General features: G+C 54.1%; 48 protein-coding genes and 2 tRNA genes (2 of these 50 cut by a window edge). 30 read left to right on the plus strand and 20 right to left on the minus strand.

Features of this window, described 5'->3' with window-relative positions; genetic code table 11:
• Positions 1 to 651, plus strand: the 3' portion of a protein-coding gene (gene phoB, locus RIC29_18135; GenBank protein MEQ8736848.1) for a phosphate regulon transcriptional regulator PhoB. 90 nt of this gene lie to the left of the window's left edge; 651 of the gene's 741 nt are visible here — the last part of the coding sequence; its start codon lies beyond the left edge, outside the window; it ends in the stop codon at positions 649 to 651.
• A gap of 15 nt (positions 652 to 666) precedes the next feature.
• On the opposite strand, the gene RIC29_18140 is transcribed toward phoB, so the two are convergent.
• Positions 667 to 1185 carry an adenine phosphoribosyltransferase gene (locus RIC29_18140; GenBank protein MEQ8736849.1) on the minus strand — a complete coding sequence of 173 codons (519 nt, stop codon included), beginning with the start codon at positions 1183 to 1185 and terminating at the stop codon, positions 667 to 669.
• 407 nt (positions 1186 to 1592) lie between these two features.
• Here RIC29_18140 and RIC29_18145 point away from each other — a divergent pair, with 407 nt between their 5' ends.
• Positions 1593 to 2726, plus strand: coding sequence for a DUF2336 domain-containing protein (locus RIC29_18145; GenBank protein ID MEQ8736850.1), 1134 nt, complete (start codon positions 1593 to 1595; stop codon positions 2724 to 2726).
• Positions 2727 to 2768: 42 nt separating this feature from the next.
• On the opposite strand, the gene RIC29_18150 is transcribed toward RIC29_18145, so the two are convergent.
• The 3 genes from RIC29_18150 to RIC29_18160 all read right to left on the minus strand — a co-directional run bounded on the left by RIC29_18150 (position 2769) and on the right by RIC29_18160 (position 7953).
• A complete protein-coding gene (locus RIC29_18150; GenBank protein MEQ8736851.1) occupies positions 2769 to 3188 on the minus strand; it encodes a VOC family protein in 420 nt (139 codons plus the stop codon).
• Positions 3189 to 3296: 108 nt separating this feature from the next.
• Complete coding sequence (locus RIC29_18155; GenBank protein ID MEQ8736852.1) at positions 3297 to 6863, minus strand: hypothetical protein; 3567 nt, start codon at positions 6861 to 6863, stop codon at positions 3297 to 3299.
• Between the two features lie 298 nt (positions 6864 to 7161).
• Positions 7162 to 7953, minus strand: a complete 792-nt coding sequence (locus tag RIC29_18160; GenBank protein MEQ8736853.1) for a hypothetical protein — start codon at positions 7951 to 7953, stop codon at positions 7162 to 7164.
• Positions 7954 to 8169: 216 nt separating this feature from the next.
• Between RIC29_18160 and RIC29_18165 the strand changes: the two genes are divergently transcribed.
• The 5 genes from RIC29_18165 (at position 8170) to RIC29_18185 (ending at position 13071) form a co-directional block, all read left to right on the plus strand.
• Complete coding sequence (locus RIC29_18165; protein MEQ8736854.1) at positions 8170 to 8928, plus strand: helix-turn-helix domain-containing protein; 759 nt, start codon at positions 8170 to 8172, stop codon at positions 8926 to 8928.
• A 91-nt stretch (positions 8929 to 9019) separates the two neighbouring features.
• Complete coding sequence (gene nhaC / locus RIC29_18170) at positions 9020 to 10519, plus strand: Na+/H+ antiporter NhaC (GenBank protein ID MEQ8736855.1); 1500 nt, start codon at positions 9020 to 9022, stop codon at positions 10517 to 10519.
• A 22-nt stretch (positions 10520 to 10541) separates the two neighbouring features.
• The gene (locus tag RIC29_18175) at positions 10542 to 11579 is read left to right on the plus strand and encodes a nitrilase-related carbon-nitrogen hydrolase (GenBank protein ID MEQ8736856.1); all 1038 of its coding nucleotides are present in this window, start codon (positions 10542 to 10544) and stop codon (positions 11577 to 11579) included.
• Entirely contained in the window at positions 11579 to 12358 is a 780-nt protein-coding gene (locus RIC29_18180) for an SDR family NAD(P)-dependent oxidoreductase (GenBank protein MEQ8736857.1), read from the plus strand. Before RIC29_18175 ends, RIC29_18180 begins: the two co-directional genes overlap by 1 nt.
• Complete coding sequence (locus RIC29_18185; protein MEQ8736858.1) at positions 12355 to 13071, plus strand: hypothetical protein; 717 nt, start codon at positions 12355 to 12357, stop codon at positions 13069 to 13071. Before RIC29_18180 ends, RIC29_18185 begins: the two co-directional genes overlap by 4 nt.
• A 100-nt stretch (positions 13072 to 13171) precedes the next feature.
• Here RIC29_18185 and RIC29_18190 read toward each other — a convergent pair whose 3' ends face one another.
• The 3 genes from RIC29_18190 to RIC29_18200 all read right to left on the minus strand — a co-directional run bounded on the left by RIC29_18190 (position 13172) and on the right by RIC29_18200 (position 15897).
• Positions 13172 to 14173, minus strand: a complete 1002-nt coding sequence (locus RIC29_18190; protein MEQ8736859.1) for a magnesium transporter — start codon at positions 14171 to 14173, stop codon at positions 13172 to 13174.
• 126 nt (positions 14174 to 14299) lie between these two features.
• On the minus strand, positions 14300 to 15076 hold the full coding sequence (locus tag RIC29_18195; protein ID MEQ8736860.1) for a helix-turn-helix domain-containing protein: 777 nt from the start codon (positions 15074 to 15076) through the stop codon (positions 14300 to 14302).
• On the minus strand, positions 15073 to 15897 hold the full coding sequence (locus RIC29_18200) for a helix-turn-helix domain-containing protein (GenBank protein MEQ8736861.1): 825 nt from the start codon (positions 15895 to 15897) through the stop codon (positions 15073 to 15075). Before RIC29_18200 ends, RIC29_18195 begins: the two co-directional genes overlap by 4 nt.
• 312 nt (positions 15898 to 16209) lie before the next feature.
• Here RIC29_18200 and RIC29_18205 point away from each other — a divergent pair, with 312 nt between their 5' ends.
• From RIC29_18205 to RIC29_18225, 5 genes are all read left to right on the plus strand, one after another.
• Entirely contained in the window at positions 16210 to 18324 is a 2115-nt protein-coding gene (locus tag RIC29_18205; GenBank protein ID MEQ8736862.1) for a TonB-dependent receptor, read from the plus strand.
• 209 nt (positions 18325 to 18533) lie between these two features.
• Positions 18534 to 18884: a hypothetical protein gene (locus RIC29_18210; protein ID MEQ8736863.1), complete on the plus strand. Its 351-nt coding sequence runs from the start codon at positions 18534 to 18536 to the stop codon at positions 18882 to 18884.
• A gap of 11 nt (positions 18885 to 18895) precedes the next feature.
• Positions 18896 to 20116, plus strand: coding sequence for a class I SAM-dependent methyltransferase (locus RIC29_18215; GenBank protein ID MEQ8736864.1), 1221 nt, complete (start codon positions 18896 to 18898; stop codon positions 20114 to 20116).
• Between the two features lie 258 nt (positions 20117 to 20374).
• On the plus strand, positions 20375 to 22555 hold the full coding sequence (locus RIC29_18220; protein MEQ8736865.1) for a TonB-dependent receptor: 2181 nt from the start codon (positions 20375 to 20377) through the stop codon (positions 22553 to 22555).
• 149 nt (positions 22556 to 22704) lie between these two features.
• Positions 22705 to 24672, plus strand: coding sequence for a pyrroloquinoline quinone-dependent dehydrogenase (locus RIC29_18225; protein ID MEQ8736866.1), 1968 nt, complete (start codon positions 22705 to 22707; stop codon positions 24670 to 24672).
• A gap of 374 nt (positions 24673 to 25046) precedes the next feature.
• On the opposite strand, the gene RIC29_18230 is transcribed toward RIC29_18225, so the two are convergent.
• The 3 genes from RIC29_18230 to RIC29_18240 all read right to left on the minus strand — a co-directional run bounded on the left by RIC29_18230 (position 25047) and on the right by RIC29_18240 (position 27520).
• Positions 25047 to 26135 carry a class I SAM-dependent methyltransferase gene (locus tag RIC29_18230; protein ID MEQ8736867.1) on the minus strand — a complete coding sequence of 363 codons (1089 nt, stop codon included), beginning with the start codon at positions 26133 to 26135 and terminating at the stop codon, positions 25047 to 25049.
• 153 nt (positions 26136 to 26288) lie between these two features.
• Positions 26289 to 26365: transfer RNA gene (locus tag RIC29_18235), tRNA-Pro, on the minus strand.
• 135 nt (positions 26366 to 26500) lie between these two features.
• Complete coding sequence (locus RIC29_18240; protein ID MEQ8736868.1) at positions 26501 to 27520, minus strand: polyprenyl synthetase family protein; 1020 nt, start codon at positions 27518 to 27520, stop codon at positions 26501 to 26503.
• 152 nt (positions 27521 to 27672) lie between these two features.
• On the opposite strand from RIC29_18240, the gene RIC29_18245 reads away from it, so the two are divergent.
• From RIC29_18245 to ppdK, 7 genes are all read left to right on the plus strand, one after another.
• Positions 27673 to 27888, plus strand: coding sequence for a DUF2007 domain-containing protein (locus tag RIC29_18245; protein ID MEQ8736869.1), 216 nt, complete (start codon positions 27673 to 27675; stop codon positions 27886 to 27888).
• Entirely contained in the window at positions 27885 to 28679 is a 795-nt protein-coding gene (locus tag RIC29_18250; GenBank protein MEQ8736870.1) for a methyltransferase, read from the plus strand. The genes RIC29_18245 and RIC29_18250 overlap by 4 nt, the downstream gene beginning before the upstream one ends.
• Before the next feature lie 31 nt (positions 28680 to 28710).
• Positions 28711 to 29580 (plus strand): S49 family peptidase, encoded by an 870-nt coding sequence (locus tag RIC29_18255; protein MEQ8736871.1) that lies wholly within the window; start codon positions 28711 to 28713, stop codon positions 29578 to 29580.
• Positions 29581 to 29591: 11 nt separating this feature from the next.
• Positions 29592 to 29870 carry a hypothetical protein gene (locus RIC29_18260; protein ID MEQ8736872.1) on the plus strand — a complete coding sequence of 93 codons (279 nt, stop codon included), beginning with the start codon at positions 29592 to 29594 and terminating at the stop codon, positions 29868 to 29870.
• 139 nt (positions 29871 to 30009) lie between these two features.
• Positions 30010 to 30894 carry a glycine--tRNA ligase subunit alpha gene (locus RIC29_18265; protein MEQ8736873.1) on the plus strand — a complete coding sequence of 295 codons (885 nt, stop codon included), beginning with the start codon at positions 30010 to 30012 and terminating at the stop codon, positions 30892 to 30894.
• 3 nt (positions 30895 to 30897) lie between these two features.
• On the plus strand, positions 30898 to 32982 hold the full coding sequence (gene glyS / locus RIC29_18270; GenBank protein MEQ8736874.1) for a glycine--tRNA ligase subunit beta: 2085 nt from the start codon (positions 30898 to 30900) through the stop codon (positions 32980 to 32982).
• A 182-nt stretch (positions 32983 to 33164) separates the two neighbouring features.
• Complete coding sequence (gene ppdK, locus RIC29_18275) at positions 33165 to 36056, plus strand: pyruvate, phosphate dikinase (GenBank protein MEQ8736875.1); 2892 nt, start codon at positions 33165 to 33167, stop codon at positions 36054 to 36056.
• A 17-nt stretch (positions 36057 to 36073) separates the two neighbouring features.
• Here ppdK and RIC29_18280 read toward each other — a convergent pair whose 3' ends face one another.
• Both RIC29_18280 and RIC29_18285 read right to left on the minus strand, forming a co-directional pair.
• Positions 36074 to 36823 carry an NAD(P)H-binding protein gene (locus RIC29_18280; GenBank protein ID MEQ8736876.1) on the minus strand — a complete coding sequence of 250 codons (750 nt, stop codon included), beginning with the start codon at positions 36821 to 36823 and terminating at the stop codon, positions 36074 to 36076.
• Between the two features lies 1 nt (position 36824).
• Positions 36825 to 37733 (minus strand): folate-binding protein, encoded by a 909-nt coding sequence (locus RIC29_18285; GenBank protein ID MEQ8736877.1) that lies wholly within the window; start codon positions 37731 to 37733, stop codon positions 36825 to 36827.
• Positions 37734 to 37865: 132 nt separating this feature from the next.
• Between RIC29_18285 and RIC29_18290 the strand changes: the two genes are divergently transcribed.
• The 4 genes from RIC29_18290 (at position 37866) to asnB (ending at position 42850) form a co-directional block, all read left to right on the plus strand.
• Complete coding sequence (locus tag RIC29_18290; GenBank protein ID MEQ8736878.1) at positions 37866 to 38963, plus strand: glycosyltransferase; 1098 nt, start codon at positions 37866 to 37868, stop codon at positions 38961 to 38963.
• Positions 38964 to 38980: 17 nt separating this feature from the next.
• Positions 38981 to 39883 (plus strand): glycosyltransferase family 9 protein, encoded by a 903-nt coding sequence (locus RIC29_18295; GenBank protein MEQ8736879.1) that lies wholly within the window; start codon positions 38981 to 38983, stop codon positions 39881 to 39883.
• A 135-nt stretch (positions 39884 to 40018) separates the two neighbouring features.
• Entirely contained in the window at positions 40019 to 41086 is a 1068-nt protein-coding gene (locus tag RIC29_18300; GenBank protein ID MEQ8736880.1) for a glycosyltransferase family 4 protein, read from the plus strand.
• A gap of 15 nt (positions 41087 to 41101) precedes the next feature.
• Positions 41102 to 42850, plus strand: coding sequence for an asparagine synthase (glutamine-hydrolyzing) (asnB, locus tag RIC29_18305; GenBank protein ID MEQ8736881.1), 1749 nt, complete (start codon positions 41102 to 41104; stop codon positions 42848 to 42850).
• A gap of 91 nt (positions 42851 to 42941) precedes the next feature.
• On the opposite strand, the gene RIC29_18310 is transcribed toward asnB, so the two are convergent.
• Positions 42942 to 45065 carry an alpha/beta hydrolase domain-containing protein gene (locus tag RIC29_18310; GenBank protein ID MEQ8736882.1) on the minus strand — a complete coding sequence of 708 codons (2124 nt, stop codon included), beginning with the start codon at positions 45063 to 45065 and terminating at the stop codon, positions 42942 to 42944.
• Between the two features lie 88 nt (positions 45066 to 45153).
• On the opposite strand from RIC29_18310, the gene RIC29_18315 reads away from it, so the two are divergent.
• Complete coding sequence (locus RIC29_18315) at positions 45154 to 45777, plus strand: glutathione binding-like protein (GenBank protein ID MEQ8736883.1); 624 nt, start codon at positions 45154 to 45156, stop codon at positions 45775 to 45777.
• 25 nt (positions 45778 to 45802) lie between these two features.
• Here RIC29_18315 and RIC29_18320 read toward each other — a convergent pair whose 3' ends face one another.
• Entirely contained in the window at positions 45803 to 46744 is a 942-nt protein-coding gene (locus RIC29_18320) for an ion transporter (GenBank protein MEQ8736884.1), read from the minus strand.
• Between the two features lie 139 nt (positions 46745 to 46883).
• Between RIC29_18320 and RIC29_18325 the strand changes: the two genes are divergently transcribed.
• Entirely contained in the window at positions 46884 to 48998 is a 2115-nt protein-coding gene (locus RIC29_18325; GenBank protein MEQ8736885.1) for a 3-hydroxyacyl-CoA dehydrogenase NAD-binding domain-containing protein, read from the plus strand.
• Here RIC29_18325 and RIC29_18330 read toward each other — a convergent pair.
• Both RIC29_18330 and RIC29_18335 read right to left on the minus strand, forming a co-directional pair.
• Positions 48995 to 49786 (minus strand): SDR family oxidoreductase, encoded by a 792-nt coding sequence (locus RIC29_18330; protein ID MEQ8736886.1) that lies wholly within the window; start codon positions 49784 to 49786, stop codon positions 48995 to 48997. The genes RIC29_18325 and RIC29_18330 overlap by 4 nt on opposite strands.
• The gene (locus tag RIC29_18335) at positions 49783 to 50205 is read right to left on the minus strand and encodes a hypothetical protein (protein MEQ8736887.1); all 423 of its coding nucleotides are present in this window, start codon (positions 50203 to 50205) and stop codon (positions 49783 to 49785) included. Before RIC29_18335 ends, RIC29_18330 begins: the two co-directional genes overlap by 4 nt.
• A 185-nt stretch (positions 50206 to 50390) precedes the next feature.
• On the opposite strand from RIC29_18335, the gene RIC29_18340 reads away from it, so the two are divergent.
• The 3 genes from RIC29_18340 (at position 50391) to RIC29_18350 (ending at position 52905) form a co-directional block, all read left to right on the plus strand.
• Positions 50391 to 51119, plus strand: a complete 729-nt coding sequence (locus RIC29_18340; protein MEQ8736888.1) for a CpcT/CpeT family chromophore lyase — start codon at positions 50391 to 50393, stop codon at positions 51117 to 51119.
• Between the two features lie 47 nt (positions 51120 to 51166).
• On the plus strand, positions 51167 to 51850 hold the full coding sequence (locus tag RIC29_18345) for an SDR family oxidoreductase (GenBank protein MEQ8736889.1): 684 nt from the start codon (positions 51167 to 51169) through the stop codon (positions 51848 to 51850).
• A gap of 149 nt (positions 51851 to 51999) precedes the next feature.
• Complete coding sequence (locus tag RIC29_18350; protein MEQ8736890.1) at positions 52000 to 52905, plus strand: hypothetical protein; 906 nt, start codon at positions 52000 to 52002, stop codon at positions 52903 to 52905.
• Here RIC29_18350 and bktB read toward each other — a convergent pair.
• The 3 genes from bktB to RIC29_18365 form a co-directional block, all read right to left on the minus strand.
• Positions 52902 to 54092, minus strand: coding sequence for a beta-ketothiolase BktB (gene bktB, locus RIC29_18355; GenBank protein MEQ8736891.1), 1191 nt, complete (start codon positions 54090 to 54092; stop codon positions 52902 to 52904). The two genes, RIC29_18350 and bktB, sit on opposite strands and share 4 nt — an antisense overlap.
• A 112-nt stretch (positions 54093 to 54204) precedes the next feature.
• Positions 54205 to 54281: transfer RNA gene (locus tag RIC29_18360), tRNA-Asp, on the minus strand.
• A 147-nt stretch (positions 54282 to 54428) separates the two neighbouring features.
• Entirely contained in the window at positions 54429 to 54767 is a 339-nt protein-coding gene (locus RIC29_18365) for a VanZ family protein (GenBank protein MEQ8736892.1), read from the minus strand.
• A 203-nt stretch (positions 54768 to 54970) separates the two neighbouring features.
• Between RIC29_18365 and RIC29_18370 the strand changes: the two genes are divergently transcribed.
• Together RIC29_18370 and RIC29_18375 are read left to right on the plus strand one after the other, a co-directional pair.
• Entirely contained in the window at positions 54971 to 56518 is a 1548-nt protein-coding gene (locus RIC29_18370; protein MEQ8736893.1) for an ATP-binding protein, read from the plus strand.
• A 27-nt stretch (positions 56519 to 56545) separates the two neighbouring features.
• The gene (locus RIC29_18375; protein ID MEQ8736894.1) at positions 56546 to 57178 is read left to right on the plus strand and encodes a hypothetical protein; all 633 of its coding nucleotides are present in this window, start codon (positions 56546 to 56548) and stop codon (positions 57176 to 57178) included.
• A 62-nt stretch (positions 57179 to 57240) separates the two neighbouring features.
• Here RIC29_18375 and metH read toward each other — a convergent pair whose 3' ends face one another.
• Positions 57241 to 57671 carry the 3' portion of a methionine synthase gene (metH, locus tag RIC29_18380; protein ID MEQ8736895.1) on the minus strand. The gene runs 2239 nt beyond the window's last position, so only the last 431 of its 2670 coding nucleotides appear in the window; the start codon falls outside the window, past its right edge; its stop codon occupies positions 57241 to 57243.

Raw genomic sequence — 57671 nt, forward strand, 5'->3', positions numbered from 1 at the left:
GAGGCCACAGATGGCGAAGAAGCGATGATTGTCGCTGAAGAAACGCCACCGGATGCGATTATTCTCGACTGGATGTTGCCCCGGATGTCAGGCATTGAAGTGTGCCGCCAGTTCCGGCGTCGTACACACACCAAATCTGTTCCAATCATCATGCTTACCGCCCGCGGTGAAGAAACCGACAAAGTGCGTGGGCTGAATGTTGGCGCTGATGATTATATGACCAAACCGTTCTCTATGCCTGAGCTGTTGGCGCGTGTGCGGGCTTTGTTGCGCCGGGCGATGCCGTCGCAAACCAAAGGCGAGTTGACCTATAGTGATATCGTGATCGACCTTGATGCACATCGGGTGACGCGCGGTGGTCAATACATTCACTTGGGTCCAACAGAATTCCGCCTTCTGCAATTCCTGATGGAGCGGCCGGGTACCGTATATTCCCGTGAAGAACTGTTGAACTCGGTGTGGGGCCCAGACATTTATGTTGAGCCGCGTACGGTTGATGTTCACATCCGGCGCTTGCGCAAAGCCTTAAACCAGGAAGGCACTCAGGATCTCATTCGCACGGTGCGTGCAGCAGGGTACGCGTTGGACAGCCAAGGCAATCGTCCGGACGCTGCTGCGCAATCGTTTGGTTCCGAAGGGCCTGGGCTCTAAAGCAGTTTGCGATGATTATTCACTGTCATACGTCACCAGCGTATGACAGGGCAGATTGATTTTGGCGCGGCCCTGTAAGAAGCTGAGTTCAATTAAGCAGGCTGCGGCGGCAACCTCTGCGCCAGAATTCTTAAGCAGGGCAACCGCAGCAGCCAGAGTGCCCCCGGTGGCAAGCAGATCATCGACGATGATGACTGTGTCGCCGGGCTTCACAGCATCATGCTGTATTTCAATGGCATCCGTGCCGTACTCAAGGTCATAGCTGTGTGATTTTGTCTCACCCGGCAATTTCCCTTTTTTGCGTATCATCATAACGCCACAGTCCAGGGCGATGCCCAGTGGGGCCGCCACCAGGAACCCACGCGCATCAATCCCGGCAATATAGTCTGCGTCGTACCCCCGCAGTGCCTCTGCAAGATCGTCTATAGCCCGCTTCCAGGCTTTGGGGTGGCCGATCAGGGTTGAAATATCAAAAAAGTTAATCCCCGGTTTGGGAAAATCGGGAATTTGCCGGATGTGAGCTTTTAGATTCATGAGGAGATTCAGTGGCGGCTATGGGAGAAAATGGATGGCTTCGTTGAAGGTAACGGCGGGCGGGCGCTATTCCTAGTCAATTAAGATACCCACCACACAACATTTTGGGGAACCTGCGGCCAAGTCTAGGCGTTTATTGAACAAGTTTAACATATCAGCACGTGAGTTTTAGCCTGCACGCAAGAAGTGAGAATTGGGATTGCCTTTGTTTCTGCCAAATTTCGCTAGCACATTGTTCCTCACACGGAATAATGTAGAATGACGCTACTCGCTACGGTTTTATACAACCCCTGCACGATTTGCTGCCACCGCTTGCTCCGATTTAGCCCTTCTCAGAGTAGGTTTTTATTGAAATCTGTATCGCCGTGATCGCGCGGTTGCTTGCAGATATGAAAAGGAGTTTCAGTGTGACGGAATCCGACCTCACACTATCCGACGTTCAAGACCTTGCGGCCAATCCGTCGCCAGAGGCGCGTGCCGACGCTGCCGCTAAAATTGCGGCGTCTTACGGGAAGTCTCTGATGTCACAATCAGAGTTAAAGATGGCGCAAGAGATCTTCAGACTGATGATGAAAGACGCCGAAGTCCGCGTGCGTGAAGCGCTCTCCATCAATCTGAAATCGACGCCCTTGCTGCCCCGCGATATTGCCATGAGCCTGGCCCGTGATGTCGACAGTGTGGCCGTGCCGATGATTGAAATGTCTGACGTGTTGACCACGGAAGACCTGATCGAAATTATTAACAGTCAGAATCCAACGAAGCTTGCCGCGGTTGCGGATCGCGCGACAATTCATGCAGACGTGGCCGAAGCTTTGGTCGAGCAAGGGGGGGAGGCTGCCGTTACAAAGCTCGTAGGTAATCCAGGGGCGCATCTCACCGAGCCCTGTATCCACCGGGTGGTAGATCGTTTCGGCACGGTTGAAGCCATCCAGGAAAAACTGATCGCGCGTCCCGTGCTCCCGGTGACCGTCGCCGAGCGTTTGGTCACCAAAGTTTCCAACCATTTGCGTGGGGCGCTGGTTTCACGCCACAAAATTTCACCTGACCTGGCGGCTGATCTGATTTTGCAGAGCCGTGAGCGCGCCACGGTCGGCCTAGCTGTTGGGGCCACAGACGATGAAGTTGAAGCCCTGGTCGGACAATTAGATCTCAATAAGCGGCTGACAGCCTCGCTGGTGCTGCGGGCGATTTGCATGGGACATCTTAAGTTTTTCGAGCATGCTATGGCGCGGCTTGCGGGTGTGCCTTTGGCCAACAGTCGTTTGTTGATTCATGATCCAGGTGGCTCAGGCTTAGAGACCCTGTGTGTTCGGGCCGACTTACCGGCAGCTATTCGCCCCGCCATTAAAGCGGCTGTTGCGGTGACGGATGAAACCGAGTTCGATGGCCGGACCGGGGCGGCGGAACGCTATAGCCGCCGCGTGATTGAGCGCGTGCTGACCCAGTATGAAGATCTCAACGCTGATTTTGAAACCGATGACCTGGAATACCTTTTAACCCAATTGGGTCAATTGCCGACGACAAACCAGCAGGTTCACTAGACCCTATTCATTTTCATCAGCGCTATGGTCAGATGAGGGTGTTTACCACTCGCCTGTGTTTTTCATCGACGCCCAGGGTTCTTGCGGCGGCAGGGCATCACCGCTTTGCAGCAGCTCTATGGAGATGTTATCGGGCGAGCGCACAAAGGCCATGCGTCCATCGCGCGGTGGGCGATTAATCGTCACGCCTTTGTCCATCAAGCGCTGACAGGTTTCGTAGATATTATCCACCGCATAGGCCAGATGCCCGAAGTTGCGCCCGCCGGAATAGTCTTCCGGGTCCCAATTGTAGGTCAGTTCCACGGCGGCATCTTCGTCGCCCGGCGCGGCCAGAAACACCAGCGTAAAGCGCCCGCCTTCGTGGTCCCGACGGCTTAGTTCTTTCAGACCTAATTTGTTGCAGTAAAAATCAATCGAGGCATCCAGGTCGGTCACCCGGACCATGGTGTGAAGATATTTCATGTACGGTCCATATTCGTGAATAAGGTATGAGTTAGCATCGCGTGAACGTAATGCTAACGCAAGCCGCCGCCAGTGATAGTTTTTGCTTCGTGTTGACCTCAAGCCAATCTATGGCGTGACGTCGCACCATCTGCCGTCGCCATCGTTGTCACCATACGTTAACTCCGTACAGGCCCCGACCGCATCGCAGGCTTTCAGCACGCGCACATAAAAGTCTGATCTGCGGTTACCTGTTGTTTCAGTATTGAGAAGAGGGGTGACGATAACTGTGTCAAACGAGGGGTTCGTGGGCTCTAGAAAAGCATCTCCGCGCATTGAGTTGCTGCCATCTGTATTGGTGCAGGTGGGGCCAGACCCAGCCGTAATAGGTCCAAATGTTTCGCACGTGCCTTCAGGCCCACCATCACACAATTGTACTTGTGCTTGATCCAAGCCATCGTTGCCATTCTGATTACTGGCTAACTGTTGACCAAATCTACTGAAGCCAATTCTTAAGCGGCTCCAGCTTTCTTCAAAGTGAAAAATGAGCGTTTCTGTTACGGGTTCTGTTCCCGTCGGGTTTTGCTCCATATCTAAAAGAGCATTACGTCCATACGAAGGAAAGTTGACGTTGTTGTTTACGGTATTCGTAATGCCGAAACCGGAATTTTCATCATTACCTGTATCTGTTGATTGAATTTCACCAACCCCGCTGATCATTAAGTCTAACGTTTCACCGCTATCTGGGTAGGAATTAAAGTCTAACCAAGCGCGATCAGTATCTTCACTATCTGTCGGGTCACCCGCATCTAAACCAAGTGCTGTATTAACGGCATCTGCCGTTATCTCCCCAGTATCGCCTGAGCCAACACTTGCGACGGCAATCGGCGTAAATGAAACACAACGGAATTCTGTGTCACCATTGCTATTGTCTGTCACAAGGGTTCGGTCAAAGGCACAGTTCACGTCAGCCCCGCAAGCCTTGAAGGCTCCCACATAAAATCCAGAAAGCCCCTGGATATCGCTTGAGTCAATCGGTTCAGGTATAATCTGAACGCGGTCAAAATATTCAGCGCCGGTTAATCCAAAGTCTGTGGAGATAACCATGGAGCTATTATTGTTATTGTGAACCGCATTGAGGTCGCAGGCCCGGTACGTTTCTGTAGCCACCAGTTGCTCGTCTTCCGCCAGATTGGTGTTGTAGGCCCGCAGGACCACCTGCTCGAGTAATCCGCCTGTATATGGATCTGTTCCAGTGTTATCCGTGGCCCCAAAGTCGCGCAGATTCACGGTGAATCTCCGGTATTGATTGTCGAATTCGACTGTCAGTTTTTCCCGAGCATCCAGAGGATAAAAGGTGGTTTCTGCCTGAAAGGGGTTTTGGCCCACATCAATGTTGGAAATCAGGTTGTTATCACTCACGCCTTGGTTGCCGATGAAGTCGTCGAGGTCGAGGTGGAATTTTCCGCGTTCCATGAAAATACGCGCGTTATCCATTTCCCCTATTTCAGTCGTTTCTGGGATCGCGGCAAAGGCTTGGTCAAGAGTTAGATTTCCAGTAGCAGCCCCGCCCAGATCCGTCCGAATGTCTTCTTCTGTAAAATCCCGTGTCTGAGCTGTGTCTGAGGCTGGCGTTTTCGAGCCGACAATGGTGTCCGTTCGCTCAAAGTTGAGTCCAAAGCGTTGGATGGTCACTTCGCCGCCGCGATCAGCACCCGTGGGAGCCGCAGGCATGCCAGAGGTAAACCCAAAGCGGAGCGCTTCCATAGCGGTAACATCTGCGATTTGTATGCACGCTGAAACGTGAGGCCGCCGTGCGGCGTCTGAGCCGTCATCGTAATCACTGGTCAGGTCATCGCAATCGGATGGGTCTGTGCTGCAAGCCTCCGGTGTGGTCGCATTGCCTGTGTTCCACACCCAGGCATCAAACCGCACTTCAGTCGCAGGGTCGTCGCATCCATTACCATCATACCAGTGCAGTTCGGTGCGGACCTTTTGAAAACGGGAATTGAAGCCCGAGCCTTGATCAATGGGGTCACCGTCCTCCAACCATGTTGTTGATGCGTCTTGGTAGCATGCCTCAGGTTGATCTGGATCTGCGGCGATGGCCGCAGTTACTTGCCGGGTACCGCCATTTACAACTGCGTCAATTCCAAAGCTGTCACCAGGGTCGCCAGTAATGGTCAGGCCATCCATGTCATCGCGACAGACCGGGCCGTTAAAATTGGCATCCGCAGAACCACCAGCAACAACGGGTGGTCCCACTGGGTCTAGGGGCGGGTTAGTCACCTCACCTTCATCGCCCGCATGGTTATTATTCCCCAAAATGATAGCGATATGGTTATTGCTATCCAGATCGAATATCTGCTCTGCTTCACCGGTGTCTGCAAAGACAGGACTTGTGTCGATCTCAAGGCCAAATCTAAAGACATCGTTCGGCTGTGCCAGCTCTGTGTAGTCGCCTGTGTCACTGTCCGCGCTGGTAAGAGCGTCCTGCTCATCACCAAAGCCAAGAAATTGGTTCGTGCCACCGCAAGGGGGCTGAACATTAAAACCAGTGCCTGGATTGGCACGGGTAACATCCGTTGGCGCGCCTCCATCGGTTTTATGGGCGAAGTATCCTAGCACTAGGCCACTGCCACGTGTGGCTGCACTCGTCGATTCAAAGAATACTTCCGCATATTGGCGAATGGTGTACCCCTGAAGCGGGTATGTTGGTTCCGTATAGCTGCACGCGCGCGTATCGAACGTGTCATTGCTGTTGATACGCAGCACTTCCTTTTCCGAGCCATTTTCACTATCGCCATCGGCATCGTATCGGGTGCTGTCAAAACTGTTGCTGCTCTGTGTCGCATTGTTTGCTGAGCGCGTGAATACGCGAGCGGTTTCCGCACGACTGAAGCCCACTTGGGCACCTGGGGGCTCATTTATATCTTGTTCATTAATCACCGGGCATTCAACGGTGAAAGTCTCAGAGGCTTGAACCGCGCGCACAATATCGTCGAATTCGCTGGTGCCATCCGTCTCGTCGAACGGCCCCGCGCGAAATTCGTTGTTGGTGCCGGGGTCGCATCCTGCCCCGGATGGATTGGGGCAGTTGTCCAATTCAAAGGCCGACGTTGGCACTTGCGTTTGGTTGCCACTGTTGCTGTTATAGGCACCGAACCCATTCTCACCATGACTGATCAGCGCGAAGGTATAGTCTGTGCCGTCCTCGGCTTCGTTTAATGTGCCAACCCGCGCGTTCTCTCCGTTGCAGACGCTGATATTTGTATTGTCGACGATGTAGGTGATGTAGTTGCCCTGGGGATCAATGGCGCTTGATCGCGGCAAACCAAGAGTCGTCCATGGGACGATGCCCCGGTTCAGGTTGCAGATGGTGCCATTATTCCCAACAGATGTGCCGAGACTACCAGGGATCGTTGGATCTGACGGACATGGCAGCAGGAAGTTGGCATCCTGAATGGCGGAGACTTCAATGGCATCTTTAATCAGTTTAAAATTGGCACGTTGCGCCTGCGTCACTTCTAGGCCGCGCCGCGAATTCATCAATTGCGTCTGGCTGATGGCCACACCCGCTGCAATAATCACAACCGTGATGATAACCAGCGCTGCCTGCCCGGCGTCGTCCCGCACAGCATGATCCCGAGCAGTTTTCAGAATTCGGAACCATTGCATCACTGACTGAAATTTCATGTCTTGAACCTTTAAGATCATCTTCTGCGTGCAGAAAAACCACATTCTGCGTGTAGAAAAACCACATTCTGCGTGCAGAAAAACCACACGGCCCTTAACCTACAGGATACGGGCAATACATTCTTATAAATTGAAGTTAATTTTTATTACACACGTAATAAGTGTGTTTCTGCGTTCACATGTGCCTCGCATATATTAAGTAACGCTTTGCAGTTGACTGGCGTTTCCGTTAGGGCGCGGTAAATCGGTCGTAAAAAGCTTTTATTGAGCTTTGGCATGATGTTTGAGGGGCTGGGGGTTATCGACGGGCCTTCATCGCGCCGTTCTTCAAGGCTGTTATGGCGTTTTCAAACAGCTCAGCCGTGCAATTCACACCGTCCACGGTTTGCCCCTGGTAAGACGTGCAGAGGTTCAGGGCACCCAAGGCGGTTGCACTGTCAGCGGTCAGTTGCTCCAAGGCTTGACCCCCGCCGTTGGCCAGGTCACGCAAAACCAGCGGACTGGCCATGCCGATGGACTCGATCACGTCAAACCCCAAAATATTATGTAATGCCGTGAGCAGTTTTGGCCCCAGCAGTTGAGGCGATGCCGGGCCTTTGTGGCGGTTGGCGAGCGTTAAAACGGACTCCAATAGAAAATCCAGAACCGAAGAGTGCCGGTTAAACGCAAGCACCGCATTATGCACTTGCCGGAAACTTTTCAGGCGTCCATTGCTGTGCGGTTGTATCCAAATCTGCCGCCCGAGGGCAAAGTTGTCGGCGGGGTTGATGTTCAGTCTTTTCGGTTCAAACACATAAACGTCAGCATCCAGCCAAATCACACGGTCAATGTCGGGTTGATGCGTAAATACTTCTTTGGCCCAGGCCAAACGGGCAATGTCGCATAGCAACGGCTTTTGCGTGGCGAATTTGTCCAGAAGTCCCTGGGGAACCAGATCAAAGATGTCGTCCCCCCGGAATTGATAGGCCCAATGGTTTTGGGTTGCCAAGGCATGGACGCTCGCCATGCAGCTGACAACCCAGTCCGGTTGTGCCGTGGTGCGATAAGATTGTAGCAAGGCAGTACGCATGGCCCGTGTTATCTCACTCAAGTGGCATCTCACTCAAGCAGCGTTTCAGGCAAGTGTCATCTCATTCAAATTTTAGGTGAGGTTATTTCTAAAGCCGCTGGAAAATCACGGTTAAGTATTGCAGATACCAATTATCGCAGACGCCAACGATTACTTCCGCTATGCTAAAAGAAAAACAACATCACCAGACGCTGCGTCTGACGAGGCGGGGAGTTGTAACAATGAGTGCAGTCGCACATGGCTAAAACGGAATCCGGTATTCGGACCAACAGGTCCCTCGTGCGTGGTTTGAAGGTGCTGACCGAAATCAGTGGCCATGGCCCCATGCGTGCGTCTGAAGTCGCGCGCCGTGTCGAGTTGCCGCGCGCAACTGTGGTGCGTCTGATTGAAACGTTGATCGAAGTCGGCATGATCCGCCGGCACGACGGCTCTAAAACCTATGAAGTCACAGAGCAGGTCACGCGTCTGTCCCATGGCTATGACCGGTGGAGTGCGCTCACCGACTCTGCCATCCAAGCCATCAATGCGGCGGCGGATGACCTGACCTGGCCGCTGGTCCTGACCACGCCCTCGGGTTTGGATATGGTGGTGCGCTACAACACGGATCATACCAGCCCGCTTGCGTTGCAACGCTATAATTTGGGGTTCCGCATTCCGGTGTTTGATACGGCCAGCGGTATGGTGTTTCTCGCCTATAGCACGGATCAGGGACGCGAGACCTATTTGCGGCTGTTGGAAGCCGAGCAAGGCACTTTGGATGTCAACCGGGTCAAACGCCGCATTGAAGAAACCCGCCTTGATGGCTATTGCATCCATCATCGGGCGGGAAGTCTGGAAAAAGCCTGCGCTGTGCCGGTGATCCGGGGAGACAGTTTTATTGGCGCGCTCACCATGCGCTTTATCCCCTCCGCTGTCAGTTATGCGGAATTGAAATCGCGCTATGTCGCGCCGCTCACTGAACTGGGCACCACCATCAGCGGCCAGCTCGCGGTTTAACGCCCTTGACTCCAAAGCCGTCGCGGCTACTCGCGCTCTCGGAATGCTCTGTGTACTATAGCAGCAGATGCGTCAGGGGGGATCAGGTTCTGTGAGTGAATCAAATGCGTATAAGCATGCGGACCAAGAGCCATTGCCGCAGGTCAGCCTCGTCGAGGCATTAATCCCGATCCTCCTCCTGGTTCTCATGCTCGCCTTTGCGGTGGCCACCTTTGGCGACGAAACCACGGGCGGTCCGGCCCAAATCGCGCTGATCACCTGCGGCATGATCGCCGCCGCTATCGGTATGCGCAAAGGTCTGAGCTGGAAAGTCCTGGAAGACGCGGTGGTGAAATCCATCAGCCGCTCTTCTGTGGCCATCCTGATCCTGCTCTCGATCGGTGCGCTCATCGGCGTATGGATGTCGGCCGGGGTTATTCCGACCATCATTTACTATGGCTCTATGGTGCTCAATCCGTCTATCTTTTATGTGGCGGCCTTGGTGGTCTGTGCTGTGGTGTCCGTCGCCATCGGCAGTTCGTGGACCACCGCAGGCACCATTGGCATTGCGCTGATCAGTATTGCCAGTGCCATGGGGCTTTCTGTTGAAATGACGGCCGGGGCCATCATCTCGGGGGCCTACTTTGGCGATAAACTTTCGCCTCTGTCAGACACCACCAATCTGGCCTCCGGGTTGTCGGGCACCGACCTGTTTACCCACATCAGCTTTCTGTTGTGGACGACCGTACCGGCGTTTTTGATTGCGGTTCTGTTTTTCTCGGTGGCGACCCTGATGATGGGCGATGTCACGCCAGAATCCCAAATCGCGGAACTGCGCGAGAGCATCGCGGCTACGTTCTCGGTCAACGCGGTGTTGTTTGTGCCGTTGCTCGTCATGTTCGTTATGGGAGTTAAACGCGTGCCGGCGTTTGTGGCTATCTTTCTCTCCACCCTCATCGGCGCGCTGCTCGGCAGTATCGTGCAAGAGCCCGCTGCCCTGTCTGAAGAGGGCAGTGCAGCGCTCGCGCTGATCAATACCTACTGGTTGGCAGCCGCCAACGGCTTTGCGGCTTCAAGTGCCGACCCAGTTTTGAACGATCTGCTGTCCGGCGGCGGCATGGGCAGCATGCTGACAACCATCTGGCTCATTCTCAGCGCCATGTTCTTCAGTGGCATGATGGAACGCACGGGCATGCTGCAACGTATTCTTGTCTCGTTGTTGTTGATGTTCAAAAAAGACGGTTCGCTCATCGCCGGGGCGGGCATGACCGCTTTAGCCACCAATGCCCTGGCGTCTGATCAATACCTGTCCATCGTGCTGACCAGCCGCATGTACGCCGACGAATTCAAAAAGCGCGGCCTTGATCCGGTCAATCTGTCGCGCGCCGTGGAAGACTCCGGCACGGTCACGTCCGCCCTGGTGCCGTGGAACACCTGCGGCGCTTTCATGGCCGGAACCCTTGGCGTGCCGACGTTGGCCTACTTGCCGTTTTGTATTTTCAATTTGGCCAGTCCGGTGATTTCAATGATCTATGCCGCGACCGGCTTTAAAATCAGACGGCTAGAAGCCGGCCCAACGGACTCACCTGCGGTGAGATCTAAAGCCGCTTAAGGTCGAATTGGGGAAGGGACCCATGATGATTGCGTATCGCGCTTGTGCACTTCAATTCGCCTGCTACCCCATTAACGGCGCAGCAGATCAAGCCTCGGCCCGCGCCATGATCATGGATGCCATCGCCCGCGCTGCGGCCCTGGTGCCCGGCACGAAAGTCATGGGCGGCGAAGACATGAAGCTGGTGGTCCTGCCCGAATATGTGTTCACCAATTTCTCTATGGGCACGTCGCCCGCCCAGTGGCGCGATTGGGCAGCGTTTCATCCCGATGGGCCAGAATACGATGCCCTGGCCAAGATCGCCCAAGATAATGGCGTCTATCTGGTCACCAATGCCTATGAGCAGGATGACAATTTTCCAGATACATATTTTCAAGCTTGCGTCATTTTTGATGACACGGGCAACGTTGTACTGCGCTACCGCCGTTTGAATTCCATCTACACGCCCACGCCCCACGACTATTGGGATCGTTATCTTGAGCTCTATGGATTGGACGGCGTGTTCCCGGTGGCCAAAACCCCGATCGGTAATTTGTGCGCGGTGGCCTCAGAGGAGATGCAGTATCCGGAACTGATCCGCACCTTTGCCCTGCGGGGGGCGGAGGTGCTGTGTCATCCCTGCGCCGACCCGTTGAACCTCGCGCATAATCCGAAGAACGTCATGAAGCAGGCGCGCGCCATTGAAAACCTGATGTATGTGATTTCGGCCAACCTCTCCACTCACAAGCCGTTCCCCATGGGCGAGCACACCTGCGATGGCGGCTCCCGGGTGATTGATTTTCAAGGCCGTGTTTTGGCGGAAGCCGGCCAGGGCGAAAGTATGACGGCTCTGGCCGACATCAACATCTCCGCCTTGCGCCGCTATCGCAATCGTCCGGAGATTAACAACTTCCTGACCCGTCAGCGCATGGACTTGTATCGCGATACCTATGCGCAAGATATCTGGCCGAAGAACAGCCTGGCTGACCGTGCGCCTGCACGGGGTCACATGGCTGGCGTGCAGCAAGATGTCCTGGCGCGGCTGAAAGCGGCGGGCATCATCGAAGCGGAGGACAGCTGATGTCGCCCACGATATTACTGACAGGTGCGAACCGTGGTCTGGGGCTCGGTTTTGCCAGAGTTTACCTCGATGCCGGATGGCGTGTGCGGGCGGCTGTGCGCGATCCTGATGGCGCGGCCGATCTCAAAACCCTGGGCGCAGGCTATGGTGGCCAGCTTTCAATTCATCGTCTGGATCTGGCTGACTTTGCCACAGTGGATGACCTGGCAGAGGAGTTAAACGGCGTTCCCATCGATGTGCTGCTGGGCAACGCGGCCAAAACCAACAATCCCATGAGCACGGTCGGTGATACGGATTACGACGCCTGGGCCGAAGCGTTTCGCGTCAACTGCATGGGCCAAATGAAACTGGCTGAGGCTTTTGTCAGTCACCTCGAAGCTGGCACTCATAAAAAAATGTATTTCGTCTCCAGCCGCATCGGTGCGAAGCCGCCCGCTGGAATGATTTTGTTCCGCTCCTCAAAGTCGGCATTAAATCAGGTCGTGATGCAACTCTCTTTGTTGCTTGCCCCGCGCGGTATTGCGGTGGCCTGTGGTCATCCGGGATTTGTAAAATCCAAATCTACCGAAGGCATGGGTGTGTTTGAAGCGGAAGAAAGCGCCGGGTATTTGAAAAAAATTATCGACGCTTTAACACTGGAAACCGCCGGTCATTTTTTTGAACCCGATGGTTCTACGTTGCCGATCGTCACCCGGCAAATAAATCCCCAGGCGTTTGGTGCAAAAGCTCCCGATGCCTGGGACGCCCAAGCCAAGAAGCGAGATGCAAACAAAACGTGAGTACACTGCAAACAGCTTTGCTCTACGCGACGCTTGCCGGGATAACGATTCCCCTTGGCGGGCTGTGCGCGTGCTTTGAAAACATCCGGTCGAAGTGGCTTGAGCAGGAACTGCGTCATAGCGTTATCGCGTTTGGCGGCGGCGTTCTCTTTGCCGCCATTGCGCTGGTGCTGGTGCCGGAAGGCATGGCCAATGTCTCCCTCTCGCTTGGTGTCGCGATGTTTGTTGCTGGAGGAGTGGTCTTCTTTGTGGTCGACCGGGCCATCCAGTCACAGGGCGGAGCTGGGGCGCAACTGATGGCGATGCTGCTTGATTTTGTGCCCGAATCGATGGCGCTTGGCGCGATGCTCGCAACGCAAAACGCAACAGCCTTGCTGCTTGCTGGACTGATCGCGTTGCAGAATTTTCCCGAGGGCTTTAACGCCTATCGTGAACTGGTGGCCGGTGCCAAACATAAACCCCGCGTGATTCTGTTGGCGTTATGGGGTGTCGTGGTGCTGGGTCCACTCAGCGCGTGGCTTGGCTATGAATTTCTGCGTGCGTCTCCGCAGGTGCTTGGGGCCATCATGCTGTTTGCGGCGGGCGGTATTTTGTATCTCACGTTTCAAGATATCGCGCCTCAAGCGAGACTGAAACACCATTGGGCGCCCTCTCTGGCAGCTGTAGCTGGCTTTACGCTTGGCCTTCTTGGGGACGGGCTGGTTCATGCTTAAGCAGCACTACTCTATCAATTGAAAGAGTCAGCGCCATGACAGCGCCATGTCAGCGCCATGACCACACGGCTAAGCCTTCAGCCGCAGCGTTGCGCAACACTCATATCACCAAGGCGGTAACCAAGAGGAAGTAAACGGTCAAACTGCCAACGTCTTGAATAATGGTGCACATGGGCCCACTGCCTAGGGCCGGGTCAGTGCCGAACTTCTGAAACACCCAAGGCAAGCCAAATCCGACAACGGCAGATAAAGCCCCACCGCCGAGAACAGAGAGACCAACGGCCAGGGCCAGCGGGGCATTGTCGAAACTTAACATCACCCCCACATAAGCGATGCAGCCCAGAGCTGCGCCAATGGTGATGCCGATCACCAATTCTTCCCGCAGCAGGCGTCCGATGGGAAGACCTTCTGTCGCCAGACCCCGCACCGCAACGGATACGGCCTGGGTGCCGATCGCACCTGCGATGTACACCAACGATGGAATGAAGAAGGCCACCGCCACATTGGCTTCCAAGGTGTGTTCAAACCCACTCATCAACAGCGTGATGACCGATGAGGCCAGCAGGCCAAATATTAGCCAGGGCAGGCGACGTTTTGCGCGGTCCAACAACGACGCATCAATGGCCACAGCCGGACCATCGTCGTGGGTCATAATCCCGGCAACGCGCTGCAAATCTTCCATGTGTTCGTGGCGCAGAATTTTGAATAAGGCTTCTGGCGGTACGGCGCCAATCAATACCCCTTGGGCATCCACCACCGGCACCGCAATCATGTTCAACTGCATGGCCAGAACGGCGATCTGTTCCTGGTCATCTTCTGGGCGTACCGCTTCATGTTCCGGTTCCATGATTTCCCCGATGGCGGGGGTCCCTCCGCCGCCATTTCCAGCGGCCAGCAGGTCGTTGATGCGGACGATGCCTTCCAGTCCCCCGTGCGCGTCCGTCACGAACACAGTGTCGGCACACTCAAAATGTTCGCCTTGAAGGGTGGCAATGACGTCCTTCACCGGGGTGTTCGGGTGGGCGCGAGGAATGCCAGTGACCATATGCTGTGCGGCTGTGTCTCGGATATAGCGTTTGGTAAGTTGGGCTGTGGGAGTCACATCTTCAATCCTCACTCAATTGGTGCCGTCTTATTATGGCCATGTTTATTGAAGTGCGTGGCATTTATTTGCATAGCGCGTCAGCGCTTTGGACATATTTTCGCGTCAGCTACAGAAGTCTTGTGCCTAAAGCGGGTAAATGCGCTCCAGGTTTTTTCCGAGTGTCGCCGCGCAGGCATGCAAGGGCGCGAGGAACCGGCCAACCGCTTCAGATAATGTGACCGCTGTTGGATGAAAGCGATTGGACAGGGAATATTCGACGCTGCCATTCACGGAAACAGGGACAGACAGCGTGGACCAATTCATTCCGGCAAGCTTGGTTGCCGCATATCCTTGGGCCACGACCTGCGTGAGCAGTTCATCCAGTGACTCATGGTCGTAAGGCGTGCGCGACAATAAATTGCGGTCTTGCAGCAGGGCCGAGCGAATAATATCGTCCCGCACCTCTTTTGTTTTATGGGCCAGTAGGACGTGCCCGGCAGAGCGTCCAAGCAACGGCAGAACCAGATGCTCGCGCATCGGATACACAATCAGCGGAGATTCCGTATCCGTGTTTTCCAGCACCGCCAATCGGCTATTATGGATTGTGCCAAAACTGAGCGGCCAACCCATAGTCTTGCAGGCTTCGACGATAATCGGTCGTACAACCGTTGCCGCCCAGTCATTGCGGGGGGCTCCAGCGGAGAGCTCTAGCACTTTGGGTGTGACGGTGTACTTGCGTGAAGTGTTGTCCCGCGCAACAAATCCCAATTCAATGAGGGTCACCAAGTAACGATTCACCGCCGCGCGCGGCACGTTCGATAACTTAGCCAATTCAGAGACCGTCACACCATCGAAAGCGTTCAGCGTACGTAATACGGTGACGATGCGTTCCACGACATCCAGGGATTGCACACCGCTCATAGGGCGCTACCGGGAAGCGGTTGGTCTTCACCCGCATCTAGCCAGCGATCCGTATCAATATCCTTGAGCCGCTCAGAGATATTATTTGCGCACGCTTGCAAAGGGGTCAAAAAGCGCTCGGTAACCTGTTCCAAACTCAGGATCGATGCGGTTGCGCCCGCCGACAGAACAAAGGGAAAGGTGTCTTTAATCCGCACCGGAACCGCAACGGTGTTGAGTTGGGCCTTTGCCGTCGTGTAAGCGCCGTACCCGAGCCGCTGCACCTCCCCCAGCAGAGCAGTCACATCGCCGGGGTCGATGCCAGCGTCCGCATAGAGGGCCGGGTTCTGTTGCAACGCAATCTTAAGCACGTCAGTGCGGACGGAAGGCAGCAGATGCGCCAGCAGCACATGTCCGGCAGCGCGTCCAAGCAGGGGCCGCATCAGCATGGTACCGCGTTTCTTTTTCGCCAACGGGGAAATATCGTCCGTATGGGCGATCAGGGTGACCTGTGCGTTTTTTAAAGTTGAAAAATTAAGTGACCATCCCAACGTCCGGCACGCGGCTTGCAAAGGCGGTAATACGATCTGACGGATTTTTTGATCACGTGTTACGCCGCGCGACAGGTCCAGGGTTTTAGAGGTCGGCCTGTATCTCTTTGTGCGCTCGTCCCGATAGACATAACCCAACTCCGCGAGGGTCACCATATAGCGGTTGACCGCGGACCTGGAGAGACCCGCTTTGCGAGTCAATTCAGACATGGTTATGCCGTCGCCTGCATTTACGGCGCTGAGGATTGTTGTAAAGCGTGCAACGCTTTCAAGCGGTTGGATCCCAGCCAAAATCGACTCCCAAAGTGAGCAACAAGCGTTCGAGCCAAGGGTTAGAGATTAGCGTTAATCATTGAGCGAGCATAGAGCGCGGCCAAGAGCGTGTGGACCGAAGCTCAAGCTCTAATCGCTGAGCGATTATTTTTATGCGAGAATGCTCGCCAGATGTGGAGTTTGCCGGATCCCGAGGCTACCTGTACTCAACCACCGAGCAAGTAATGGTTTCAAGTTCATAACAGCCACTGGAATGAGAGAAAACCAACATAAGACTAGGTCTCACACCAGCTCACTTAGCCATCATCGAGACATTCCGGGAGAGAACACATGAAATTCAGAACACTTCTACTCGCCACCGTTGCCGCTTCAATCGCCATACCTGCATCAGCGCAGCAGATCGCCGTTGAGGAAATCACAGTTACAGCGCGGAAGCGCTCTGAAACCCTGCTGGAAATTCCGCTCACTGTGTCGGCTTTCACGGCAGATGATATCGAGCAAGCGGGCTACACCACCATTACAGATTTAGTGGAAGCCGTTCCTGGTGTGACCTATGGCAGCTTTGAAGCGGAAGGCCGTGGCGACTCTGCCAGCTTCCGGGGCATTGCCACCAATACCGGCGACCCGACCCTGCAAAACTCATCGAAATTTATTGATGGTGTTTATGTGTCCGGCTCGCTGTTCACGGCGCTGCTGTCAGATCTCGAACGTGTTGAAGTGATCAAGGGTCCGCAAAGCGCCCTCTATGGCCGCGCCACCTTCTCTGGCGCGATTAACTACATCACCAAAAAGCCGACCGATGAGTTCGAAGGCTCCATCAACGCGACGGTCGCTGAGTATGATGAAATCCAACTCAGCGGCACACTCAGTGGTCCGATTGTCGAGGACCGTCTGGCCATGCGTGTCAGCGGCGGATACCTGACCAAAGGCAGTGAGTACACCAACATCACCAACGGCGCGGAAATGGGTGAGGACGACATTTTCTCCCTCAGCACCGCCCTGCGGTTTACCCCAACCGATGCGCTGACCGCTGATCTGAACGTGAGTTATTCAGAAGCAGATCTCGGCGAAGCCCCGCGTGCCACGACCGCGCTGAACATGGGCGAGCTTGAGTTTCCTCTGACCTCGGTCATTGGTGGCAACGTCGATCAGCTGGATGATCCGGGCATTCAATCAGACACCTTCCGCGCCAGCCTGTCGGTCAACTATGACATCAACGGCTATACGCTGACGTCCATCACCGGCTACGGCAAGGAAGACACGGTCAATCAGGCTGATGGTAACTACGATCCGGTCAAAAACACGTTCCTGTCGTTCCTGTGCAACGCTGGGCCATTCGTCGGTCCGGGCTGCAGCATCTTCCAAACCGTGACCGAGCGTGAACTCGAATCGACGTTCCAGGAATTCCGTGTTACGTCTCCGGAAGACGGTCCGATCAGCTGGATCGCGGGCGCGTCTTATTTCGATGAAGATTTTTATACCTTTCGTCAACGCAACTTCCGCCAAGCGCCAAATATAAAAACCTCTGAAAATATGTCGGTGTTTGGCTCGGTGACATTCGATGCCTCTGAGCAACTCTCGGTCAGTTTTGATGGCCGGTATCAGACCGAAGACATTAAGGTTGAAAACCTGGACACAGGTGCCATTCAAGAAGGCGAGTTTAACTCTTTCCTGCCGCGCTTCATCGTCGAATACACGCCGTCTGACGATACGTTGATCTACGCCAGCGCGGCCAAGGGTAACAAGCCCGGCACCTTTAATACCACCGGCCCGGCCCAGTTCGCTGTGGTCGATGAAGAAACCCTGTGGACCTATGAAGTCGGCACCAAGGTCAACGCGTTGAACGATGTGCTGACCATTCAAGCGGCGGGTTATCTCATCGATTGGACCAATCAGGTGTTCCGCTTTAACGACCCTGATCCCACGGTCGGCAGCTACTTTGTCAATGCCGGTGAAACCGAAGTGTGGGGCGCAGACTTCTCGCTCAACGCTCAGTTCAACGCATACTTCAGTGGCGCTCTGTCCTACTCCTACGTCGATACCGAGTTTAAGGTGTTTGAGTCGGCCAATGCGTTGACGATTTTGGGAGACGCGGATGTATCCGGAAATCAAACGCCGCGCACCGCCGGAAACTCCCTCTATGCCTCGCTCGAATACCAAGCGCCGTTCACGGCGCTCGGCGATGGCTATGACTGGTTTGCCCGCGCGGACCTGAGCTACCGCGATGAAATGTTCATCGATGAACTCAACCTGGAAACCCTGGGACCACAAACCCTGGTCAACCTGCGGGTCGGCCTCGATACTGGCCCGGCGCGCGTGACCCTGTTTGTCGATAACGTCACCAACAGCGATGCGCTGACATCAGGCTTTAGGTTCGGGGCTGTGGCCCTGGTGGGTCTGCCACAGAGCCGTCAGTTTGGTGTTTCGGCGTCCTATAAGTTCTAGAAAAAGTTCTATAAAAAGACCCGATGGGGCGGCGTGGCTTTCATGCTGAGTCGCCCCATTACCGTCCTCATGGTTGATGCGGGGGCTTGCGGCTGATCAGTCAGTGGGCATCGTTCGCGCTCCAGCTTGGTCAAACCATCCATGAGACTCATCTGCGCGTATAGAGCTATACTATAATCTCACTCGCCCCACTTAAGGAGAGATCGATCATGGCAGACGTTACCAAACCCGTAGCAACCCATCGCGGGGACTCTATAGAGCCCCGGGCCGACGATGTATTTCTCTCCAACGCGGCGCTGGACAACGTCATGTCGGCGGTCATTGCCCTGGGCAGTGAATTCTGGGCGCTGCAAAAACGCATGAACGTGATTGAGACCCTGCTGGAAGAGAAGGGCTCGGTCTCCAAAGATATGATCGAAGCCTACCGTCCCAGCGCGGCGGATCACGCCGCCTGGGAAGCGCAACGCGAGCGCTTCATCAAGCGTGTCTATGGGTTCCTTGAGAACACGCCGCAAAACACCAGCGGCAACCCGGACACCCACTCCACCACCGCCGGTTAAGGGAGAGCCCCATGATTGATCGTCGCACTCTGTTTGGCGGCACCGCCGCTGTGTTTGGCGCAACGGCCGCCGTTGCCTCCAGCTTGTCGGCGGTGTTTAAAAGCCGCTCTGCCGCCGCTGCTCCAACCGTCTCAGCCTTACCAAAAGATGTCGAAGTCCGAGGCAATTACACCGAAGGCCGTCTTGAACGTCTGCCCGAGATGGACATGGAAAGCCGCCTGGAATTTGCCCAGAGCTTCCGCAAATGGTCGTTGCGCGATTTCGGTCGCAAAAGCTCACGTCGCATCAACGAACTGGTTGAAAACGCAGGCTACGATCCCAAGGTTTCACCCCCCATCGAAGACGTGCTGAAAATTATCGGCGACGATCTGACCGTGTGGTCCAACGTGCGCTGCAAAACCACATCACAGCAAATCATGTGGAACGCTTTGGTCGATGGTTTTCATGCCAATCGCGACGGCTATCTGGAAGAACTCGAAGCTGCTGATAGTTCTGGTCCCGGCACCTTGGAGCTGAATGCCGGTTTGAGTATTCCGGATTACACCAAGCATGAAATTCACATTCAACCGGGTGGTTACATTGGCGATCCGTTAGGCGGCTACGTTTATCACTACGGGGTCAACGTCTTCACGCTTGATCTGGAATCAGAAGATGTGTTCCATCGTGATCTGGCCGCCATCATTCCCGTGCCCGAAGACGGCAAAATGGAAAAGTTTCTCGACATCGGCACCGGTGTTGCCCAACTGCCCATGGCGGTTAAAGAGCGGTTCCCCGACACAGACGTCTGGGGCATCGACGTTGGTGCGCCGATGTTGCGCTACGGTCATATGCGGGCCGCTGAACAGGGCCTCGATATCAATCTGGCACAACGTCTGGCCGAAGACACCGGCTTTGCTGACAACAGCTTCGACGTCATCACGGCTTATATTCTATTCCACGAAGTGCCGACGGAAGACGCCAAGAAAATCCTCGCCGAAGTGAAACGTATTCTGCGTCCCGGCGGGGTGTTCTTCCCGGTCGATTTCAAGACCTATACCCAATCCCAGCCGTCCGCCAGCGGGCGCTTTAACCAATGGTGGGATCACGTGCACAACAACGAAGTGTGGACCGAAGAATACCGCAGCTCTGATTTCCTCCAGATGATGGCCGAGGCTGGACTGACCGTGCGTGAAGACGCACCGACCCTTGCGCCGACCTTTTGGAACAGCGTCATGGCGGTCAAATCGGCTTAACGGTTGCGCTCCGTCCTGGGCGTTTGACGGCGGGCCACAAAGTCAAACCCAGACTCAAACCCAGACTCAAACTCAAATCCAGACTCAAACACAGCCTGTTTTCGTCTTTGCTGGGTTGATCTCTGCTTGTTTTGATCTTTGGTAATCGCTATGTCCCCAATTCATTGATGTAATGAATTTGACACACAGGACTCCTGTGTGCGAAACGACCCGCGATAAACGCATTTAACCAATAGAATCAGACCCTTGGAGAGATACATGCCAACCTTGAGCCACACCATGACAAAGCGCTTACGCACGCCTTTGATTGCCAAACTTTTGGCTTCCGCTGCCGTTGTGGCGAGCGCCTCAACAGCCCTACCTGTCACCAGTGCTTTGGCTCAGAACGTCGCGCTGGAAGAAATTGTCGTCACCGCAGAGCGTCGCGTCGGCAACCTGCAGACCACGCCGGTCACGGTCTCGGCCTTCACGGCTGATAAGCTTGAGAAGCTCCAGGTCGAAGAAACATTGGACCTCGCTAACAACGTTCCAAACCTGGTGTTGTACACCGGTGTGTCAAACCCGGGCATGGTCAACCTGTACATGCGCGGTGCAGGCGAGCAGATCGGCGGTCTGGTGACCTCTGAATCCGCAGTCGGCCTGTATGTCGATAACGTTTACAACGCACGCCTGTCTGCCGCGAACTTTGATCTGGTCGATATCGAACGCATTGAAGTCCTGCGCGGCCCACAAGGCACACTCTATGGCCGGAACTCCATGACCGGTGCGTTGAAAATCGTTACCCGCGAAGCCGATGGCGAAACCTGGGCCAAGGGCTCAATCGGCTATGGCCGTTTTGATGAACTGACAGTGTCAGCCGGTGTCGGTTTTGCCCTGGTCGAAGATGTATTGGGCATGACCGTATCAGCCCAATACCGTGACCAGAATGATGGCTGGCTCGAAAACCGCGCCACCGGCGAAGATCGTGGTGTGCGGGAAGTGTTCTCCCTGCGCGGTAAAATGTCTTACTTCGGCTCCGATGACTTCAAGGCCACCGTCTCTGGCTATTATTCAGACGATGACAACGATGGTCTGACACCGGTGTCCGTGAACTCGGTCACCTTGGAAAACCAAACCGGTGGCCCGCGCATTGTTCAGTCCCCCACTCAATCCTCTGGCTACACCGAACAATACGGTGGCTCTTTAGATATGGAATGGCTCATCGGCGATGTCACCTTGCAGTCCATCACCGCGTACATTGATGTCAAAGATGGCTTCCGTTTCGATCTCTCCGGTGGTGTTGAAACCACGCCAGGCAACTTCGTTACCCTGATTGACCGCACCAGCGTGGCGTCGTCTTCGCAATGGTCGCAAGAACTGCAGTTGAGCGGTCAGTCGTTTGATGAGCGCCTCGACTGGATTCTCGGGGCCTTCTATTTTGAAGAGCAAGCCGATCAGCAGATTGATGACGTGATTTTCTTCAATCCTTTGGTGCCGACAATTATCGACCAGAAGACAAAGTCCTATGCGGTGTTCGCGCAAGGGTCCTATCAAGTCACGGATCGCCTCAGCGCCACAGCTGGGATCCGCTGGACCGAAGATAAGAAATCCCTCAACGGTCAGATCGACACTTTCTTCGGCTCGGGTATTCCATCTCTGGTGGATCGTGAAGACAGTTGGTCCGTATTTACACCGCGCGTTGGGCTTGATTACCAAGTGTCGGATGATGTGTTTGTGTACACTTCGTTGTCACGTGGCTTCCGCGCGGGTGGGTACAATGGCCTGACCGTTGCTAACCCAACGTCGTTTAACACGCCGTTTGATCCAGAAACCGTGTGGGCGCTTGAAGCGGGCAGCAAGGCGGATCTGTTCGACAGTCGTGTGCGCGTGAATACGGCGTTGTTCCTCAATAAGTTCAAAGACATTCAACAGTCCTCAACATTGGGCGGCGGTGCGACGGCCATCCAAAACGTGGGTAAAGTTGATGTCTACGGCATTGAAACGGAAGTCACCGCCATTGTGACCGATGCTCTGGAAATCTTTGCCCATGTGACCGTGCAGGATGACAACTACAAAGAACTCGATCCGGGTTCTGTGGCCGCGACCCAAGGTTTGGGCCGGTTGTCTCACCTGTCTAAATTCCAGTCGCAGGTTGGATTTAACTACACCTATGACCTTAATAGCTCGGGCGACATTGTTCTTGGCGCGGACTACAGCCATCGCAGTAACTACTTCTCCGATGCGGCCAACCAACCCATCAACCGCTCAGGCACGATCGATCTGGTCAACGGCTTTGTGTCTTACCAGGCCGATAGCGGAAAGTGGAAAGCCACCCTGTCCGGTAAAAACCTGACCGGTGATGACTACTCGAAAATCGGCTTGGTGCTTGCCGCACCAAACGGCATTCGTTTTGTCAACGAGCCAACCACCTGGAAGCTGAACTTCGAAGTCAGCCTCTAAGCGCTAAAACAACACGCCTTTCATACATAAGGCTTCTCACACCACACCCGGCCGGACCACTTTTCATTTGGTCTGGCCGGGTTTTTCTTTTTACGTCACTGGGTTTTTCTTTATATGACGTATGTCAGTTGTTAGCAGGAGAGTCTTCCATGGCCACACCACAGTCTCCAGTGTCGCGGTTCGTGTCGCTGATTGCGATGGCGGTTTTACTGCTGGGCTCAGTGTCGGCCTTTGCGGCTGACTCCTCAACACATGCAGCACTTACTGAGAACACCTCATGGCCGTCCTTTGGAGGGGCGCCCTCGGGGGGGCAATACTCTGCCTTAGATCAAATCACGGCTGCCAATGTGGCAAACCTTGAGCGCGCTTGGGTTCATCACACTGGCGATGTTGTTGAAGGGTCCGCAGCAGACGGTGGCTCCTCGTTTCAGGCGACCCCCGTGATCTGGGACGACACCCTTTATGTCTGTACGCCGAAGAACCGCGTGCTGGCCTTAAACCCAACAACCGGTAAAGAGATTTGGGCATTTGATGGCTACGGCGTTTTGCCCGAGGGTATGCCCGTGTTTGCGGCAAACTGCCGGGGTGTTGCGCTTTGGGCAGAAGGGGCCGATACACCGCGAGAGATGCAAAGCCACACCTGTTCTGCGCGCGTCATTCATCCTGATATTTTTGGCAATCTCTATGCGCTTGATGCCAAAACCGGCGCCCTGTGCGCGGACTTCGGCACGGGCGGCATTCTGAATCTCAATGCCTTTGACTACGGTGGGACCGGCGGCATTTTCATGTCCTCTCCGCCGTCTATTATCGGCGACATTATCGTTGTCGGCGGTGGTGTTGGCGACAATATGTATGCCGATGCGGCAGACGGTATCGTGCGCGGTCTTGATGTCCGCACCGGCGAAGAACTGTGGTCCTTCAATCCCATTCCCGCCGAGCTCAGCGATAAGACCGGCGGTGCCAATGTGTGGTCGATGATGGCGGTTGATGACGCCGCGGGCCTTGTGTATCTGCCCACGTCCAGTCCCAGCGTTGATCCTTATGGGGGCTTACGCCTCGCGCCCATCCCGTATGCCAATGCCCTGGTTGCGCTGGACGCAGGCACGGGTGCGGTCGTCTGGCACCAGCAGATCATCCATCACGATGTGTTCGATTATGACCTGCCGAGCCAACCCATTCTCCTTGACCTCGAGCGTGAGGGAACCTCTGTGCCCGCCGTCGTGCAGATCACCAAAATGGGCTTCGTGTTTGTGTTCAATCGCCTCACGGGTGAACCGCTGTTTGATATTGAAGAAATCGCAGTTCCAGTGACGGATGTGCCCGGCGAACGCACGTCGCCCACCCAACCACGCCCTATCGCGCCCGCGCCCTTCGCCCGTCAGGATATTTCCCAAGACGAGGTGTGGGGCCTGACGTTCTGGGATCGCGGGCAATGCCGTCAGCGCTTTTCCGAATTGCGCTACGAGGGCCTGTATACGCCGCCAAGTCTTGAAGGCTCGTTGCAACTTCCCTCGGCCCTGGGTGGCGGTAACTGGGGCGGGGCTGCGGTTGACCCCAAAACCGCTACGTTGATTGTCAAAACCCAGAACCTCGCCACCATCATCAAGCTGGTGCCCGCCGATCTTAATGAAGAACGGCCTTTGGGTCCGCCGGTTGAGTTTTTGCAGAAGCCGCTCAACGGTACGCCGTATCGTCTGGACGGCGAATTTTTTCTGTCTCCGCTCGGGGTGCCCTGCACGCCACCGCCGTGGGGCGAACTCATCGCCATCGATTTGAATAGCGGCGATCACTTGTGGCGTCAGCCCCTGGGCCGCATTGAGGTGGGGCCGTTTAAAACACCAAAGGCATGGGGCTCTCCAAACATCGCGGGTCCGATTGTCACGGCTGGGGGTCTGATCTTTATTGGCGCGGGCATGGACTCCGCCTTTCATGCTTTGGATATGAATACGGGCGCGGCGTTGTGGCGCGATGATGATTTGCCTGCGCCAGCCATGGCTGTGCCCATGACCTATATGATCGATGGTGTGCAGTATGTGGTGGTGGCTGCCGGTGGCAATGGCATGGCAGAAACCAGGCAGTCCGACGCGATCATCGCTTACCGGCTGGCCACGCCATAGGCTGCAGCACTGTTTTTGGGTATTTAATCATGGCCGAATTATAACAATCAAAATTGTTAACATCAACATGAATCTATCTTTACCGGCGAAAAGCAGCGTTTGAAAGTGTGCCCGGCGGCGTGCCGGGTGGTTTGCCTGCTGGTTTGCCCAGTTGGGTGCATGGGTGGCGTGCCCGGTTTCGTGCATGGGCTCGTTCCAAGGGGGTCTCAAAACCCGGCTCCATGGGCTCGTTCCTAAAATCATACGTGCATAGGCTCGTTTGAGTGGAACCAGTCGTGCATGGGCTCGAACCCAGGTGAGAGCCCCATCAAAAGAATCTCGAACCCAGGTGAGGGGCCAAGAAAAAACAAGCATCTAGTTGAAAGCGGAAAGCCCTAAAGTGGTTTTGTTGCCACATCGACCCAAGGGTATCCTTGAGGACCCAGATTATGGGACTGAATATCCACAAAGCCGGTCTCTGCAAGCACGTCGCTCCATTCCGTGCTGCACGTCTCAGAAAAGTACGGCTCTCCGCGATTGTCGGTTTCCCAATCCAAAATGACAGATTGGAACGGATGAACGCCGGCGAAGGGCGGCAGATCGTTGATCACCACATCGCCCCCGGGTTTCAAAATGCGGAAGGCTTCCTTGATGATCTCTTTACCCACACTCACCGGTGTTTCGTGCAGGACGCAATACATTACCACCGCATCAAAACTGTTGTCGGGCTCTCCGGTGTGGCGCACGTCGCATTGCCGGAAGTGAATCGGAATGCCTGCGGCTCGGGCGGAGTCATTGCCGTTTTTCACATTCGCAGCCGACAGGTCACCGCCGACGAGTTCCGCGTCTGGATAATGTTTATGAAACGCGGCCAGGGTCATTGCCCCACCGCAGCCCATATCGTAGATGCGGTCATAGTGATCTTTGGGCAGCAGTTGCGCGGCGTTAGAGCGGTGATGCCGTACGTCTTCGTCAACTTCCACAGCTGCCCAGCCGCCTTTGCTCATGACGTAAGGGTGGATGGCGGACATGAACATCGGACCGGAGAGGTCGTAGCCATCCCACCCGCCGGGTTCCAGGTGCCACTCTACGCCTTCGTGATAGTCCGGGACGGGCAAGGCCGCATCAAGTGTGAGTGATCCGCCACAGTCTTTGAGGTCGCCAAAGCCCATTTTCTCTGCTGCGGCGCGCCGTTCCTCTATGGCCGGAATAGCGCGCACAAAATTTTCTTCCGCCACATAGCGTTGATAAAATCGCTCAAATTTATAGGCGACAGATTTTTCGGCAACGGCCCGGGCGCGGGCAATCCGGGCATCCCAGGGTTCGTTTGAGCCGCCGCGATCATGCTCGGCCACCAGAGCGGCGCCGTCAGGGTCCGTCTCGAAGTCTGTGCGTGCAATGTCGCGCACCCGGCGCGAGATGTAAGGCTGCAAAGACCCAAGAAACTGCAGGCCAGACCGGCCTCTTTGCGACAGGTTCAACATACTCTTGGGTCTCCTTTTTGCGTGCCCCCTAAGCCTGACATCTTCGTCCAGCATAGCAGTCCAGGTAAAGGGTCTTGTTGATTGCGGGGGGCCGTTACTGGGGGATAGCGAGGGGGAACGGGTTTTCTGAGTTGCAGAAAATGGCTGTTTTATTGGTCGGAGTGAGAGGATTCGAACCTCCGGCCCCTGCCTCCCGAAGGCAGTGCTCTACCAGGCTGAGCTACACTCCGTTCCTCGCCCTAAAGAGTCATGGCTGACGATCATTGAAGGCGGATCGGCTTATACCGCTGGCGTGGCTTTGGTGCAAGCGGGGGCTCAGTATTGTCGCAGTCGTGTTGCTCAGGGCAGGGCCAACCGCAATTGATTTAATAAGCCCGCTTAATGCAGAAATCGATGATGTCCAGCAGCGCCGTTTTGACAGGGCTTTTCGGAAAAATCCCCAGCGCGTCCCGGGCCACATCGCCATAGTGTGCGGCACGGTTGACGGTGTCTGTCAGGCTGTTGTGCTTTTCCATTAAGGTCAGCGCGTGGGCTAATTCGTCTTCGCCCTGCTCCATGTCGTGCAGGCAGCGGCGCCAGAAAGCGCGCTCCTCAGCATCGCCACGGCGGAAGGCGAGAATGACCGGCAGCGTGATTTTACCTTCGCGGAAATCATCACCGATGGTTTTGCCCAACTCGGCTTGCTTGGCGGAGTAATCCAGCACGTCGTCAATCAACTGAAACGCAATCCCCAGATTCAAGCCGTACACCTGCAAGGCTTCCTCTTCGACCTCGGGGCGATCAGCCACCACAGCCCCAATGCGCGCCGCAGCCGCAAACAGCTCGGCGGTTTTCGCCTGCACCACTTCTAAATACTGCGCTTCGCTGGTTTCTGTGTCGTTGGTGGTCATCAACTGATGGACTTCACCTTCGGCGATAATCGAGGACGCGCTGGATAAAATGCCGAGCACTTTCAGTGAGCCATCTTCAACCATCAACTCGAAGGCGCGGCTGAACAGGAAGTCGCCGACGAGCACGCTGGGTTGATTGCCCCACAGCGCATTGGCGCTTGACCGGCCGCGCCGCAGATCGCTGTCATCAACCACATCGTCATGCAGCAGGGTTGCGGTGTGAATGAACTCAACACAGGTGGCCAGCTTGATATGGCGCTTTTCAGTGTAGCCACAGAGCTGGGCGGCTGCCAGGGTCAGAACCGGGCGCAGGCGCTTACCACCGGCGGCCACAATATGCCCGGCCAATTGTGGAATGAGGGCCACAGGGCTGTGCATGCGCTCAATAATCGTCTCATTCACCGCCTGCAAATCATCTTTCACAAGCGCAGTCAGCGCTTCAAGCGCCTGGTCTGATCCTGTGCGTCGGTTGTCCAGTTGAACGACGGTCGCCACGTGCAAATACCCTTCTGATCTGGGGGTTAAGAGTGACTCCACCATAGGAGGATGCCCGGTCAGGGGCAAGCGAACCCCTCAGTCTTTGGCAGTTTCTGACTTGCCGTTTCTGACTTGCCATTGGGGCCAGTTCCCGCCACCGTGGGCTCATTATGAAAGAACTCCTGCGCAGTAATAACATCGTTGCCATCTCGGCCCTCAAGGCGGCCCTGTCCGCCGAGGGTATTGAGGTGTTTGAATTTGATGGGGACATTGCCAGCACCTACGCGGGCATCGATACTTTTCCGCGCCGATTGATGGTCCGCACCGAGGATCTCGCCGCTGCCGCAGAAGTGGCTCTGGCGATCTGCCCTGATCTGGTGTCATGACCTCTGCCAAAGTGGAAACAGGGCCTGCAACCGAGGGGCTTATAACCGAGGGGCCTGTAAGCGAAACCACGGTTGATCACTTCTTCGAAGGCCGGCTGCAGTTGGTGCAACCCAAGACCGGTTATCGCATTGCGATTGATCCGTTATTGCTCGCGGCGGCTGTAGATGTTCCTGAGGGCGCACGGGTGCTGGATGTCGGCTGCGGCACCGGCGCGGCCCTGCTGAGCCTGCTGACGCGTCGTGAGGATGTTCAGGGCGTCGGTCTTGAACGGCATGTTCCATTCCTTGAGTTGGCCCGGCATAGCATCACCCTCAACGGCTTCTCAGATCGGGCGTCTCTCATCCAAGGCGATCTGGCCTGTCCATCAGCCGCCCTATTGACCAGCGGCTATGATGCGGTGATGACCAATCCGCCATTTTTTGAGGCGGGGACGGTGCCCGACCGGCCTGACGTTGACTCACCCCACGCCGTGACCGAACTGCCGCTCGTGATTTGGGTGCACAAATGCCTCAACCTTCTTGTCACGGGCGGTCTTTTTGCCATCATCCACCGTGCCGAGCGGGTGGCCGAGATCATACAGGCACTTAAGGGCTGCGGGTCGGTGACTGTGATTCCGCTATGGCCCAAGGCTGATCGTCCGGCCAGCCGCGTGATCGTCACAGCCCTGAAAGACCGTAAGTCCCCCGCTGTCATCCACCCTGGTCTGATTTTGCATCAAAACGATGGCACCTACACTGAGGCTGCAGCGGCCATTTTAAGATATGGGTATGCTTTGGATTCTTTGACTTAACCTGAGCCCCTCAGACGTCTATGGTGCGCGCATGGCTATACTTGATCATTTCAACGAATTCGCGGCGCGGGTCGCAGGTCCTTTGGTGAGGCGTGATATCCCGCTTGTCAGTGTTGTCCGCCTCAACGGTGTTATCGGCTCCGTAGGCATGGGCCGCAAAGGATTGACCTTGGCGAGCCTGGAAGTGCCGTTACGAAAAGCCTTTAGCAAGAAGGGAATTGATGCCGTCGCGCTGCTCATTAACTCGCCCGGCGGCTCGCCAGTTCAATCAGCGCATATTGCCGGGCGCATTCGTCAGCTGTCAGACGAGAAAGAAATTCCGGTCTACGCCTTTGCGGAGGATGTCGCGGCTTCTGGCGGGTATTGGTTGGCCTGTTCTGCCGATGAAATCTACGCCAGCCCCATGTCGATTGTGGGGTCCATCGGTGTGATTGCGGCGACGTTTGGTTTTACGGGATTGATCGACAAAATTGGGGTCGAGCGCCGTGTGTATGCGCAAGGCGACAACAAAAGCATGCTTGATCCGTTTAAGGCTGAAAACCCGGATGACGTGAAACGGCTGCTTGAGTTGCAGAAAGATATTCACGGCCAGTTCAAGGCCTACGTCAAAGACCGCCGTGCTGACAAACTCCAAGGTGCGGATAAAACCTTATTCAACGGCGATGTCTGGACTGGCGAACGCGCCCTTAAGAACGGTCTGATTGATGGTCTTGGCGAGATGCGCGCGGTGATGCGCGAGAAACTCGGTGAGAAGACCAAGTTTATCCAGGTGCAACCCCAAACCAGTTGGCTGCAGCGTAAACTTGGCGGCGGCGTCGCGTTTAGCGTTTCTGAAACCTGGGCAAATGATCTGATATCGGCTGCCGAAGAGCGAGCCCTTTGGGCCCGCTTTGGGCTTTAGGAGCGCAGGGCATGCTTGGATTTAGCCTGTCGAAAATCCTCTTTACGGCTGTAATGATTTTCGCTGTGTGGTGGGTCTACCGCCAAATCAACCTGCTGTCCTCTGGGGAAAGGAAACCCAAATCGCGCGTCGATGCCGCCCGCAAGGCGGCTGAAGATGTGACGAAAGCCAGAACACAAGGTGTTGAAGATCTGACAGCCTGCCCCGCGTGCGGAGCCTATGTGGCGGCGGGTCTCAATCCCGGATGCGGTCGTTCCGCCAAAGATTGCCCGATGCAGGGGGCGAAATAACTCTTTAGTTCGCGCAAGTGTCGCCGCAAACCCAGATTCCCCTAACCTTGATTCTGAGAGACTCCGCGAGTAGCTTGCGCGCAGCCTGATACTCTACACTCGTCAGGCACAGTTTTTACCCTCTAGCGGAAGTCATCGCATGGCCGCCTCGCACACTCAGGCGCTCAGTTTTCAGGGCCTTATTCTTAAGCTTCAGTCTTTCTGGGCCGCGCAGGGGTGCGTCATTCTGCAGCCCTACGATATGGAGATGGGGGCGGGCACCTTTCATCCTGCAACGACATTACGCGCTTTGGGCCCGAAACCGTGGAAAGCGGCCTATGTGCAGCCCTCGCGGCGGCCGACCGATGGCCGCTACGGCGAGAATCCTAATCGCTTGCAGCATTACTATCAGTACCAAGTGATTCTGAAGCCCTCGCCAGATAACGCGCAGGACCTTTATTTGCAAAGCCTTGCAGCGATTGGCATTGATGCGCTGGCGCACGACATTCGCTTTGTGGAAGACGATTGGGAAAGCCCCACGCTCGGAGCCTGGGGCCTCGGCTGGGAAGTCTGGTGCGATGGTATGGAAGTGACGCAGTTCACCTATTTCCAGCAGGTCGGCGGCATTGATTGTTCGCCGGTGGCGGTTGAACTGACGTATGGCCTTGAGCGTTTGGCTATGTACGTTCAGGGCGTGGAGCGGGTTTATGACCTGGCTTTCAATGATGACGGCGTAAAGTACGGCGATATTTTTCTGCAAGCCGAGCAAGAATATTCGGCCCATAACTTTGAGTATGCCAATACAGAAATGCTGTTGCGCCACTTTGCTGATGCAGAGGCGGAGTGTCAGTCGTTGTTGTCGAAAAAAGTGGCGCTGCCCGCCTATGATCAGTGCATTAAGGCTAGTCATTCGTTTAACCTGTTAGACGCGCGGGGCGTCATCAGTGTGACGGAGCGTGCCGGGTATATTGGCCGGGTGCGGGCGTTGGCGAAATCCTGTTGCGAAGCCTGGCTCGAAAGCCAGGGTTCAAACCAGGAGGCTTAAACCATGCCTCACGCCACATCTGAACTCCTGCTTGAACTCCTCTCGGAAGAAATTCCTGCCCGCATGCAAGTGCGTGCCGCCGAGGATTTAAAACGTTTGCTGTCCGACGGTCTCAAACAGTCCGGATTGACGTTTTCACGGTTAGACACGTTCTCTGGCCCGCGCCGATTAACGGTTGTCTGCGATGGACTGCCGGATGCGCAGCCGGACGTAACAGAAGAGCGCAAAGGTCCGGGCGTTGATGCCCCGGAGCGGGCGATTGAAGGCTTTCTCAAGGCCAACGGACTAGCGTCTGTTGAGGAGGCTGAAAAGCGCGAGTTGCCCAAGGGCACGTTCTACTTCGTCGTGATCGAACGTAAAGGACGACCCACCGCGGATGTTCTGAAAGATGTGATCGAGGCGGCATTGGCAGCCTTGCCGTGGCCTAAGTCTATGCGCTGGGGTGCAGGAGATACCCGCTGGGTACGTCCCTTGCACAGCATGCTTTGTGTGTTCGGTGGGGCTATTGTGCCTATTTCTTATGCCGGTGTGATCGCCTCCAACACCACGGTTGGGCATCGATTCCTGGCACCGAATGAGCTTCAAATCTCAGATTTTGCGTCGTACAGGGATGCTATGAACTCCGCCAAGGTGATGGTTGAGGCCAGTCAACGCCGTCAAGTGATTGCCGACGCTGCCGACGCTTTGGCACAGGCGGAAGGACTGAAGGTCACAAATGATCCAGGGCTTCTTGATGAAGTGGCGGGCCTGGTTGAATGGCCAGTCCCTTTGTTGGGAACCATTGACGATGAGTTTATGGATGTACCGACTGAAGTTCTGACCTCCGCCATGCGGAAGCATCAGAAGTACTTCGCCCTTGAAACCAAAGACGGCACGTTTTCAAATCGCTTTGCTGTGGTCGCCAACATCGAGACGTCGGACGCCGGAGCGGCAATTGTCGCCGGCAACGAGCGTGTGCTGCGGGCCCGGCTGTCAGACGCTAAGTTCTTCTGGGATCAAGATCGTCAGCAATCTTTGGCAAGCCGTGTGGATAAGCTCAGTGAACGGGTCTTTCAGGCTGATCTCGGTACGGTGCGGGATAAGGTTACCCGCCTCGAACGCCTGGCGGGGTCAATTGCCGGTCATATGGACGGTGCGCTGCTTGAACAGGTTAAGCGGGCTGCGACGTTATGTAAGGCGGATCTTTCAACCGGTATGGTCGCTGAATTCCCCGATCTGCAGGGCATTATGGGCCGTTACTACGCGGCCAATGACAAAGAAGACGCTGCCGTTTGTAATGCAATAGCCTCGCATTATGCCCCTCAAGGTCCGTCTGATGTCTGCCCGTCAGACCCCGTGAGTGTTGCTGTTTCTCTGGCCGATAAAGTCGACACTCTGGTTGGTTTTTTCGCGATTGATCAAAAGCCGACAGGTTCTAAAGACCCTTATGCGCTGCGCCGGGCTGCGCTAGGGGCGATCCGGCTGGTCTTAGAGAATAAACTCCGCCTTTCGTTGAGCGACATTTTCGCACAGTCCTATGACGCCTATTCTGTGCAGCTAAAAACCGGCCGTCAAACCGTTGCGGATGAGTTGCTGGCGTTCTTTGCTGACCGCCTCAAAGTTTTCCTCAAAGAACGCGGTGTGCGCCACGATCTGATTAGCGCTGTTTTCGCTGTGGGCAATGAGGACGACCTTGTGCGTCTGATGTCTCGTGTGGATGCGCTCGCTACCTTCTTAGGCAGCGACGATGGTGCGAACCTGCTGACGGCGTGCAAGCGGGCCGCGAACATCGTGCGCATTGAAGAAAAGAAAGATGGCGTGACTTTTGGTCAGTCCACTGATGCCTCTCACCTCGCAGTTGATGATGCCAAGACCCTTGCGGACACGCTCAAGGGCGTTGAAGTCACTGTTCAAACGGCAGTCTTAAAAGAAGATTTTGGGGCTGCAATGTCTGCTCTGGCGACTTTGCGTCAGCCCCTGGACGTGTTCTTCGACAAAGTGACTGTGAATGCGGACGATCCTAAAGCGCGCGTCGCAAATTTGAACCTTTTGGCCCGAATCGGTAAATCTATGGACCGCGTCGCCGTTTTTTCCCATATTGAAGGGTGAGGTCGCTTTAGGATTGGTGCCCAGCGACGCTGGATTCCCGCCATTTCCCAACGGCATCTCATTTCCCCATATTCAGCCTTTTCTTGCAGGAAAAATGTAAGTAAAGCTTGCCTCGTCTTACGTAAGTAAGGCTTAACTTACATGTAAGTTGTGACTTACATTTCTGCATAAGCGGGGCCTTAATGCGCGATTCAGCACTCGAAAAAGCAATTACAGCAGCCGGTGGCACAGCCTCTCTGGCGCGTTCAATTAACGTAACGCCCCAGGCGATTAGCCAATGGGAGCGCGTGCCAGCCGAACGTGTCATCGCTGTTGAAGAAGCAACTGGCGGTAAAATAAGCCGCAGCGACTTACGGCCAGATCTTTATCCAAATGGTGGCGCAGTTGGTTCGATTGGCGTGGCTGGAACGGATGGCAAGTGGGTCTACTTCTTCGGCGATGGCGAGGCAGAAGGCTGCGCAGAGATGAAAAACCTGCTCGGCGGGAAGGGCGCAAACCTTGCTGAAATGAGTGCGATTGGTATTCCGGTTCCGCCTGGCTTCACGGTTACAACAGGTGTCTGCACCTACTTTTATGACAATGGCCGCGTGTATCCCGATGACCTCACTGAACAGGTTAATGCGGGCTTGGCCCGCATTGAAGCGACCATCGGTGCTAAATTTGGTGACCCGATTAATCCGCTTCTTGTGTCCGTCCGCTCGGGCGCGCGTGCTTCAATGCCGGGTATGATGGACACAGTCCTAAATCTAGGCTTGAACGATGAAACGGTTGAGGGATTGGCTAAGCACTCCGGCGATGCCCGTTTTGCCTATGACAGCTATCGTCGTTTTATCCAAATGTACTCAGATGTTGTCCTTGGTGTTGATCACTACACTTTTGAGGAGCTGCTGGACCTTGCCAAAGAGGATAAGGGTGTTCATCAAGACACAGATCTAACGGCAGACGATCTAAAAGACCTGGTGGCGCTGTATAAAGCCACTGTCGAAAAAGATAGCGGCAAGCCGTTTCCACAAGACCCCCACGATCAATTGTGGGGCGCTGTCGGCGCTGTGTTCGGAAGTTGGATGAACCAACGCGCCAACACGTATCGCGCACTTCATAATATTCCTGACGCCTGGGGCACGGCTGTTAACGTCCAGGCTATGGTGTTCGATAATATGAGCGATGATTGCGCCACCGGAGTTTGTTTCTCGCGCGATCCATCCGTTGGTGACAACGATTTTTACGGTGAATATCTGGTCAATGCGCAGGGCGAGGATGTCGTCGCTGGAATTCGTACACCTCAGCAAATCACCATTGCGGGCAAGCAGGCCCAGGACTCAGACTTGCCAGCCATGGAAGAAGCCATGCCTGAGATGTATCGGGAATTGGTTGCGCTGCGCGATAAGCTTGAGCGTCATTATCGCGATATGCAGGACATGGAATTCACCATCCAAAAGGGCAAGCTTTGGATGCTGCAAACACGTAATGGCAAACGCACGTCGAAGGCGTCTCTCAAAATTGCCGTCGATATGGCCAATGAAGGTCTGATCACGCGCCAAGAAGCCGTCGAACGCATAGACCCAGCCCAATTAGATCAACTGCTACATCCCACGCTGGACCCCAACGCGAAGCGCACGATTTTATCGCGAGGTTTACCGGCGTCACCAGGGGCGGCTTCGGGCAAAATCGTATTTACCGCTGAGGACGCTGAAGACTGGGTGCAAAAGGGCGAGAAGGTTATTTTGGTGCGCCGGGAAACCAGCCCAGAGGATATCGGTGGCATGCACGTCGCCGAGGGTATTCTCACCACTCGCGGTGGCATGACCAGTCATGCGGCCGTGGTGGCCCGTGGCATGGGAACGCCTTGCGTTTCTGGGGCCGGTGACATTCAGGTTGATGTCAAAGAAAAGTATCTTCGTGTGCGGGATGAAATCCTTCATGAGGGCGATATCATGACGTTGGATGGCTCTACCGGCGAAGTTTTCTTAGGCCGGGTTGCGACGATTGAGCCAGAAATGACCGGAGACTTTGGCACACTCATGGAATGGGTCGATGACATTCGGACTCTCAAAGTGCGGACCAATGCAGAGACCCCCAAAGATGCTGAAACAGCCCGTAAATTTGGGGCTGAAGGCATTGGCCTGTGCCGCACGGAACACATGTTCTTTGAGCAGGATCGCATCATCAGTGTGCGCCAGATGATTCTGGCGGCTGACGAAGGTGGCCGGGCGGCGGCGCTCAATCGGCTGTTACCCCATCAACGCGGCGATTTTGTCTCCCTGTTCAAGATCATGGGTGGTCTGCCGGTCACAATTCGCCTGCTTGATCCGCCCTTGCACGAATTTCTGCCGCACAGCGAAGCAGAGATTGCAGAAGTCGCTGCATCGTCTGGTGTGTCTGTCGAAACAGTGCATAACGCGCTCAACCGGTTGAGCGAATTGAACCCAATGTTGGGGCATCGCGGGTGCCGTTTAGGGGTTACCTATCCAGAGATCTATGCCATGCAGGCCCGCGCCATATTTGAGGCCGCCATAGAGGTTGCCAATAAAGGAACGAGTGTCTTACCGGAAATTATGATTCCACTTGTGAGCACCAAGCTGGAACTCGACCTGATGAAGACGGTTGTGGATGACGTTGCCGCAGATGTGTTTGAAAAAGCAGGTCAGTCGGTCGCCTATATGGTGGGGACAATGATCGAATTACCGCGTGCCGCACTCAAGGCTGGAGAAATTGCAGAAAGTGCTGAATTTTTCAGTTTTGGCACCAACGATCTCACGCAAACCACATTGGGGATGTCTCGGGACGACTGTGCGCCGGTGTTGGAGGTCTATATGGCGAAAGGGATTTATGAACGTGATCCGTTCGCCACGCTGGACCGTGAGGGTGTTGGTGAGTTGATCGAAATTGCTGTTGAACGTGGCCGCAAAACCCGAAGTGATATCAAGCTTGGCATCTGCGGTGAGCATGGTGGTGATCCGGACTCCATTGCCTTTTGCCAGGAGGTCGGCCTTGATTACGTCTCCTGTTCGCCGTATCGCGTTCCGGTCGCAAGACTGGCGGCAGCGCAGGCGGCTCTCAAGAGTCGGTCGTAAGCTGTTCGTATCTGCGGTTAAGGCACTGTGTCGAACGCGTTCGTATAAACACCGATCGCGCGGTTGAGATATTGACCCCCTTCACTCAATTCGAGCACGAGCGCCGCGAAATCTGCATAACCGAGAATGCTCGACGGGTTTGGCGTGGGAACGCCGTCTGAGATCAAGAGATTGTTCTTCTTGGGGTGATCGCGAAACCCGCGCGGGCGCAAGATCACGTATTCCAGATCGCTGTTGGAAACGATCCGTTCCATGCGCTGCATGTCTAGGTATAAGCCGCGCTTTTGCCAGACAAAGTTCTCAGAAAAACCCTCCGTGGTTGGCTTTTCATCGGGAATCATCTCGACGCCGCCAGAACTGGTGACAATAAGCCGTTCATTTCCTTTGCGGCGCATGGCGGTAATAATTGCAGCCGTGCCGACCGAGTAGAGATCGACAGACGTCACTTCTTTGCCGGGCACGTAGGATGGGCCAACCAAAGAAATGACTACTTCATCCCCACGCATCGCGTTGGCAAGGCTGTCGACGTCATAAACATCCCCTTCGACCGCCATAAAGTTAGCATGGTTAATCTCAATGCGCTCCGGGGATCGCGCGAGACCCGTCACGCGTCGCCCCTGGTCTAATGCTTGCAACATGATTTGCGGGGCAGACCTTGCCGTCGCGCCAATAACCAATATCGGTTTGAGGTCTGCGGCAATGGCATCGGTGGTTAAGTTTGCCATGCCAAAGCCCGCACACAGGACCGTGATGAAAAAGCGGATCACATTAACTCTCCGATTGCTCGGGTAGAACCATCCATGAGGATGGCTGTACCTTTACGGTGCCAACTATACTGGTGAGATCACCTTCTGAAGCAGCACGCCAAGTTGCCAGACGTATAAGCGCGAGCCCACGACCATCAGCAGAACTTTTCATTTCACCGGCATCCTTACCATCGACTGTTAGAGGTGAGCCAAGGGGAGGAGCTTTGCCTTGAAATGTCACGGGAAGAAGGCGCTTCTTGATCAAAGCGCGGTAATGGGTTCGAGCGGTTAACTCCTGGCCAATGTAACAGCCCTTTTTGAAATCGACGCCGCCGAGCTCCTCGAAGCCGTTTTCCAACAGCAAGGCTTTTTCCACTTCTAAATCCCTGCTGCCATCAGGCAAGCCGAGCGCTATGCGGTGTGCATCGTAATCGGATTGGCTTGCTAACGTCCACTTCTGGGCTTGCTGCACTTGTGTCAGAGCGTCGTGAGTGCCAATCAAACGCAGGCCAGCATCTGCCAAACGCGGGTCATAATAAATATGCAGACCGTCAAGGTTGAAAGTGCGGCCTGCCTCAGATTCGAGGGGCAGATCAGCACCAGGGGTGTCGCCCCAAACGGCAGCAACGCTCAACGATGTCGCGACCTCCAGTTCGACCTTAGACCGCAAGCGAAACCGCTTAAGCCGCATCATCAGATCGTCCGCCCGGTCCGCCTCGCAGTCCAGATAGAGTCCGTTTGGTTGATGAACCATCATGAACTCGTGCAGAAATTTACCCTGGGGTGTCAGAAAGGCGGACCAGATGGAGTGAGCCGCTGTCACCTTCTCGACATCGTTCGACACCAGTCCCTGCAAGAAAGAGACTGCATCCTCACCATTTACAACAAGAATTGCGCGGCCTTCAAGGCGGGTATAATGCGGTTGTGACATAGGTGACGGATGCTTTCAGACTGTCTTTAAAGGAAGTACTGAATTTAAGTCTTTGATATCATAGAACAAGACTCCGCACAGATTTGTGCTGTTTGTTGGAATTTTTTGACTGAGACAGGTATAACCCGCAGCATGAATATAGTGATGTTTGATGATTCCGTGCCGTTCGACGGCTTCACCGCAGCGACTAAGCCGCTCGGAGGGGCCGAGAAGGCTTTTGCGGCGCTGGCTGGGGCTTTGGCAAAAGCTGGGCACACGGTCACCGTTATCAACCGCTGCAAGCATGCCTTGATGGCTGAGGGTGCCCGCTGGCGGCCCTGGGATGCGAACCGTCCTGCTGAGGCAGATGTTCTGATCGCGTTGAAGACGCCAGAGCTCTTGGGTGGTGTGCGGCGGGTGGATTCCCGCGTGCTGTTGGTCCCTGGAGACCCAAAATATCTTGGAACCGCGCAAAACGCTGAACTGCTGGCCTCTTATGCGCCGCGTTTACTGTTCCTCACGGAGCGTCAGGCTGAGATGTATGGTGGCAGACTGTCTGCGGTCATCGCCCCACCTGGTGTGAACAAAGCTTTTTTCCCCGAGAAAAAAGAAATTGATTTGTACTCCGACGCCAATCATCCCGCGATTCCGCCCGATGAACCGGAGAAGCCGGAAGAAGACGTGCAGCCTGAGTTGCCGCCACCTCATGCGGTCGTGACCACACATCCGTTGCACGGGTTATCGCGTGTTCTTGAGTTATGGCGGGATAAAATCAATCCAGCCAATGCGAACGCGTCTCTGACGGTCTACTCCGCTGTCCTCGCTAAAGGTATGGTCGGTGAGGAAGTGCCCGATGTGATCGCGCCCGTGTTAGAATTGGTGAAATCCTGTGCTGACGCGAATGTTGGCGTCTCGGCACCAAAGGGAGACCGGGCGATGGCTGAAGCCTACCGTCAATCCCGCGTGCACCTGTATCCCGGACATCCCCGTGACTTTGCCTGCTGGACACTGCGCGACAGCCAAGCTTCGGGCCTACCTGCCGTCGCGTTTAACAAAGGTGGCGTTGAAGATGTGATCGACAATGGAAAAACCGGCTTCATCGTTCCAGATGATGATGCCTTTGCCAATGTTGCGCTCCAACTTCTAAATGATGATGCTGTTTATCAGTCTTTTAGTGAAGCGGCATCCGCAGTTGAACGCCGCAAGACCTGGGCGGCGACAGCAGATATCGTCACCCAACTTTGGTTGTAGGCTCAGGTCAATCTGCCATGCGCATCCTGTTTATAACGGCGACACGCATTGGTGATGCCGTTATTTCGACAGGTTTGCTTGACCACCTGGTTCAGACATACCCAAACGCGAAGTTAACAATTGCTTGTGGCCCTTTGGCGGCCAGCCTTTTTGCAGATGTTCCCAACTTGGAGCGAGTCATCGTTCTGGCCAAGAAACCCTACGGACAACATTGGTTCAGTCTGTGGCAAGAGGTTCGAAAAGTGAAATGGGATGTGGTCGTTGATCTGCGCCGGTCTCTGATTCCGTATCTTGTGCATACGCGCCAGCGGTATAGGCTAGGTCCAGATGATGATCGCTCGCATCGTGTTCAACTGCTGAGCGGCCTGTTCGGTTTATCTCCGCCCGCTGATCCCAAAATATGGTTGAGCGATCACCATAAGACCGGAGCGTTGGACATTCTGGGCGGTGACGAACCTTACATTGCGCTATGCCCTATTGCTGCACGGCCAGAAAAAACCTGGTCTTCCGAGAATTTCACGGCTTTGGCGCGGACAATCCTCGCAGAAGAAGGTTGGTTTGCAGACAACAAGATTCTGCTTGTTGGTGCAGAAGCGGATCGCTCAATTTTGACTCAGATGGCACAGGCGCTTCCACAGGAAAGATGCGGGCTGTTAATTGGATGCTCTGACCTGTTGACCGTCGCCGCCGTGCTGGCCAAGTGTCAGTTCACAATTGCGAATGACTCAGGCTTAGCGCATTTATCAGCCGCCGTTGGATCCCCCACAGTAGCGTTGTTCGGGCCGACACGTGCTGATTTATATCGTCCCTGGGGGGCACGCGTAACCGTTGTGCAGGCCCCGAATATCTCAAACGGTCGTGCCATGTCAGATATTTCAGTTGGTGAGGTTTTGGACGCCTGTCACGCTGTTGTGACGTGAGGCACTCACCAGATTTTGGCGTCAGCCACTTAAGCCTGCTATAAGATGCGTTCTGGCATAGTGAGCGCGTTTGAGTTCTGAGGGCAGAGGCTGCTCGCTGAGGTGCTAGAAGGGGGGAAGTTGGGCGCACATCCGATGAAGATACTGCATGCCATATCCAGCAGTGACGACGGCGCTGTCCAACGCGCTTTTGAGCAGACAGTCACGGCATTGGCGCGCACTGATCATGCGCAACGCGTTGTGATACCCAAAGATGAACGGCTTGCAATGCGATTGCGATCTGTAGGGCTTGAGTCCTTGGAATTGCCTTTTCGGGCACGGTTCGATTTTTCCAGTAAGAGACGATTGAACAACGAGATTTCAGCATTTGATGCGGATTTAGTGCTGAGTTGGACCCCTGAGGTCTCCAACGATGTTACGCCAGCACATGGTGGGCGTGGACAGGCGAAACACCTTGGTGTTGTTGGCGAAGCTTTCGCATCTTCGCAATATGAGTCTTGTGATCACCTCCTTACTTTCAGCCAACAGCGCGTCGATCGCGTTATTTCGGCAGGTTGGCCACCTGAAAAAGTCACTAAGCTCCCTCCAATTATCGTCTCTGATGGGATTAAACCCCATGACAGGAAAATGTTTTTTACACCTGCTACAGCAAAGTTGGTGGTTGTGGTTGGCAATCTAACAACGGGACAAGGCTTTCAGATGTTAATGGAAGCTATTGGCCGGATTTCTGGCATCTATGTATGGATCGTTGGTGAGGGGCCAGATAAAAAGAAATTAGATGATCAGGCTCTTGAAATTGGCATTAAACCACGGACCCGGTTTTTGGGCGCGCAGAGCGACATCATGCCACTTATTGCGGCTGCCGATATTGTGATCTCTCCCGCAACTAAAGATGATGTTGGTGAGCAAGTGCTTCGCGCCTGGGGGTGCGGAAAGGCCGTTATTGCCGCAGATGCCATCGGGCCGGGGTTGCTCGTGCGCCATCGTGAGACGGGTGTTCTGGTGCCTGTTGAGGATGCACGCAGCTTGGCCGAAGCCATCAAATGGGTAAATCAAGATTCTGATTTTTCAAGTCGTATTGCCGTTGCTGGAGCCGAGGAGTTTGCTAAATCTCATAGTGAAGCTGTGGTTATTCCAAAGTACGAGGCTCTTTTTCAAACCATTGTAACCAGTCGCGCAGATCCCGCGCCATCTGATCAGTAAGTCGACAAAAAGAGTATGTGTGGTATTGCCGGGGGCATGACAACGAATGGCGCGGTGCCTTTGGATTCCGTGCTCACGTCTTTGCAGACATCCTTACGACATCGCGGCCCAGATGGTTCTGGACGTCATACTGCTGATGCGGTCGGTCTGGTTCACACGCGACTTGCGATCATTGATCCGGCCCATGGGGCCCAGCCATTCGTGTCAGAGCAAGGTGTTGCGGTCATCGCGAACGGCGAAATCTACAACGACCTAGAAATCCGCCAAACACTTGCATCACAGACTTATCGGACACAAAGCGACAATGAATCTATTTTGCACGCTTACTTAAGTGAGGGGGTGGCGTATACGAGCTTGCTGCGGGGTATGTTTGCGGTTGCAGTGTATGACCCAAGATCAAGAACGTTGATTTTGTCGCGTGATCCATTTGGAATTAAACCGCTCTATTATACGGAAACCTCCACCGGATTCTGGTTTGCGTCTGAAGCACAAGCGCTTGTGAAAGCAGGGCTATTAGCAGCGACCGAAAACACAACCGCACGGGATGAATTGCTCGCACTGCAGTTTAGTAATGGCGACGAAACAGCTTTGGCCGGTATTCGGCGCGTTCCGCCCGGGACCACACTGCTCGTCCGAAACGGAAAAATTCTAGATCGGATCCAGATTGATGCGATTGCTCGTCAGGCTGAGGCAAGCGGTGACGCCGCATCTGAGTTTGAGGCGTTATTGTTTGATTCCGTTCGCGTTCATCTTCGGTCTGACGTTCCCTATGGCATCTTCCTCTCTGGTGGGCTCGATTCGGCAGCCGTTCTGACAGCTATGGCTGAATTCGAAGAGCAACCGGTGATCGCCTATACAGCTGGTTTTGCGAACTCCAGTGTCCATGATGAGCGCACACAGGCGGCCTTGGTTGCGGCAGCGACAGGCGCAGACCACAGGCCCATAGAAATTTCCGAAAGCGACTTTTGGAACACACTGCCGGCCATTGCTGCTTGTCTGGATGATCCGGTGGCCGATTATGCGGCCATTCCAACTTATCATTTAGCCAGAGCGGCCTCTCAAGATGTGAAAGTGGTTCTGACCGGCGAGGGGGGTGATGAAGTCCTTGGGGGGTATGGCCGCTATCGTAGCGGTCAGCGCCCTTGGCCGTTTCGGAAAGCGCCCTGGGCCCGACATGCGCTTGCGCGCGTCAACGTTTTGCGATCGTCGAGTAAAACGTGGCGTAGCGCAATTGTGGCACAGGAAAAAGACATTGAGGCGCAGCTCTGGTCGCGTTTGCAGAAGCTGCAGGGATTAGACATCGCGACGTGGTTGCCGAATGATCTCCTGACGAAAGTTGATAGGTGCCTCATGGCCCATGGCGTTGAGGGGCGCGTTCCGTTTTTAGACCGCTCATTCGCCTCTTTTGCTTTTCATCTGAAAGACAGCGAGAAAATTTCAGGCCGCCTTGGTAAAAATATTCTCAGACAATGGTTGGCGGAAAAGATGCCGGTCTCACAACCCTTTGCGCGCAAAAGAGGTTTCTCCGTACCTGTCGGCGCGTGGATTCAGTCCCACGGGAAAGTGTTGGGGCCCTTGGTTGCGAATCAGCCCGGAGTCGTCCGCATTTGTGAGCCATCCCGCGTAACTGACTTGTTTAAGTCGATAAACACCCGCACCGCCTTCTCAGCCTGGGTGCTGTTGTTTTATGCGCTTTGGCATCAATGTCATATTTTAGGCATTGGCCACGCTGGTTCAGTCGCCGAGGTGTTGGCGGAGAGCTGAAACCTATTCATGTTGTCAGGCAGGGCAATGGAGTGAGGGGGCAACCATAATCGCCTTGCAGACTATATTTATAGGAATCCCTTACGTCATATCAGTCCACGAGGTTAGCGAACCTACAGCTCTCATCCGCAGGATTGTGACTCATGACTTGATCATAAAAGTACCCGGCCTTCTCAATCATTGGATTAATATCCATCCCCAGAATGAGTTCCTGATTGGCCAGTTCGAGCGTCGCCTCAGCGTAGGCATTTGTATAATCAGTTCTTGAAGTGTAGCGCTCTGTTATTGCCGGACGCGGATCGCCTGTCGCATTGCGCTCTGTGACGGTGCGGGAAAAGGGAATAAAGCTGCCTGACCAGCGTGCCAGTCTGTTCGGTGCTCCGGTATCTGCAGTTTGTGGATTCCAGCCTGTGTGGGCCCCTAAAGGAACCTCAATATCAGGCAGACGAATGCCAGCGATGTCCAGGCCATCTTCATTTGAGGCGGGCACGCGGGTTTCATAGGGTTTCCCATGAAGAGGCGGAACATTGTCTGCGATACCTTCGCTCGCAAATCTGGGTCCATGATCGAGGCGAGGCGGTAACAATTGATATTTTGGCGTTCGCATAAAGGCGGCATCGGGAAACCCAGTGCGATATTGATCAGTCGTCACAAGGCTTCCATCAGCGATTTTCGGATATTGGCTTGGTGGAGGCGCACGGTCTACCGTGATCCAAGCGTCGATATGCGATAGCAGCGCCCGCAGTACAGGACGGTGATCGAGTGGGCTACGACAGTGAACAAGAGCGCCGCGTTTATCGGACGTGCCAATCGCGTGCTGGCCTCCAGCAATCATATAAAGCCTGACACTTGGGTCTGGAGTAATATCTGTGCTGCCAAGCGTGTCCGTGTGCACAAGCGAGGCAGATCTGGCCCAGTATTCTGAGGCCGTGTTGATGATAAATATTCTTGGCACCGCGTTTAATCTGCGGGCTTCATCTAACAGGCTGCTTTGTTCATTGGTGACCGTATCGACCTGTTCGACGGTTGAAAATGGAAAAAAGTCTGTCGGAAAGTCTAAGTCTTGGTCCGGGCTAAAATGTCGAGAGGTTTGGGCAAACCGGAAGTTGAAACTGCCTTTTCCAGCGCCAGCGCCGTCGATCAGCAGTCCGTCGAATACGGAACGACCTTGCTCATCCACATGCAGACCTTCCCACAAGAGCGTGTTCAACAATCGGCCAGATTGCGAGTGGCCATAGGCCACGGTGGCTTGTGGCAACCCCCCACCTTGCGATGTCAGTGGGTTTGCATTGCCATAGGAGTCTCCCGTCTCATAACTGAAAAAAGAGACGGCATCGCGCAAGGCGGACAGCCCCAAGCCAACGATGGGCGGGTTCTGGGAGCCGTATGCCAATCTGTACACTTTTCCCGGAACAAATCCTGTGTCCAACGTGACCCAATTGGGGTCTCTTAGGAGTGGAGACGCAGAGTCCTCCTCCAGAGGAAGGCCGAATTGCCATCTTTGACGCGGAATGGTTTCGTAGGTTCCGCTTTGTGGACCACGAACCGACAACTGAGCGGCCTGAGGATTCCAGACCGTTGGTGTGTAGCCTAAAGCGCCGAGTCCGATATGCTTCAGGCTTTTTGATGATTCTGTCGGTGCCATTTCGCTGATAACCTGCCCGGTAATAACAGTGCCGTCAGGCTGCGTTGCGACCGGCAGGTCGATGGTCAGTGTGTTTGGGCGCCTCACCACATCCCAATTCCAAGCGGTCCAAAGAACCGCATAACCTTGTTCCATCAGGAAGCCGTTCCCTAAATCCGCTGCACTGCGTGCAGCTGTCCGCCCAGTGGCATTGTTAAATCGGTTGAGCGCCACCATATTGCCGCGATTGGTCACGTCATAAAGAAGACGGCCATTGCCCCGCTCTGGGTCAAGCGGCATCAATAAAACGAAGTCACCGCTATATGTCACAAGGCCCCGGGCATCTGTTGGCGCAAACTCAAGATCATGAATGGACGCATTAAAGTCTGATTGAGGATCGATCGCATAATGAAGACGGCCAGCGATTCTGACATACGGCCCCACACGGCCATAATTCTGACCATCAGAGACAAGCATGCGGTCCAGAATTTCTATGCGTTCAACTGCGGCATAGGCACTAGATATGCCCAGACTGACGCATATACTTAAAAAACTGCCGATCAGGCATGACAACTGACGTGGGCGGTTCACATAAAACTCCTAAAAACTGCCGAGATGGCTGACTTGCTTTATAGTGAACCTCAAGGATTCGTCCAGACCGTAAAAATTGAAGGTGATTATGATTGATTTATACAGCGTGCCGACAGCAAACGGCCAGCGGGTACACATTATGCTCGAAGAAACGGGGTTGCCGTATACCGCGCATCTGGTCGATCTCGTCGGCGGGCAGCACCTAAAGCCAGATTTTATAAAAATGAATCCTTTTGGGCGCGCACCTGTCTTAGTCGACCATGATGGTCCCAAAAATGAAGAAATCACGGTCTTCGAGGGGCACGGTATGCTGTTTTATCTGGCCGAAAAATCCGGTCAGTTTTACCCAAAGAACCTAGCGGTGAGAGCCGAAATCCACACCTGGATGAGCGCTATTTCATCCAATCTTAGCCCAGCATTTGCAGCGCAATTCTGGTTTACGACAATCGCACCTGAGCCGAGCCGGGTGGCGCTTGATCGCGCCATATCAGAAGCGCACAGAGGCTTGTCGGCAATAGAGTCTCACCTCAAGGGTCGTGAGTTTATGGTCGGAGAGGAGTACACGATCGCGGATATTCACACCTACCCTGTTGCGGCGACGTCGGCCTCTCGGCTCGAAGGTGGATTGAAAAAATACCCTGAGATTGCGCGCTGGATGGAAGCTATCTCGCAGCGTGATGGTGTTGCGCGTGGAATGCGTATTCTGACATGAGTGCCAGGGAGGCTTACCAAAGCGGCTAAGATAAAACGATTTTCCCGCAGGTTTCACAGACATGTCTGCGACGCTTAACTTCTTCCGCAAGAATCTGGTTCACTGATTGATCTGTAAGCATGTATTCGTGCTGGGCCGCTTTAAGGCTGGCAAGTTCGCCGTCATCAAGTTGCCCATCCTGTAGTGCCAAGTCTACTCTGCGGCGATACTCTTCACGCCGGTGATGAAGTTCTTCTGAAAAGCGTGAGGCCAGCATGCCAGCGGGAAGGGCAACCAAGCCGATTCCCAAGATCATGATCACCACGGCGATCACACGGCCTAAAACAGTAACTGGTGTAACGTCTCCATACCCAACGGTGGTGACGGTCACGGAAGCCCACCACATCGCGGACGGGATGCTGCCAAAATCCTTTGGTTGAACATCACGTTCCACCAAGTACATACCGCTCGCGGCGATGACCATGAGAACCAGGACAATGAAAATCGCTCCTAACATGGCCGGACCTTCAGACCTTATAACGCGCCAAAGCACACCGAGTGGCGCGAAGAATCTTGCCAGTTGCAGTAACCGTAGCAGCCTCAGCGCGATCAGACTTTGGGCACTCACGATACCGAAAATGGACAAGTAAAGCGGCGCGATAGCGATCACGTCAATGACTGGTAAAGGTGATAAAACATATCGCAGCCTTGCTTTGAACGGCGTGACGCCAAAGTACTCTGCGCGTTCGACGCTGGCCCAGGCGCGTAAAATCCATTCTGCAGTAAAGAAAACAGCGGAGACGACCTCAATCATCAGGAACCAAAGGTTGTAGGCTTGATTGAGTTCCTTAACCGACGACAGAATGACCGCGACAACATTGATAACAATCATCGCTGTAATGAGTGCTGTAACGGCTACAGATGCGGTTTGCCGTGGAGGCTCATTGGACAACAGTACGTGAATACGGTGTCTTAAAGTGTTAGACATTATGTTCCCCTCCAGCGCCACAGCGGCACACCCATAGCTATTCAACCACACATGGTCAGGCAACGGAATCGGCCTTTCCATCTGAGGACCACAGGGTTAAACCATATGACCATTTTTCTGCATATGATCGAAGTCATATATGTCTGCCTTGGTTGAGTATTCCGTTGAAAACGGCGTTGCCGTTCTTCTTTTAAACAATCCGCCTGTGAATGCGTTATCGCAGGCCGTGCGGCAGGAAATTAAGACTCGCCTTATCCAATCTGAAGCAGACTCTGCAGTATCGTCTGTAGTGATAGCAGGTGCGGGACGCTTGTTTAGTGGTGGCGCAGACATCCGTGAGTTTGATGCCCCTGTCAAAGAGCCGTCATTGCCGGATCTGATTGACCGCATTGAGCAATGTGAGAAACCCGTTGTCATTGCGCTGCATGGCAGTACCCTTGGCGGTGGGTTTGAATTGGCCATGGGGTGCCATTATCGCGTCGCACACCAGGGTGGTGTGGTTGGATTGCCAGAGGTTCACCTCGGCATTATCCCAGGGGCTGGCGGCACGCAACGTCTGCCGCGATTGATTGGCGCTGAGGCGGCCATAGACGCGATTGCGACAGGTCGTCATATTCCCGTCGCGGAGGCTAAAGCGCTTGGGGCCATTGATATGGTGGTCACGACAGATGTCACTCAAGCCGCCATAGAAGTCGCGCGAGCCTTCAAAGATCGTTGCAACATACGCCGCACGTGTGATCTTAGGGTTGAGCCAAGCTCTTTTTCAGACTCGTTGTTTGAGGAAGCCAGGTCCCTATTCGCTAAATGTCGTAGAGACTTTGAGGCTCCACCTGCTGCTGTGAGTGCGATTGAGTGGGCCTGCACTTTACCGATTAAGGATGGTCTTAAGAATGAACGTAGCCTTTCAACCGAACTGAAGGTGTCACTCCAATCTAAAGCGCAACGCCACTTATTTTTTTCTGAGCGTTTGGCGCTTAAAATTCCAGACATTCCCAAAGAGACCGTTCAATTTAAGATTGCCGCAGTTGGCGTCGTTGGTGCGGGCACGATGGGGGCAGGGATTGCCATCTGTCTTTTGTCCGCAGGTTTGGATGTGATTTTGGTGGACCGTCAAGCTGACTTATTAGAGCGCGGCTTAAATCATATACAGAAAACCATACGCCGGGATGCTGAGCGTGGTCGTTTATCGTCTGAGGCGTGTGAGGATCACCTGAGCAGACTGAGGGGAACTTTGTCACTGGAAGATCTCAGGGACGTGGATCTTGTAATCGAATCAGTGTTTGAATCGCTGAGCCTAAAGAAAGCTATCTTTCAAGAACTAGATCAATTTTGTGAGCGGGCTGCAGTGTTGGCAACAAACACATCGACGCTCGATATTAATGAGATTGCAGCTTGCACGACGCGGCCTGAGCGTGTTCTCGGGACTCACTTTTTTTCACCGGCCAATATCATGAAGCTGCTCGAAGTTGTGCGAGCGGATAAGACATCAAAAGAAGTTGTGATGACGATCATGACCCTTGGCCGCAAAATTGGAAAAGTGCCGGTTTTATCGGGTGTCGGGTATGGGTTCATCGGTAACAGAATGTTGGAAGACTACGTCCGCGAATCTCAAATGCTTCTGTTAGAGGGAGCCACGCCGGCGCAGGTCGATGGGGCTTTGGAAGCTTGGGGGATGGCCATGGGGCCATGTGCTGTCATGGACCTCGCAGGCCACGACGTGACTTTTTTAACGCGAGATCAAAACAGGCATCTCCTGCCTGACGATCCGCTGTATTGTGTTCCCGGCGATCTCATGTATCGCGAAGGACGATATGGTCAAAAGACTGGTTATGGCTTTTACCGATACGCAGATGGGCGCACCCGTGAAGTTGACGGAGGCGCGATCTCACTTATTCAATCAGCTGCGTTTGATCTCAATGTTTCTCAACGCACTGATATATCTGATGCAGAAATTCAGCAGCGCTGCTTGTATGCCCTTGTCAACCGTGGCGCGCAGTTGCTTGAGGATGGTATCGCGCTGCGCGCCAGCGATATTGATGTTGTTTGGGCTTCAGGCTACGGCTTCCCAGCCTATCGTGGCGGTCCGATGTTTTACGGTGATACGCTGGGCCTAGGTCAGATCGTAAAAGCCTTCAATGATTTTGCGGGCTCATTTGGCAATGAGTATGGCTACTGGACTCCGGCACCGTTGCTGACTCGGTTAGCAAATGCGGGGAGAACTTTCGCCGCCTTTGACAAAGCCAGCGGTTCTTAGCTGTCTTCCGGAGGCAGGTCTGCAACATCCTGACGCCAGTCATAGGAAGGAGATCCATCGTCATTGAGCAGGGCAAAGGTTTTACCCCGGAGAACCGGTTCGGTCAGGCTTGCGACAGCCACCGTCGCGACATCACCGATATCCACAACCCGTTCCGCCATTGGCAGCTTTATGTAATCCGGACGTCTTGCCGCCCGAATGGCTTTTGTACCACCTTCAGTATCCACCAGCCCAGCTGGGCCAATGATGGTGAAGGGAACGCCACTTTCCTTTAATCGGTTTTCTGCTTTCGTTTTCCAATAGCCTACGTAGCCGAACAGCGGGTTTAGCTTTTGGTCTCTTGCTGGTCCGGCTGAGCCAGATGAAATCAACACGAAATGTTTTGCTTTTTCAGCTTTTGCCGCATCAACCAAATGACGGACGCCCAGGTAATCCACAAATTGGCCGCCGTTGGGGCCTGCAAACTCTGTATAGCCAATGGCGCAGATTACAGCGTCCATGCCATTGACGGCCCGCGCTACGTCGTTGGGATTGCGGACGTCGCAACTCATCCAGTCCACGATCTCGCCAAAGCGAGCTTTTGCCCGCTCGGCATCGCGGGTTAATCCGCGCACCCGATATCCGTCCGCGAGCAAGGCCGCGACAATGCGTTGACCGGTGCGTCCGGTCGCGCCTGCGACAACGACAGTAGAAACCTGCTTTTGCCCATAGACAGATCTGCTGAGGCCCGTTATGCCAACCACGCCGAGTGCAAAGGAGCGCCGAGAGAGTGTGAGGGTGCGTTTCATTTGTCAGCGTCTCCCTTTGAAAGTCGGTGACAGGTGGCGAGTCCACCAGCCGTCAACTCGGCGTCCTCTGAGAATCCCACTTGGAAAACCCATTGATTCAGGTTCGGCCAGAAATCGAGCATCACATGCGTGGCTTGACTCAGTGTGCAGAACCACCCTTCTGTCTCAGGAAGTGGCACGGTTTGGCCGCGCATTCCCTGACTGGTAAGAAAGAAACGGCGGATCGGCGCATCTGGCCCATCTAAGGCATCAATCTCCGCGAGGGCGGGTAAATCCATCGGCATATCAATAGATTTCGGCTGATTTTGCTCAGGAATATGCTGAGCCAGAACGGCGGGGAAAAATGAGTTACTGAGCAGGGCGACAGCGAGAAAAACGCAGGCCCCCAATCCGGGCCAGAAATTCTTCCGTCGTTTCATCTCGGTGTTCATTTGATCAATGCTCCCAAAACCTATGAAAACTTATGGGAAATTACTGGTTGCCGCAAATCGGTCACGGCTCACCCTATAACGTTGAAATCAGTTAAGCCGTCTCGACATGTATCGTGTAACACGTCAGAATTTGGCTCAATGTGCATCTGCAACGCTGATTTCCGGAGGATGCTGTGAGCTTCAAGAAACGTCTCATTTTCTTTGTGGTTGGGCTTGGAGTGTCTCTGCTCACCTATAACTTGGTGTTTGCCTCTGAAACCAACACCTCTGGTGCCACTGAGTCTCAGCGTATTCTCGATGCTGTAAAGGTGTGGGTGAATGGCCGCTACGACAGTTCTGAACAGGTTCAGCGCGATATCGACAATAACGTTCCCGAGAACCTTCAGCATCGCCTGATGCATCAACTTTTTTTACCGGTAGAGCTGCCTTTCCTTGACGGAGTCACAATCTATCAACAATCTTCTATTGATGGTTCAGACGATAAAGAGTGGATCATCCGCCGTGGAGTCTTGCATTTTTTTGTGAGTCCAGAGACCGGACAGGTTCATCAACGTGAATTATCCTTTGTGGACGAAGAGAAATTTTACAACGTCCACCGTAATCCAGAACAATTGGACGGATTGACCATCGAAGATTTCACTTGGCGTCTTGGCTGTGACTTTAAGCTAAGTTTGCGAGAGGACGGTAAGGTCATCTCAGGCCCAATGGATTTTGGCCCCTGCCGGATGATTAATCCCGGCAGTGGTGAAGATATGATCGCGGAAGATTCAATTCATATCACCCCTAATGAATATTGGTTTCTTGGGCGCTATCGTGACAAAGAGGGGCAGATCGTTTGGGGTACGGAGAGTGATGAAATGAATAAACTGAAACGCGTTAGCACATTAGAGGTTGGACAATGATCACTTCTCTCAGGCATACCGTTTTAGCCTTGGTCGCGGTTATGGCTATGACTTTTCCATCCCACACGTTTGCCCAGGATGAGTATGCGCCTGCGGACGGGTCAGCACCAGATGGTATTCTCGTCTTTGGTGGAACACGCGGTACAGGTTTAGAGGTTATCAAAATTCTTGCGGCGCGCGGAGATGCTGTCACGGCTTTTGTCAGGCCGACGTCAGATGTGGCGGAGCTTCAATCTTTGGGCGTTGAGTTGTTCGAAGGTGATGCCCTTGAAGCAGACTCGGTACAAGCAGCCTTTGAGTCTGGCTCCTACCAGGCCGTGATCAGTTCACTTGGCAGCAGCGGAGGCGATAGTCCTGTTGATGACGTTGGCACGATCAATATTGCAACAGCTGCCGTTGCATCTGGTGTGAACCGTATGCTGATGGTCAGTTCCATTGGTGCTGGGGAAAGCCTACAGGCGTTACCATTCTTTGTGCGTTGGGTATTGGGGTCTGCCCTAGAACGCAAAACCACGGCTGAAAACTACATTAAGGCCAGTACGTTGGATTATACGATTATCCGTCCCGGTGGCTTGGGCGAAGGGCCAGCAACCGGAACTGGCTTTCTGGTTGAGGACACCCAGCGTTTCGACTGGGGACGAATCCCGCGCGCTGAAGTCGCCCGTTTATTGGTTATAGCCTTTGATGATCCCACGAGTCTGCGCAAGGTTTATCATGCCGTGCCTGATTAGGGTGGAAGGCGCTTTTGTTTGCTTTTGGTCTAATTCTTGTAGCAGAGTTATAATAATTCTTCGCTAAAGCACAGTAGCTCTGAGGTGATGGGTTCAATGGGAAGCGCCTGTTAAGCAGCTACGATTTCTGGGTAAGGGGGAAGCCAAGTATGTCAGAATCGGGTTCTGTTACTCCTCAGTTGGGAATTCTCCAGCGCTACTATCGACCGCCCTATATCGGCCTTCTGGCGTTTGTAGCTGTGCTGCTCGCTGTACCGCTGGCCCATTCATTAGTTATCGCTGTAAGGGATATTGTTGGCTACGAGAATGCGGGTGGTTTGTTCCTGTCCATTGGGGTCATCGCGGCGGTGATGTTGTATATCGGCGCGCGCCGTAATGAAGAGGTAAGTGGAACGCTACTCGGTTTCACGGCAGGCATGCTGATATGGATTGGCTGGGCGTCCTACTCGTTCAAGTTTAATGAAATCTCTTTGGCGATGCCTATGGCAGAAGTTGCTCCGGGCGTGAAGTGGCCAGCTCATTTGCTCTTTATACAAGGGTCTTTGGGCATTTGTGTTGCGACGCTGCTCTTCTTTGTTTTCAACAAAGATACAAGATGCAACGCATTCCGGTGGTTGCAAAAAGTACTGCGGATGAATCTAGGAGACCCATCACCTGCCAAAGACCGCAATTTTTGCCGGATCACATTTTTGGAAACAATTTACGTTACCTGGTTTTGCTATGCGACCTCACTGTTGCTCGGTGACCAGAGGTTTTTGGGTTATGATCATCCTGTCACGTATGGGATTGCTGGGGGATTGGCGATCTGGGGACTCTACTTATTATGGCGGCTATGCCATTACACGCGGGTTATGGCCGCAGTCCGATACGCAATCCCAACCAAAGCAATTTTCTGGATTCCTTTTGGCGAATTGGCTCCACGCTATGGATTTTATGAGGAGGTCTGGCTGAATCCACTACAGTACTCAGCGGCTATGTGGACTGTACTCGTTGCTTTCCTTGTTCTTATTATTGCGACCGGCCTAGTACCCCAGCGTCGGCAGTCTAAGCGTTAGTGGATGGCCTCAATGATACCCGCGATCCCCTGACCACCCCCGATACACATTGTGATCAATCCATAGCGCCCCTTAATACGATGCAGTTCGTAGATGGCTTTTACCGTTAGAATAGCACCGGTTGCGCCAACCGGGTGGCCAAGCGCAATCGCACCGCCATTGGGATTGGTTTTGTCTTCTGGAAACCCAAGATCACGCGCCACAGCACAGGCTTGCGCTGCAAACGCTTCATTAGATTCAATCACATCCATGTCTTGAATAGACAGCCCGGTTTTTTGCAGCAAACGTTGCACGGCAGGTACAGGGCCAATGCCCATCTCTGATGGGTCGACGGCAGCATGCGCATAACCGACCAATCGCGCGATTGGCTTTGCTCCTACTCGTGCAGCCGCTTCTTCTTCCATCATGACCAATGCGGCAGCGCCGTCGTTGATACCTGACGCATTGCCGGGTGTCACAACCCCATCTTTCTTAAAGGCGGGACGCAGCGCACCTAGGTCTTCTATTGTGACGTCACCGCGTACATGTTCGTCTTGGTCAAAGGTCACTGTGTCTCTGCCCTGTTTTACGTCCAGAGACAGAATTTGATTGGCGAACCGCCCCTCGGCCTGGGCCGTTGCTGCGCGTCTGTGACTCTCGACAGCAATCGCGTCCTGTGTATACCGGTCAATGTTCCATTTTGCGGCGATGTTCTCTGCCGTGATACCCATATGTCCGTTGCCAAAGGGGTCATTGAGTGCGCCCAATAGTGTGTCGATCATGGCAGCGTCGCCCATCTTTTGACCCCAACGCTGCGCAGGCAGCAAATAAGGTGCGCGGCTCATACATTCAGCACCACCGGCAATTGCCGTATCTATGTCCCCTAAAAGAATCTGTTGTGCAGCAGAGACCACTGCCTGAAAGCCGCTGCCGCACAATCGATTGACGGTGACGGCTGGCGTGACAATCGGCAGCCCACCTTCCAGGGCGGCAACGCGCGCCAGATACGGATCGCGTGTATCGGTTGGTACAACATTGCCAAAGACCACGCTTTCAACGGAGTCTGGGGCAATGTTAGCGCGCGCGACGGCTTCACGAGTCACGGCTGCTGCCAAAGCCGTAGGGGGATGGTCTTTAAGGCTTCCCCCAAAGCTACCGATGGCCGTTCTAACGCCAGAGACAAATACGACGTGTCGTTTGTGAGACATGATTTCTCTCCTGCATTTTTGAGGGTCGGTGTTGGCGGTAAATTCACAGTCTAAAGAAAAAGGGCCTCAGCTGTGTAGCTAAAGACCCTTATCAAAACTCTATGCCATAAAGTGGCGGGAGTGACGGGACTCGAACCCGCGACCTCCGGCGTGACAGGCCGGCGCTCTAACCAACTGAGCTACACCCCCTAACTGGGCTCCGCAAATTCACCAAAAAGGCGCGGCGTCCTGCGGAAGGAGCGGGGTTGTAACAGGCATGGCACGGCGGCGCAAGAGGTCTGGCACTCGGATTATCAATGTTGCGGATCGCGCCACGGCGCGGACTTTCAAAATAGGTTAATGGCGGTGTCGTGCCGACCAATATCTGATCGAGATGAGACCTAGGGTGGCACCTAGAGCGTCTGCGAAGAGATCCCATAAATCCGGGTGCCGCCCAGGTGAAAAAGCCTGACCGGCCTCTATCAAACCACCATACAGTGTGCATGCCAAAAAGATCAGGAAAACATGAGGTTTTGGACATGTCAGCCGCATAAGAATGGCTAAAACAGCAAAGGCGGTGCCATGCTCCAGCTTGTCATAGCCTCCCGTTGAGATCGCTGTTTCGGCTGGTAAGAGTGACAAAATGGCAATCCCCAAAGCCCAGGACGCGCATAAAATGGCTGTCAGTCTAGGCATTAGAACGGACTCCGCGAAGATGCACTCATTCTTCTAATAACCTTGCGGTACCATCAGAGTTCCAGTTTTCATATTGTTGAAGTGCAATATACACGTATTAGTTTAGTAATCGTGTGGACAAACTTTTTGGTGGACGTCCCGCGTTTAGGAAACTATTTTTTAGTCTAAACTAGTTTTGATCCTTGAATAGGATTCCTCCACGTATGCTTGCCGCAGACGTTCATAGTGCAGTGTCGCCAAAAGGGACAGACGCAGAAGATGGCGCAGGCTTGCTATCGCTTGCTGAGACCATTGGCAATATGGGGCATTGGCACTGGCAGGTCGATGCTGACACCATGACATGGTCGCCCCAAGTCTTTAGCATTTTTGATGAAAACCCCTCTTTTTTTACGCCCTCTCTCAGCCATTTTGTAGACTCGTTTTATGCCACAGATCGTCAGCGTGTTGCTGCGTATTTGAATAAGGCCACAGCAGATGCCGTAAGTTTTGAATTTGACGCACGGATCGTGACGCGGACGAGTGCTTTAAAAAACATCATCGTTAAAGGTCAGGCTGAGTTTGATCAAAGCGGCAAGGCCAGCGCTCTGGTTGGAGTGATTACGGATGTCACTGCCGCTTTCAAAACGTTGCAAGCTGTGCGTGATCAGAAAGATATGCTTGATCTTGCTGCGCAGGTATCTGGCCTAGGGCATTGGGTTTGGGATCCGGAACAGGCCAGCCTAGCCTTTTGTTCTGACCATCTCTGCTGCATGTTCGCCACCCAACTCGAAAAGTTGCTGTCCGGTATTTCGCATCCATCTGAGTTTTCCCGGTTTGTTCATGAAGATGACCGGAGCGTCTATGTTAACACCCTCTCAAGCAGCATCGTTGCTGCGCGCCCCTATGATCTTGAATATCGGTGTGCACCATCGATCGGCGTGCGTTTTTATAGGGAAATAGGTCAGCCAGTTGTAGACAAAGCGGGAAACCTGAAACGCTATATTACGACGGTTCAAGATATCACGGCAGCTAAGATTCGTGAGACCGAGTTAGATAAAGCGCGTCAAGAACTCCAGCAGTCTGTGCAGGCAAAAGACCAATTATTTTCAATCATTGGTCACGACCTCAAGAGTCCGTTTAACAACATCATTGGGTTCGCATCTTTGCTCTCTAGCGAAGACGTTAAGCTCCCGCCTGAAAAGGTTAAAGAGTATGGCGCGTTGATTGTAGAGGCGGCCCAGAATACGAATGCACTGCTTGATAACCTGTTGGCATGGGCTGCAGTTGAAAGTGCTGACTTACCATTTCGGTGCACAAAATTTGAGCTTGAAAGTGCTGTTGAAGAAAGTATTCGTCCGTTGCAACTTTTGGCTCGGGCAAAGGGCGTCGAAATTAGACATGCATTAGAGCACATGCAGGTCACTGCAGACCGTAATATGGTGCAGACTGTGTTTCGTAATCTTATAAATAACGCTATTAAGTTCTGTGAGACAGGAAATCAGATTGCAATTTCTGCGCAGATTAAAAAGGACGCCCCTGAGCATGTACATATCACCGTCACAGACGACGGCGTCGGCATGGATGCTGATAAAGTGGAGGCGTTTCTTCAAAGTCGCAAACTTTCGACCACACTCGGCACGGGTGGAGAGACCGGATACGGTCTCGGACTCAGGCTTTGCCTCAATTTGGTGCATCGCCATGGCGGCGACCTATGGGTTGAGTCCAATCCTGGATCGGGCTGTAAATTCCATTTCACTCTCCCTACCGGCTAAAGTCGTTGACGCCATAGGCCATCTCAAATGACGGTTGTCTATTCAGCCACAGAGGGCAGCTCTCCCGGATATCTTATTTGGGAAGATGCTGAAAAAGAAACTTGGTGGTTGGCCCGCAGTCACAGCGACGGTTTCACATTTGTTATCGCCCCCGATAGCATTACTTCGCACATTTTGGTGCTCAGGCAAGCCGAAGGCGGTAAAGACCATCGCATCATTGTTGCCGTGCCTTTAACACTTCACGGTGATTTGGTTTCTGCAATTGCTGAAGCAAAAAGATTAGCTGTGAGATGGGTGAGTGAAGCGAACTCCCCAGAAATTATAAGTGCCGTTCGATCATGGCGGGCAAAGCGATGGACTAGAATTGCGCTGAAGGAGGTTCCTTTGGCCTTTGTTGCCGTGATGATCGGTGTCGCCCTGTCTTTTTTTGTCTCAGCGTTTTTTATCATGACGAATTTTACTGGCTGGACGATGGTTGTTGTCGGCACGCTTTTGGGTCTGGCATCAGGGTGGCTGTTAAAATGGGCAGCGGACCGGAAGTTCACCAGTTTAATGGGACCGCTCGGTCGTTTCATTACGGTGGTCGGCGGCGCGACCCTGGGCGCACTTTTAACCGTGTCGTCTTTCTTGGTTTTGTTTAGCGGCGCACCGCCGGTTTAAAGGCGGCGCACCGCCGACTTAAATGATGCGCACCGCCGATTTAAACAACCGTGCCTGTGTCTCTAAGCAGGTTTGTCAGGGTCGTAGTTGAGGTTAGGAGCGAGCCAGCGCTCCATGGTTTTAATGTCAAAACCTTTGCGGACGGCATAATCCTCGACTTGATCCCGCTCAATTTTGCCGACCCCAAAATATTGGCTGTCGGGATGTCCAAAATAGAAACCAGAGACAGAGGAAGCGGGCCACATCGCGAAGCTCTCAGTTAAAGACACGCCCGTATGTTTTTCAGCATCCAGCAACTCCCACAGCAGAGCTTTTTCCGTATGATCGGGGCATGCCGGGTAGCCTGGTGCGGGCCTGATTCCTCTATACTGCTCCTGTATGAGGTCTTCATTTTTCAAGTTTTCGTCAGACGCATAACCCCAAAGTTCTTTGCGGACCTTTTGATGCATGCGTTCGGCAAATGCCTCCGCAAGCCTATCCGCTAAGGCTTTAA

Source organism: Rhodospirillaceae bacterium, assembly GCA_040219235.1.
GTDB lineage: Bacteria > Pseudomonadota > Alphaproteobacteria > Rhodospirillales > Rhodospirillaceae > WLXB01.

What these genes read in the sequence shown, in the direction of transcription:
- RIC29_18140 (MEQ8736849.1), bottom strand. Translation starts at nt 1,185, where the DNA reads ATGAATCTAAAAGCTCACATCCGGCAAATTCCCGATTTTCCCAAACCG.
- RIC29_18150 (MEQ8736851.1), bottom strand. Translation starts at nt 3,188, where the DNA reads ATGAAATATCTTCACACCATGGTCCGGGTGACCGACCTGGATGCCTCG.
- RIC29_18155 (MEQ8736852.1), bottom strand. Translation starts at nt 6,863, where the DNA reads ATGAAATTTCAGTCAGTGATGCAATGGTTCCGAATTCTGAAAACTGCT.
- RIC29_18165 (MEQ8736854.1), top strand. Translation starts at nt 8,170, where the DNA reads ATGGCTAAAACGGAATCCGGTATTCGGACCAACAGGTCCCTCGTGCGT.
- RIC29_18175 (MEQ8736856.1), top strand. Translation starts at nt 10,542, where the DNA reads ATGATGATTGCGTATCGCGCTTGTGCACTTCAATTCGCCTGCTACCCC.
- RIC29_18180 (MEQ8736857.1), top strand. Translation starts at nt 11,579, where the DNA reads ATGTCGCCCACGATATTACTGACAGGTGCGAACCGTGGTCTGGGGCTC.
- RIC29_18195 (MEQ8736860.1), bottom strand. Translation starts at nt 15,076, where the DNA reads ATGAGCGGTGTGCAATCCCTGGATGTCGTGGAACGCATCGTCACCGTA.
- RIC29_18205 (MEQ8736862.1), top strand. Translation starts at nt 16,210, where the DNA reads ATGAAATTCAGAACACTTCTACTCGCCACCGTTGCCGCTTCAATCGCC.
- RIC29_18210 (MEQ8736863.1), top strand. Translation starts at nt 18,534, where the DNA reads ATGGCAGACGTTACCAAACCCGTAGCAACCCATCGCGGGGACTCTATA.
- RIC29_18215 (MEQ8736864.1), top strand. Translation starts at nt 18,896, where the DNA reads ATGATTGATCGTCGCACTCTGTTTGGCGGCACCGCCGCTGTGTTTGGC.
- RIC29_18220 (MEQ8736865.1), top strand. Translation starts at nt 20,375, where the DNA reads ATGCCAACCTTGAGCCACACCATGACAAAGCGCTTACGCACGCCTTTG.
- RIC29_18225 (MEQ8736866.1), top strand. Translation starts at nt 22,705, where the DNA reads ATGGCCACACCACAGTCTCCAGTGTCGCGGTTCGTGTCGCTGATTGCG.
- RIC29_18230 (MEQ8736867.1), bottom strand. Translation starts at nt 26,135, where the DNA reads ATGTTGAACCTGTCGCAAAGAGGCCGGTCTGGCCTGCAGTTTCTTGGG.
- RIC29_18245 (MEQ8736869.1), top strand. Translation starts at nt 27,673, where the DNA reads ATGAAAGAACTCCTGCGCAGTAATAACATCGTTGCCATCTCGGCCCTC.
- RIC29_18250 (MEQ8736870.1), top strand. Translation starts at nt 27,885, where the DNA reads ATGACCTCTGCCAAAGTGGAAACAGGGCCTGCAACCGAGGGGCTTATA.
- RIC29_18255 (MEQ8736871.1), top strand. Translation starts at nt 28,711, where the DNA reads ATGGCTATACTTGATCATTTCAACGAATTCGCGGCGCGGGTCGCAGGT.
- RIC29_18260 (MEQ8736872.1), top strand. Translation starts at nt 29,592, where the DNA reads ATGCTTGGATTTAGCCTGTCGAAAATCCTCTTTACGGCTGTAATGATT.
- RIC29_18265 (MEQ8736873.1), top strand. Translation starts at nt 30,010, where the DNA reads ATGGCCGCCTCGCACACTCAGGCGCTCAGTTTTCAGGGCCTTATTCTT.
- glyS (MEQ8736874.1), top strand. Translation starts at nt 30,898, where the DNA reads ATGCCTCACGCCACATCTGAACTCCTGCTTGAACTCCTCTCGGAAGAA.
- ppdK (MEQ8736875.1), top strand. Translation starts at nt 33,165, where the DNA reads ATGCGCGATTCAGCACTCGAAAAAGCAATTACAGCAGCCGGTGGCACA.
- RIC29_18285 (MEQ8736877.1), bottom strand. Translation starts at nt 37,733, where the DNA reads ATGTCACAACCGCATTATACCCGCCTTGAAGGCCGCGCAATTCTTGTT.
- RIC29_18290 (MEQ8736878.1), top strand. Translation starts at nt 37,866, where the DNA reads ATGAATATAGTGATGTTTGATGATTCCGTGCCGTTCGACGGCTTCACC.
- RIC29_18295 (MEQ8736879.1), top strand. Translation starts at nt 38,981, where the DNA reads ATGCGCATCCTGTTTATAACGGCGACACGCATTGGTGATGCCGTTATT.
- RIC29_18300 (MEQ8736880.1), top strand. Translation starts at nt 40,019, where the DNA reads ATGAAGATACTGCATGCCATATCCAGCAGTGACGACGGCGCTGTCCAA.
- asnB (MEQ8736881.1), top strand. Translation starts at nt 41,102, where the DNA reads ATGTGTGGTATTGCCGGGGGCATGACAACGAATGGCGCGGTGCCTTTG.
- RIC29_18315 (MEQ8736883.1), top strand. Translation starts at nt 45,154, where the DNA reads ATGATTGATTTATACAGCGTGCCGACAGCAAACGGCCAGCGGGTACAC.
- RIC29_18320 (MEQ8736884.1), bottom strand. Translation starts at nt 46,744, where the DNA reads ATGTCTAACACTTTAAGACACCGTATTCACGTACTGTTGTCCAATGAG.
- RIC29_18325 (MEQ8736885.1), top strand. Translation starts at nt 46,884, where the DNA reads ATGTCTGCCTTGGTTGAGTATTCCGTTGAAAACGGCGTTGCCGTTCTT.
- RIC29_18330 (MEQ8736886.1), bottom strand. Translation starts at nt 49,786, where the DNA reads ATGAAACGCACCCTCACACTCTCTCGGCGCTCCTTTGCACTCGGCGTG.
- RIC29_18335 (MEQ8736887.1), bottom strand. Translation starts at nt 50,205, where the DNA reads ATGAAACGACGGAAGAATTTCTGGCCCGGATTGGGGGCCTGCGTTTTT.
- RIC29_18345 (MEQ8736889.1), top strand. Translation starts at nt 51,167, where the DNA reads ATGACTTTTCCATCCCACACGTTTGCCCAGGATGAGTATGCGCCTGCG.
- RIC29_18350 (MEQ8736890.1), top strand. Translation starts at nt 52,000, where the DNA reads ATGTCAGAATCGGGTTCTGTTACTCCTCAGTTGGGAATTCTCCAGCGC.
- bktB (MEQ8736891.1), bottom strand. Translation starts at nt 54,092, where the DNA reads ATGTCTCACAAACGACACGTCGTATTTGTCTCTGGCGTTAGAACGGCC.
- RIC29_18365 (MEQ8736892.1), bottom strand. Translation starts at nt 54,767, where the DNA reads ATGCCTAGACTGACAGCCATTTTATGCGCGTCCTGGGCTTTGGGGATT.
- RIC29_18370 (MEQ8736893.1), top strand. Translation starts at nt 54,971, where the DNA reads ATGCTTGCCGCAGACGTTCATAGTGCAGTGTCGCCAAAAGGGACAGAC.
- RIC29_18375 (MEQ8736894.1), top strand. Translation starts at nt 56,546, where the DNA reads ATGACGGTTGTCTATTCAGCCACAGAGGGCAGCTCTCCCGGATATCTT.